The 57,671-nt window shown below is 70.2% G+C and carries 45 protein-coding genes and 1 pseudogene (2 of these 46 cut by a window edge); 25 read left to right on the top strand and 21 right to left on the bottom strand.

Annotation, left to right across the window (positions count from 1 at the left end; genetic code table 11):
• From KF903_RS09750 to KF903_RS09740, 3 genes are all read left to right on the top strand, one after another.
• Positions 1-56 carry the end of a TonB family protein gene (locus tag KF903_RS09750; RefSeq protein ID WP_291214109.1) on the top strand. 1,390 nt of this gene lie to the left of the window's left edge, so 56 of the gene's 1,446 nt are visible here — the last part of the coding sequence; its start codon lies beyond the left edge, outside the window; it ends in the stop codon at positions 54-56.
• 195 nt (positions 57-251) lie between these two features.
• Positions 252-1,265 carry a type I glyceraldehyde-3-phosphate dehydrogenase gene (gap, locus tag KF903_RS09745; protein ID WP_291214107.1) on the top strand — a complete coding sequence of 338 codons (1,014 nt, stop codon included), beginning with the start codon at positions 252-254 and terminating at the stop codon, positions 1,263-1,265.
• Between the two features lie 139 nt (positions 1,266-1,404).
• A complete protein-coding gene (locus KF903_RS09740; RefSeq protein ID WP_291214105.1) occupies positions 1,405-2,064 on the top strand; it encodes a hemolysin III family protein in 660 nt (219 codons plus the stop codon).
• Between the two features lie 3 nt (positions 2,065-2,067).
• Here KF903_RS09740 and KF903_RS09735 read toward each other — a convergent pair whose 3' ends face one another.
• Together KF903_RS09735 and KF903_RS09730 are read right to left on the bottom strand one after the other, a co-directional pair.
• Positions 2,068-2,559, bottom strand: coding sequence for a DUF456 domain-containing protein (locus tag KF903_RS09735; protein WP_291214103.1), 492 nt, complete (start codon positions 2,557-2,559; stop codon positions 2,068-2,070).
• Between the two features lie 78 nt (positions 2,560-2,637).
• Entirely contained in the window at positions 2,638-3,291 is a 654-nt protein-coding gene (locus tag KF903_RS09730) for an energy transducer TonB (protein ID WP_291214101.1), read from the bottom strand.
• Positions 3,292-3,602: 311 nt separating this feature from the next.
• Between KF903_RS09730 and KF903_RS09725 the strand changes: the two genes are divergently transcribed.
• From KF903_RS09725 to KF903_RS09705, 5 genes are all read left to right on the top strand, one after another.
• Entirely contained in the window at positions 3,603-4,226 is a 624-nt protein-coding gene (locus tag KF903_RS09725; protein WP_291214100.1) for a hypothetical protein, read from the top strand.
• A gap of 102 nt (positions 4,227-4,328) precedes the next feature.
• Positions 4,329-4,916 (top strand): sigma-70 family RNA polymerase sigma factor, encoded by a 588-nt coding sequence (locus tag KF903_RS09720; RefSeq protein ID WP_291214098.1) that lies wholly within the window; start codon positions 4,329-4,331, stop codon positions 4,914-4,916.
• A gap of 144 nt (positions 4,917-5,060) precedes the next feature.
• Positions 5,061-5,714 (top strand): hypothetical protein, encoded by a 654-nt coding sequence (locus KF903_RS09715; RefSeq protein WP_291214096.1) that lies wholly within the window; start codon positions 5,061-5,063, stop codon positions 5,712-5,714.
• Positions 5,714-6,484: a hypothetical protein gene (locus tag KF903_RS09710; protein ID WP_291214094.1), complete on the top strand. Its 771-nt coding sequence runs from the start codon at positions 5,714-5,716 to the stop codon at positions 6,482-6,484. The genes KF903_RS09715 and KF903_RS09710 overlap by 1 nt, the downstream gene beginning before the upstream one ends.
• A gap of 289 nt (positions 6,485-6,773) precedes the next feature.
• Positions 6,774-9,848: a CHAT domain-containing protein gene (locus tag KF903_RS09705; RefSeq protein ID WP_291214092.1), complete on the top strand. Its 3,075-nt coding sequence runs from the start codon at positions 6,774-6,776 to the stop codon at positions 9,846-9,848.
• A 44-nt stretch (positions 9,849-9,892) separates the two neighbouring features.
• Here KF903_RS09705 and KF903_RS09700 read toward each other — a convergent pair whose 3' ends face one another.
• From KF903_RS09700 to sucC, 4 genes are all read right to left on the bottom strand, one after another.
• On the bottom strand, positions 9,893-10,795 hold the full coding sequence (locus KF903_RS09700) for a hypothetical protein (RefSeq protein ID WP_291214090.1): 903 nt from the start codon (positions 10,793-10,795) through the stop codon (positions 9,893-9,895).
• Positions 10,796-10,863: 68 nt separating this feature from the next.
• Positions 10,864-12,135, bottom strand: a complete 1,272-nt coding sequence (locus KF903_RS09695; protein ID WP_291214088.1) for an amidohydrolase family protein — start codon at positions 12,133-12,135, stop codon at positions 10,864-10,866.
• Between the two features lie 186 nt (positions 12,136-12,321).
• Positions 12,322-13,197, bottom strand: a complete 876-nt coding sequence (gene sucD / locus KF903_RS09690; protein ID WP_291214086.1) for a succinate--CoA ligase subunit alpha — start codon at positions 13,195-13,197, stop codon at positions 12,322-12,324.
• 87 nt (positions 13,198-13,284) lie between these two features.
• The gene (gene sucC, locus KF903_RS09685) at positions 13,285-14,445 is read right to left on the bottom strand and encodes an ADP-forming succinate--CoA ligase subunit beta (protein WP_291214084.1); all 1,161 of its coding nucleotides are present in this window, start codon (positions 14,443-14,445) and stop codon (positions 13,285-13,287) included.
• A 356-nt stretch (positions 14,446-14,801) separates the two neighbouring features.
• On the opposite strand from sucC, the gene KF903_RS09680 reads away from it, so the two are divergent.
• Both KF903_RS09680 and KF903_RS09675 read left to right on the top strand, forming a co-directional pair.
• The gene (locus KF903_RS09680) at positions 14,802-16,433 is read left to right on the top strand and encodes an ATP-binding protein (RefSeq protein ID WP_291214082.1); all 1,632 of its coding nucleotides are present in this window, start codon (positions 14,802-14,804) and stop codon (positions 16,431-16,433) included.
• A gap of 91 nt (positions 16,434-16,524) precedes the next feature.
• Positions 16,525-17,952 (top strand): sigma-54 dependent transcriptional regulator, encoded by a 1,428-nt coding sequence (locus tag KF903_RS09675; RefSeq protein ID WP_291214080.1) that lies wholly within the window; start codon positions 16,525-16,527, stop codon positions 17,950-17,952.
• Between the two features lie 21 nt (positions 17,953-17,973).
• Here the strand turns inward: KF903_RS09675 and KF903_RS09670 are convergent, their stop codons facing one another.
• Both KF903_RS09670 and KF903_RS09665 read right to left on the bottom strand, forming a co-directional pair.
• A complete protein-coding gene (locus KF903_RS09670) occupies positions 17,974-20,064 on the bottom strand; it encodes a glycosyltransferase (RefSeq protein WP_291214126.1) in 2,091 nt (696 codons plus the stop codon).
• Between the two features lie 438 nt (positions 20,065-20,502).
• Positions 20,503-21,018, bottom strand: a pseudogene (locus tag KF903_RS09665) (glycosyltransferase); the annotation flags it as partial.
• Between the two features lie 1,421 nt (positions 21,019-22,439).
• Here KF903_RS09665 and mrcB point away from each other — a divergent pair.
• From mrcB to KF903_RS09640, 5 genes are all read left to right on the top strand, one after another.
• Positions 22,440-24,731 carry a penicillin-binding protein 1B gene (gene mrcB, locus KF903_RS09660; RefSeq protein WP_291214078.1) on the top strand — a complete coding sequence of 764 codons (2,292 nt, stop codon included), beginning with the start codon at positions 22,440-22,442 and terminating at the stop codon, positions 24,729-24,731.
• 54 nt (positions 24,732-24,785) lie between these two features.
• Positions 24,786-25,301: a tetratricopeptide repeat protein gene (locus KF903_RS09655; RefSeq protein WP_291214076.1), complete on the top strand. Its 516-nt coding sequence runs from the start codon at positions 24,786-24,788 to the stop codon at positions 25,299-25,301.
• A gap of 39 nt (positions 25,302-25,340) precedes the next feature.
• Positions 25,341-27,263 carry an ATP-dependent DNA helicase gene (locus KF903_RS09650; RefSeq protein WP_291214074.1) on the top strand — a complete coding sequence of 641 codons (1,923 nt, stop codon included), beginning with the start codon at positions 25,341-25,343 and terminating at the stop codon, positions 27,261-27,263.
• Between the two features lie 73 nt (positions 27,264-27,336).
• On the top strand, positions 27,337-28,950 hold the full coding sequence (locus KF903_RS09645; RefSeq protein WP_291214072.1) for a tetratricopeptide repeat-containing sulfotransferase family protein: 1,614 nt from the start codon (positions 27,337-27,339) through the stop codon (positions 28,948-28,950).
• Between the two features lie 299 nt (positions 28,951-29,249).
• Complete coding sequence (locus KF903_RS09640) at positions 29,250-32,228, top strand: S8 family serine peptidase (protein ID WP_291214070.1); 2,979 nt, start codon at positions 29,250-29,252, stop codon at positions 32,226-32,228.
• A gap of 285 nt (positions 32,229-32,513) precedes the next feature.
• Here the strand turns inward: KF903_RS09640 and KF903_RS09635 are convergent, their stop codons facing one another.
• Positions 32,514-33,896 carry an L-serine ammonia-lyase gene (locus KF903_RS09635; protein ID WP_291214067.1) on the bottom strand — a complete coding sequence of 461 codons (1,383 nt, stop codon included), beginning with the start codon at positions 33,894-33,896 and terminating at the stop codon, positions 32,514-32,516.
• 181 nt (positions 33,897-34,077) lie between these two features.
• On the opposite strand from KF903_RS09635, the gene KF903_RS09630 reads away from it, so the two are divergent.
• Positions 34,078-34,308 carry a glutaredoxin family protein gene (locus KF903_RS09630; protein WP_291214066.1) on the top strand — a complete coding sequence of 77 codons (231 nt, stop codon included), beginning with the start codon at positions 34,078-34,080 and terminating at the stop codon, positions 34,306-34,308.
• A gap of 51 nt (positions 34,309-34,359) precedes the next feature.
• Here KF903_RS09630 and KF903_RS09625 read toward each other — a convergent pair whose 3' ends face one another.
• The 6 genes from KF903_RS09625 to KF903_RS09600 all read right to left on the bottom strand — a co-directional run bounded on the left by KF903_RS09625 (position 34,360) and on the right by KF903_RS09600 (position 40,564).
• Positions 34,360-35,757 (bottom strand): hypothetical protein, encoded by a 1,398-nt coding sequence (locus KF903_RS09625; RefSeq protein WP_291214064.1) that lies wholly within the window; start codon positions 35,755-35,757, stop codon positions 34,360-34,362.
• 96 nt (positions 35,758-35,853) lie between these two features.
• Positions 35,854-37,170, bottom strand: a complete 1,317-nt coding sequence (locus KF903_RS09620; protein WP_291214124.1) for a GTP-binding protein — start codon at positions 37,168-37,170, stop codon at positions 35,854-35,856.
• 30 nt (positions 37,171-37,200) lie between these two features.
• Entirely contained in the window at positions 37,201-37,749 is a 549-nt protein-coding gene (locus tag KF903_RS09615) for a YceI family protein (RefSeq protein WP_291214062.1), read from the bottom strand.
• Between the two features lie 2 nt (positions 37,750-37,751).
• Positions 37,752-38,333, bottom strand: a complete 582-nt coding sequence (locus tag KF903_RS09610) for a cytochrome b (RefSeq protein WP_291214060.1) — start codon at positions 38,331-38,333, stop codon at positions 37,752-37,754.
• Positions 38,317-38,952, bottom strand: coding sequence for a YceI family protein (locus tag KF903_RS09605; RefSeq protein WP_291214058.1), 636 nt, complete (start codon positions 38,950-38,952; stop codon positions 38,317-38,319). Before KF903_RS09605 ends, KF903_RS09610 begins: the two co-directional genes overlap by 17 nt.
• Positions 38,953-39,055: 103 nt before the next feature.
• Positions 39,056-40,564 (bottom strand): GTPase, encoded by a 1,509-nt coding sequence (locus tag KF903_RS09600; protein WP_291214056.1) that lies wholly within the window; start codon positions 40,562-40,564, stop codon positions 39,056-39,058.
• A 102-nt stretch (positions 40,565-40,666) separates the two neighbouring features.
• Here KF903_RS09600 and KF903_RS09595 point away from each other — a divergent pair, with 102 nt between their 5' ends.
• Positions 40,667-44,224, top strand: a complete 3,558-nt coding sequence (locus KF903_RS09595; RefSeq protein WP_291214054.1) for a hybrid sensor histidine kinase/response regulator — start codon at positions 40,667-40,669, stop codon at positions 44,222-44,224.
• A 16-nt stretch (positions 44,225-44,240) separates the two neighbouring features.
• Here the strand turns inward: KF903_RS09595 and hemE are convergent, their stop codons facing one another.
• Both hemE and KF903_RS09585 read right to left on the bottom strand, forming a co-directional pair.
• A complete protein-coding gene (gene hemE, locus KF903_RS09590; RefSeq protein WP_291214052.1) occupies positions 44,241-45,290 on the bottom strand; it encodes a uroporphyrinogen decarboxylase in 1,050 nt (349 codons plus the stop codon).
• An 84-nt stretch (positions 45,291-45,374) separates the two neighbouring features.
• A complete protein-coding gene (locus tag KF903_RS09585; RefSeq protein WP_291214050.1) occupies positions 45,375-45,632 on the bottom strand; it encodes a WGR domain-containing protein in 258 nt (85 codons plus the stop codon).
• A gap of 135 nt (positions 45,633-45,767) precedes the next feature.
• Here KF903_RS09585 and KF903_RS09580 point away from each other — a divergent pair, with 135 nt between their 5' ends.
• Entirely contained in the window at positions 45,768-48,173 is a 2,406-nt protein-coding gene (locus KF903_RS09580; protein ID WP_291214048.1) for a TonB-dependent receptor, read from the top strand.
• Between the two features lie 55 nt (positions 48,174-48,228).
• Here KF903_RS09580 and aroB read toward each other — a convergent pair whose 3' ends face one another.
• Both aroB and KF903_RS09570 read right to left on the bottom strand, forming a co-directional pair.
• Positions 48,229-49,308, bottom strand: a complete 1,080-nt coding sequence (gene aroB / locus KF903_RS09575) for a 3-dehydroquinate synthase (RefSeq protein WP_291214046.1) — start codon at positions 49,306-49,308, stop codon at positions 48,229-48,231.
• Positions 49,305-49,856 (bottom strand): shikimate kinase, encoded by a 552-nt coding sequence (locus KF903_RS09570; protein WP_291214044.1) that lies wholly within the window; start codon positions 49,854-49,856, stop codon positions 49,305-49,307. The genes aroB and KF903_RS09570 overlap by 4 nt, the downstream gene beginning before the upstream one ends.
• Before the next feature lie 89 nt (positions 49,857-49,945).
• On the opposite strand from KF903_RS09570, the gene xrtH reads away from it, so the two are divergent.
• The 3 genes from xrtH to KF903_RS09555 all read left to right on the top strand — a co-directional run bounded on the left by xrtH (position 49,946) and on the right by KF903_RS09555 (position 51,479).
• The gene (gene xrtH / locus KF903_RS09565) at positions 49,946-50,479 is read left to right on the top strand and encodes an exosortase H (protein ID WP_291214043.1); all 534 of its coding nucleotides are present in this window, start codon (positions 49,946-49,948) and stop codon (positions 50,477-50,479) included.
• A 75-nt stretch (positions 50,480-50,554) separates the two neighbouring features.
• Positions 50,555-50,758 carry a dodecin family protein gene (locus KF903_RS09560; protein ID WP_291214041.1) on the top strand — a complete coding sequence of 68 codons (204 nt, stop codon included), beginning with the start codon at positions 50,555-50,557 and terminating at the stop codon, positions 50,756-50,758.
• Positions 50,759-50,780: 22 nt separating this feature from the next.
• Complete coding sequence (locus KF903_RS09555; protein WP_291214039.1) at positions 50,781-51,479, top strand: response regulator transcription factor; 699 nt, start codon at positions 50,781-50,783, stop codon at positions 51,477-51,479.
• 78 nt (positions 51,480-51,557) lie between these two features.
• Here the strand turns inward: KF903_RS09555 and KF903_RS09550 are convergent, their stop codons facing one another.
• Positions 51,558-51,770 carry a hypothetical protein gene (locus tag KF903_RS09550; protein ID WP_291214037.1) on the bottom strand — a complete coding sequence of 71 codons (213 nt, stop codon included), beginning with the start codon at positions 51,768-51,770 and terminating at the stop codon, positions 51,558-51,560.
• Here KF903_RS09550 and KF903_RS09545 point away from each other — a divergent pair.
• The 4 genes from KF903_RS09545 to KF903_RS09530 are packed head-to-tail and all read left to right on the top strand — an operon-like array spanning position 51,769 to position 56,129.
• A complete protein-coding gene (locus KF903_RS09545; RefSeq protein ID WP_291214035.1) occupies positions 51,769-52,317 on the top strand; it encodes a hypothetical protein in 549 nt (182 codons plus the stop codon). The two genes, KF903_RS09550 and KF903_RS09545, sit on opposite strands and share 2 nt — an antisense overlap.
• A 22-nt stretch (positions 52,318-52,339) precedes the next feature.
• A complete protein-coding gene (locus KF903_RS09540; RefSeq protein ID WP_291214033.1) occupies positions 52,340-54,112 on the top strand; it encodes a hypothetical protein in 1,773 nt (590 codons plus the stop codon).
• Positions 54,109-54,609, top strand: coding sequence for a Rab family GTPase (locus KF903_RS09535; RefSeq protein WP_291214031.1), 501 nt, complete (start codon positions 54,109-54,111; stop codon positions 54,607-54,609). The genes KF903_RS09540 and KF903_RS09535 overlap by 4 nt, the downstream gene beginning before the upstream one ends.
• Entirely contained in the window at positions 54,606-56,129 is a 1,524-nt protein-coding gene (locus tag KF903_RS09530; RefSeq protein ID WP_291214029.1) for an ATP-binding protein, read from the top strand. The genes KF903_RS09535 and KF903_RS09530 overlap by 4 nt, the downstream gene beginning before the upstream one ends.
• Positions 56,130-56,148: 19 nt before the next feature.
• Here KF903_RS09530 and fusA read toward each other — a convergent pair whose 3' ends face one another.
• On the bottom strand, positions 56,149-57,671 hold the 3' portion of the coding sequence (fusA, locus tag KF903_RS09525; RefSeq protein ID WP_291214027.1) for an elongation factor G. 526 nt of this gene lie beyond the right edge of the window; only the last 1,523 of its 2,049 coding nucleotides appear in the window; its start codon lies beyond the right edge, outside the window; the stop codon is at positions 56,149-56,151.

Here is a 57,671-nt window from a genome sequence, read left to right as displayed (position 1 = left end):
CCGCGCAGCCCACGGCGCTCGACACGATCACGATCCGTACCGACGCCATGCAGTGACATCGGCGCCGCTGCAGCGGGTCCCGGGCGCTTCCTGCAGGCCCGCCGCTGCAACGTCCCGCAGCCTGCGCGGTGGCGGCGCAGACCGCGGCCTTCTCGCTGATTGGCTCCTTCCAAGCGGCCCTGTGCGCGCCATGCACGGGGCCGCTAAAATGGGCGCTTCCATCCCCGCCCATTCCGTCAAGGAGCTGTTCCATGGCTGTGAAGGTTGCCATCAATGGCTATGGCCGCATCGGCCGCAACATCCTGCGTGCGCTGTACGAAGCCAAGCGCACCCACGACATCCAGATCGTCGCGGTCAATGACCTCGGCAATGCCGAAACCAATGCCCATCTGACGCAATACGACACCGCGCATGGCAAGTTCCCGGGCGAGGTCAGCGTCGAGGGCGGCGACCTCATCGTCAACGGCGACCGCATCAAGGTCTGCGCCGAACGCGATCCGGCCAAGCTGCCGTGGAAGGACCTCGGCGTCGACATCGCGATCGAATCCACCGGCCTGTTCACGAGCAAGGCCAAGGCCGGAGCGCATCTCGCCGCCGGCGCGAACAAGGTCATCATCTCGGCACCGGGCGACAAGGACGTGGACGGCACCTTCGTCTACGGCGTCAACCACGAGCTCATCAAGGGCAGTCACCAGGTCATCTCCAACGCCTCGTGCACCACCAACTGCCTGGCCCCGCTGGCCAAGGTACTGCACGAGAAGATCGGCATCGTGCATGGCCTCATGACCACGATCCATGCCTACACCAACGACCAGGTGCTCACCGACGTCTACCACTCCGACTTGCGCCGCGCGCGCTCGGCGACGATGAGCCAGATCCCGACCAAGACCGGCGCCGCCGCCGCGGTCGGCCTCGTGCTGCCCGAACTCAACGGCAAGCTCGACGGCTTTGCCATGCGCGTGCCGACGATCAATGTGTCGGTGGTCGACCTGTCCTTCGTCGCCGCGCGCGCGACCAGCAAGGAAGAAATCGACGCCGCCGTCAATGAAGCCGCCAACGGCAAGCTCAAGGGCGTGCTCGGCGTCAACACCAAGCCGCTGGTGTCGATCGACTTCAACCACAACCCGCTGTCGTCGATCTATGACTCGACCCAGACGCGCGTGATGGGTGGCACCCTCGTCAAGGTGTTGTCGTGGTACGACAACGAATGGGGTTTCTCCAACCGCATGCTCGACATGACGCTGGCCTTCGCCAACGCGAAGTAGGTCGTGTTGCTGCATCGTGGCGGACAGGGCCGGCAGCATGCCGGCCTGGTGCGTTGAGGGCGCCACGGTTGGCGCAGCGAGTCGAACTGCGCTAGCTTCACCGTGTTGCGGCGCCACATGGCGCCGCGGAGCAATCGACATGGCGGCAGCAGGCACGCATCCCGCATTCGGCTACAGCGCGCGCGAAGAGCTGGCGTCGAGCCTCATCCACGGCCTCGGCATCGTGCTCAGCATCGCCGGGCTGGCCACCCTGGTCGGCTTCGCGGTGCGTGCCGGCGGCGTGCGCGAGGTTGCCAGCGTGGCCGTGTACGGCACCACGCTGATCCTGCTCTACACCGCATCCACGCTCTACCACGGGGTACCGATCGCGCGCGCCAAGCCCGTGCTGCGCCTGCTCGACCACGCGGCGATCTTCCTGTTGATCGCCGGCACCTACACGCCGTTCACGCTGCTGACCTTGCCCGGCCGCTGGGGCGCGATCCTGTTCGCGCTGGTGTGGACGCTCGCGCTGGCGGGCATTTCGCTCGAACTGCGCCGCGTGCGCAACCGCGTGCTGATGGCCACGCTCTACGTCGCGTTGGGCTGGATCGGCCTGGTCGCGATCGGGCCGCTCACCGAACACCTGCCGGCGGCCGGCCTGTGGCTGCTGTTCGGCGGCGGCGCGGCCTACACGCTCGGCGTGCCGTTCTACCTGTGGAAGCGCCTGCCCTACAGCCATGCGCTGTGGCATGTGTTCGTGCTGCTCGGCAGCGTGCTGCAGTTCTTCGCGGTGCTGTTGTACGTGCTGCCGCGCGCCTGAGCCTCAACCGCCGGTGGCGAAGGCGAAGGCGAACACGCCGAGCATCACGCCGCAGATCGCGAGCTTGGCCAGCGAACCGACCACGAAGCCGAGCCACGCGCCGACGCCGACGCCGCCCGCCTTGCGCAGCGTGCCGCCGGCGACGAGTTCGCCGAGCAGGGCGCCGACGAATGGACCGAAGATGATGCCGGGGATGCCGAGGAACAGGCCGACCAGCGTGCCCAGTGCCGCACCGATCACCGCGTAGCGGCTGGCGCCCACCTTCTTTGCGCCGATCACGCCGGCGATGAAGTCGATCGCGATCGCAATCACGGTCAGCACGCCCAGCAGCAGCAGCCACCAGGCGCCGACATGTGCGAAGCCGTCGGCCCACGCCGCCAGCAGCAGGCCAAGGAATACGAGCGGCACGCCCGGCAACGCCGGCAGCACCGAACCGATCAGGCCGGCGACGACCAACAGTGTCGCGAGCAGATACCACAACCAGTGCCAGGTCATTGCCACGCGCGCGTCGCCACAGGGACAGGCACGATAGCGCATCGCGGCGGCACCGCCGTGCCTGCCGCCGGCAGGTGTTCAGGCTGCGTCGAGGCGGAAGCGGATCGGCACCAGACCCCAGCCCGGCACCGCCACGCCATCGCGCAGGACCGGTACGAAGTGCGCACCCAGCACCGCTTCGCGCGCTGCGGCGTCAAGCAGCCGGTAGCCCGAACTGCGCGCGATCTCGACCTGCTGCGCACGACCGCTCGCGTCGACCCACACCTTGAGCAGGACCTCGCCCTGCTGACGCGAGCGGATCGCCGGCGCCGGGTAGCGCAGCCTCAGTGGCGTCGCCCACGCCAATTCGCGCGATTGGCCGCCACCGGCCGCGGCGGCGATGTCATGCGTGGCGACGGGCGCCGAGGTGTCGCGTGCCGGCAGCGCCGCGTCAACGGCAGTCGGCGCCTCGATCACCGGCGTGGCCGCGGATCGCGCTGGCAGCGGCACGCGCGGTTGCGGCGCGGCGTCGGCCTTGGGCAGCGGCAGCACTTCCGCCGGCGGCGCTGGCGGTGGCACCGGTGTATCCCGGATCTCGACCCGCACCGGCGATGGTGCGCGGCGCGGCGGCAGCGGCGCCAATGGCAGGGCCAGCAGCGCGATCGCTGCCAGATGCGCGGCAAAGGTCACGCTCCACGCGCCCACGCGCTGCCAGTCGACGAATCGAATCCACGGCGATGGCTGGCTGTACATGACGTCCTCCTCTGGGTGCCCGAGGACTGAAACGCCGCTGCCGCCGGCGCGGGGTTGGCGATGATCGTGGTGCCGGCACAGCCACCGCGACCCAGGCACGCCAGCAGCCTGAGACATTTTGTGTCGTCGCCTCTCCTTGCAGACGAGCGGGCAGCACAGGCAACGCCACGCGCCGCAGGATGCGGCGGCTGCGCGGGAAGGAGACAGCGATGGGATTGGCCACGACGATCGCAGCCCGCTTGAGTGATCTGGTATCGATTCGGACCCGTCGGTGGGACCGCATGGATGCGGCAAGCCGACGCGATCCAGGGATGGATCACCCGCCGGTCATGCCGGCGTCGTCGGTGCAGGAGCAACGCCTCGCCACCGTGCAGGCAATCCGGCGGCTGGGCGCCGCCGGCGCCGCAGCCTCGCCTGCGCGCGATGGGGGAGAGCGCGTCGACATGAATCCAGACTTCGACCTGACCCTGTTCGTTTCCGCGACGCCGTTGCTCGACGGCGTGCCGGTCGCACCGGCGCGGCGGCCGACGCTGCCTGCGCAGCCGCGGTTCGCTGCGCGTGGCGATCGCCTCGACGGTCCGGCCGAGTTCGGCGTCCACTACGAAACGGCTTCATCGATCCCGCTCGACGCGATCGACGTGCTCGACCACGACGTGTTCAACGCCGTCATCGCGCGCAGCCTGCAATCGGTGCGCAACGCCGATGGTTCCGTGCGCATGCTGCTGTACCTGGCCAATTGCCGCGATAACCCGCTGGCCCTGCGTGTGCGGCTGCATCTGCTGCGCGCCGACGGCGCGCGCCAGGACTCGCACACGCCCTGGTTCACGCTCGCGCTCGACCCGCATTCGCTCGCGCTCTGGCGCGAACGGGCCATCGAGGTCGGCGCTGCCAGCCATTACTGCATCGAAATCGACCGCGATCGCGGCGAGCGCTAGCCGGCGCCGGCAAGGCGCGTGCCTGCCGCGCGGTGCGCCTCGGGTTGGCGTCACCGGCGCCGGCGAAGTAGGCTAGGCGACACGTTCCGGGGTAGGGGGCCGATGTCCGCCGACGATGGCGCGCCTGCTGTCGCGCAAGCCGCTGCAGCCCACTGGATCGGCCGCATCGCGTCGGGAGACCGCGCGGCCGAAGCAGAGTTCGTGCGCCACTATGAGCACGGTGTGCGTGTGCTCGTGCGCCGCCACTGCCGCGCGGGTGATCCGGCCGTCGCCGACCTCGTGCAGGAGGTGCTCGTCACCGTGCTCGAGCGCCTGCGCAGCGGTGCGCTGCGTGATCCCGCCGCGCTGCCGGCCTATGTGCAGACCACGATCGTCCACGCCACCAGCCGCGAATACCGCAGCCGCCGCTGCGAGGTGCCGATCGACGCGGTCGCGACGCTGGCCGCCGACAATGAGCCGGCCCGCGCAGCCGCCGACGATCAGCTGGCGCGAATGCTGCGCGCGCTGGCGGCGACCCTGCCGGTCGCGCGCGACCGCGAAGTGCTCGTGCGCTTCTACCTCGACGAACAGGATCGCGACCAGATCTGCCGCGAGCTCGGTCTCGACGAGGATCACCTGCGGCGTGTGCTGTTCCGCGCCCGCGCGCGCCTGCGCGAGCTGCTGCTCGCTGCTGGCATAGGCGGGCCATGACCCGGCCCGTGCAGCCGTTCGCGGCGCCGTGGCCTGCGTGCGCACAGCACCAGCCGAGCGCGGCGCGGCGCCGATGAGACGCTCAACGCCGATGCCGCTCTTTTGTACGTATTCGGGAACAGTGAAAGCCCGCAGGAGGGCTGGATGAATCCAAATCCGTCACCGCGCATCGCGGCCTGGCTCGAGAGCGCATGGCTTGCGCGTTACCTCGAGCGTGGGCTTGATGCCACCGAGACCGCCTGGTTCGAGGCCTATCTGCTCGACAAGCCCGACCTGCTCGCCACGGTCGAGGCCGATGAGGCGCTGCGCAGCGCGCTCGCCAGTGATCGCGCCGGTTTCGAGCGCGGCAGCGACGGTGCTGCCGCGCCGCGTGCTGCGACGATGCGCGCGCGACCGCGGTGGCCACGATGGGCCGCGCTCGCGGCCAGCCTCGTTGTCGGCGTCGGCATCGGCCAGCTTGCGCTGCGCCCGTCGCCGCCGGCCGCCGACCTCATCGCCAATCCCGAGCGCATCGTGTTCGATACGTTGCGCGGTGCCAGCACGCCGCCGCTGGTACAGCACGGCAACAGCCAGGCCGCCTACCTGTTCGTCGAGGTGGCCGTACCGCCCACCGCGACCGACATCGAACTGCGCCATGGAGCGCACAGTGAACCACTGGCGCTTTCCGCTGAAGGCTTCGTGAGTTTTCTCGTCGACCAACGCGCGCGCTCGGACGCGACGCCGCTCGTCGTCGCCTACCTGCTCGACGGCCAACCCCAAAGCCAGACGCTCGATTTGAGCGAATCGAGGGTGCATTGATGAAACCGACACGCTGCACGTCGCGACCGGCCATGGCCGCGCTGTCCTGCGCGCTGGTCGCGCTGCTCGCCGGTGCGCCCGCGCTGGCGCAAGACAAGCCCGCCAAGGCCAAGGCGACCACGGCCGCCAAGCCGGCCGCCGCGACGACAAGCAAGGTCGATCCGGCCAAGTGCATCGCCGGCACGATCGCCACCACGGGCCAACTCGGTGAGCTGCTGCTGTTTCGCGACAGCATCCCGGTGCGCCAGCTCAGTGATGCCACGGCCTGGATCACGCAATGCGACGTGGTCCTGAACACGGCCTCGCCCAAGGATCCCGGCAGTTGCACGCACAAGGAACCGCTGGTCGGCGGCAAGCGCCTGCGCATCAGCAAGGCCGATGACGGGCTCGCGCTCGCGCTCATCGACGGCGACGGCAAGGTGTTCCGCCAGGGACCGGCCACGCTCGGCGGCAGCAATCCCGCAGCGGCGGGCGGCAAGGATGCGGCCTGGCTGACGATGACCTGGCAGCCGGGCAGCGAGCAGGAGGAACACTACTTCGTCATGCTGCTCGACTACATGAGCACGGGGCTGGCCGATCTCAGGGTCATTCCCAAGTACTACCTCGTCGAAGTCTTCAACCACGCCGACTGGAACTCCCCGGCCTGCAGGAAGGAGGCGCCCGACAACGAGGCCAACTTCAAGCCGTATTCGGGCGGCTCGCTCGTGGCGCCGCGGGCGCCACGCCAGACTGACAGCGGCAGCGGCAACGAGCCCGGCCGCACCCCCTGACACACGGCGCCGATCGGCGCCGGCTGCATGCGCAGCACATGAGCGGCGCGCGGCAACGCGCTGCACGCCATCGGCTTGCCGCCGAGCAACGGCAACGGCGCCCTGCATCGGCGCTGATCCGCGGCCGTCCGCGTCGCTCGCGCGGATCGGCGGTCACGTCATGACGTCGCCGCCCGCAGGCGACCTCGGTGCGCCGTCGGTCCAGCACGCGCGGCCACGCCCGGCTTGCGCTTTGCCGGCCACGTCCGGATAGTCGACCGCCATCACCGCTGTCGGCATCGCTCCGACGATGCGCCGCCCGATGCGCAAGCTGCTGCTGCCCCTGCTGCTGTTGGCCTGGCCTGGCGTGCCGGCAGCGAGCGCACCGACGCCGCTGGCCTGCGGCAAGCCACTGCGCATCGCAGTACCGGCGCCGGCCGCGGTGGCCGAGTTGGTGTCGGTGGCACCGGGGCCGGCGTGGCTGGCCGTGCATGAGCTGGGCCAGGACATCGATCTGGACAGCGGCGCCAACCCGCGTGCGCAGGCGCCATTGCCACCGCGGTTCGGGCGCTGGTGGCTGTATCTGCAGCCGGGCGAGAGCCTGCGCCTGCGCCGCAGCTGGCGCAATCCGGCCGCCGGGCAGGTGCAGCTCGAGCTCGACTGCAGCGGTGCGACCAGTCCTGCGCGCGATTGGCTGCTGCGCGCCACGCCAAGCCTCGAGCGCACGCGCAAGGCGCTGCCGCTCGGCAACGACCCGGCGCCGCTGGTGGCCGACCTGCGCGCGCTGGAGGCGGTCGCGCCCGACGCCTACAGCCGGGCCCTGGCACGTCACGCGGTGGCGCAGGCCTGGCTCATGAACGGCCGCAGCAATGCGGCCAGCGCCGCCTTCGCGCAGGCCGCACAGGCCTGGCGCGCCGCCGGCGCGCCGCAGCAGGCGCTGGCCGCGCGCGTCGGTGAGGTCGAGGATCTGCATCGCGCCGGACGCTTCGACGAAGTGCTGCAGACCCTCGCCGCCATGCCGCCCGCTGCCGGCGAGAGCTACTTTGCGGTACGGCTCGACGACGTGCGCTGCAGTGCGCTGGCGAGCCTGGCGCGTGCGCAGCAGGCGCGCGGCTGCTACCAGCGCAACCTCGCGCGCCTGCAGCGCCTGGGCGAGCTCAACGAGAGCCTCGTGGTGCGGCAGAGCCTGGCCAGTGTCGAGCAGACGCTGGGTCGTCACGATCGCGCCGCGGCCCTGCTGGCCGATGCGCTGCCGCTGGCGGCGCGCCTCGGCGCGGGGTTCAGCGCCGGTCGCATCCATCTGCAGCTCGCCAGCCTCGCCGCCGAGCGTGGTCATGTCGGCAGCGCGCTGCGCGAGCTCAGCGCCGCGCTGGCGGTGTTCGACAGCGGGTTGGCCGGCGAGGTCAACCTGCGCTGGCAGGCCAATACGCTGATCCAGCTCGCCGAGCTCTATACCGAGCTCGGCGCGCACGACGAGGCCTACCTCGCCATCGCCGATGCGCTGGCGCGGTTGTCGGCCGCCGATGCGCGCGAGCGCGTGGCGCAGGCGCTCGAGGCGCTGGCGCGAGTCGACCGCGCGCGCCATCGCGAGGCCCTGGCCCTGCGCTGGCTCGATGGGGCCGCGCACCTGTATGCGGCGCTCGGCGAGCACGACCGCGCCGCCGCCGTGCAGGTCGATGCCTTGCGCCTGCGCGCGCAGCAGGGCAGGCTCGATGCGGCCGCACTGGCGGCCTTGCGCGGGCAATTGCCGCGCCACGCGCCGGCGCTCGATCTGCTCGGCGCCGAGCTTGCGCTGACCCACGGCGATCGCGTGCTCGCCGCGCGCCTGCTCGCGCATCTGCAAGCCCGTGATCTGCCGCTGGGGCAGCGCCTGCAACTGGCCCGATTGCGCAGCCGGGCCGCGCGCGAGTCGGGTGACAGCGACGCTGCCGACGCGGCGCTGCGCGATGCGCTCGCCTGGCTCGACACGCTGGCCCAGTCCACCGCCAGCAGCGCCTTCGCGCAGTTGCTGCGCGCCAGTGCCTGGCCGCTGCGCAGCAGTGCCTGGCAGGCCGTGCTGGACGATGCCGATCGCGGCACGGTCGACGCCGCGGCGCGGGCCTGGCGCTGGCTGCCACTGGCCACGCCGCGTGCGCACACCGCCACGGCGCAAGTCGCGCCGCGCCTGCAGGCGTTCGACCGCGCGCTGGCGGCACAACTGCTGCCGGCATTGACCCACGCCAGCGATGGCACCGCGCAGGCACTGCTCGACACGCTGGCGGCGGCGCCGAGCGACGACGCCCGCTACCGAGCGGCCACGCTGCCCGAGCTGGCGCAGTTCCAGCGCAGCGTGCCGGCGGCGACGGTGGTGATGGCCTGGCTCGATGGCGGCGAGCGCAGCGGCGTGCTGTGGATCACGCGCGAGCGGGCGTGGCTGGCACCGGCCGCCGCACCTGCGGTGCTGCGCGCGGCGATCGCCGACTTGCGTGCCAGCCTGCATGCACCCGCCACGCCGAGCGCAACGATCGCCGCCGCTGCCGCGCGCGTGAGCGCCGCGCTGTGGCCGGCGCAGGCGCCGGGCGCACCGCCCGACCAGCTCGTCGTGCTGGCCGACAAGACGCTGGCTGCGGTGCCATGGCCGTTGTTGCCGTGGCCGGGGCAGTCGGCGCCGCTGCTCGATACCACCACCACGCGCGTCGCCGATCTGGTCGATGGCACCCGTTCGGCGCCACCGGCCTTGCAGGTCCACGCCCTGATCGCCGCGCCGGCGGTCGCCGCTGCGCTGCCTGCGCTGCAGGTGGCGAAAGCCGAACCGGGCCTGATCCGCGATGCCGCCGGCGCCGCCGTTGCGCTCAGCGTGGCGCGCGCGAGCCGCGCCGGCGTACTGGCGGCGCTGGCCGAACCCACGGCCATCGTGCACGTCGCCGCGCACGGCATGACGAGTCAGGGCCGGCTCGGCTACGCCGGTCTGTGGCTCGACGCCGACGCCAGCGCACCTGACGCAGGCAGCGAGGGCGGCGAGGTCGGCGCCGGCGCGCAGGTCGACTTCCTGAGCTGGCTCGACGTGATCGAACAACCTACGCGGGCACCGCTGGTCGTGCTCAACGCCTGCCAGCTCGGCGCCGACAACGATGCCATCGCCAACGGCAGTTCGAGTTTCGCGCAGGCCCTCGTGCAGTCGGGCGCCGACGCGGTGGTGGCTGCGCTGTGGCCGGTCAGCGACTCGGCCAGCGCGCTGTGGGTGCCCGCGTTCTACGCCTCGCTCGCGGCCGACCCGGAGCGCGACGCCGCGAGCGCACTGCGCGCCGCGCAACGACGCCTGCGCGACAGCCGCGCGTTTCGTCATCCGTTCTACTGGGCCTCGCTCGCTGCCTATGCGCGCCTGCCGGTGCAGGCGCCGCACTGAGGCCACGCCGTCTTCCGCGGCCCCGCGCGGTGGGTTGCGGCGTCTCAGCCACGCGCCGCGCGTGCCAGCAGTACCTGCGCGAAGCGTTGTGCGCTGCCGGCGCCGTGGGCGAAGAACAGCGAGGGCTCGGTCAGTTCGAGTTCGAGCAGGCGCGGCGCGCCGTCGGCGTCGTGGATGAGGTCCACGCGCGCGTAGGCGAGCGCGCCGTCGAACGGGATCGCGGCGATGGCGCGCGCCGCGAGTGCGCGCTCGGCTTCACTCGCCACGCGCGCACTGATCTGCTCGGGCGCGAACAGGGCCTGGGTCGGGCCATCGCCGCGCAGCAGCAGGGCGCCCTTGCGGATGGCATGGCTGAACTGGCCGTCGAAGTGGATCAGCGCGGTCTCGCCGCGCGCATCGACGCTGGCAAGGTAGGGCTGCAGCAGCACGCTGCGACCCGCTGCGAGCAGGCGCTCGATGTGCGCGGTGGCGCTGGGGCCGGCCTCGCGCGCATGGCGCTGCGCATCGCGCGAGCCGGCGCCGACGGCGGGTTTGACCACCAGTTCGCGGGACTGCGGATGGGCATCGAGGAACGCCGCCAGCGCTGCCGCGGCGTTCATGCCCGGCTCGACGAAGGCGCTCGGTACGATGGCGACGCCGGCGCGCGCAAGGTCGGCGAGGTAGTGCTTGTCGGTGTTCCAGCGCAGCACTTCGAGCGGATTGACGAGCCGCGTGCAGGCGGCCACGCGCGCGGCCCAGGCGAGGAACTCGGGCAGGCGGCCGACGTAGTCCCACGGCGAGCGCAGCACGACGAGATCGAACTCGTCCCAGGCGACGTGCGGCGCATCCCAATCGACCACGCTGGCCTGCGCACCGGCATCGTGCAGCGCAGCCAGCAGCGGGGCGAGGTCGTCATCGAGCGGGCGGGCAGCGGCCACGCTGACCAGGGCAAGGCGGACGGTGGTCATGGTCGGGTTCCGGTGGTGTCGAGGGCGGAGGCGCGGCAGGCGACTGCCGCGGATCATTGTGCGACCACTCAGCGCACCAGCGTGCCGCCCTTCATCACGTGTTCGACATGTTCGAGCGTACCGACGTCGGCGGTGGCATCGCCCTTGACCGCGATCATGTCGGCGTAGTGGCCCGGGCTCAGCGAGCCGACGTCGCCGTCGGCGCGCAGCAGGGCGGCCGCCACCGTGGTCGCCGACTGGATCGCCTGCAGCGGTGTCATGCCGTAGCGGACCATGTAGGCGAACTGGCGCGCGTTCCAGCCGTATGGATACACGCCCTCGTCGGTGCCGAAGCTCAGTTTGACTCCGGCCTTGAGCGCGCGCGTGAAGGCTTCGCGCTGCAGTTGCGCCGTCTCGCGGTTCTTGCGCAGGTAGCCCGCCTCCCAGCCCTGGCGCGTACCGTATTCCTCGATGTAGTCGCCGTCGTAGATGTCCATGTCGAGCCACACGCCACGCGCCTTGGCCAGCGCGATGCCCTCGGCATCGATGAGCGAGGCGTGTTCGATCGAGCGCGCGCCGGCGCGGATCGCGTTCTTGATGCCCTCGGCGCCGTGGGCATGGGCCAGGCAATAGCTGCCGTTGCGTGCGGCTTCGTCGCAGGCAGCCTGCATTTCCTCCAGCGACAGTTCCGGCCGGCCCGGTTCGGTGCCCACCGCCAGCACCGCGCCGGTGGCCATCATCTTGATGTGGTCGGCGCCGTGCTGGATCAGGTAGCGCACCTTCTCGCGTGCCTCCTGCGCGTTGCGCACCACGCCCACCGCCATGTCGGTCGGTACCTGCACATCGGCGGCGAAGCCGGTCACGGCGCCACCGCCGCCCGGAACGGTGATGTAGGCGCCGGCAACGTGCATGCGCGGGCCTTCCACGTAGCCGGCCGCGATCGCATCGCGCAGGGCGACGTCGGTGAGGGCGCGGTAGGTGCCGACGTCGCGCACGCTGGTGAAGCCGGCATGCAGCGTCAGGCGCGCGTTGTGGGCGCCGCGCAGCGCCAGCTCGGCTGCCGAGTGCAAGAGTGGCTCGGCGACATTGGCGCTGGTGCCGTAGTCGGCGAGGTGGGTGTGCATGTCGATCAGCCCCGGCAGCACCTGGTAGGCCGACCAGTCGGTGAGCGGTCCGTCGCCCGGGGCGGTGGTGAATGGGGTCCATGCCGCCACGCGGCCATCGACGATGCGGATGAGCTGGTCGTCGAGCACGCGTCCGCGCTCGACGTCGACGAGCTTGCCGGCGCGGACATAACGGGTGGCGGCGTGGCTGGGTACGATGCCGAGCGCGAGCGCGCCGGCGAGGGCGATGCGGATCATGCGGATGGCCTGGACGGTGGACAGGTCCGCCAACGGTTGCCGATCACGCCGCGTCTGGCAAGTGCGGCGACGCGGACCGGCGCGGCGCACGTGGCGGTGGGCGCCACCCGCGTGGGCCAGGGCAGCGCCGCCCGCAGGCGGCGCTGGGCGACTGGGCGCGCCAGGCCGGCGGAGCCTTGCCGGCGGCTAGCGCTTCATCTTCGCCGCCAGCGCCTTGCCGAGATCGGCCGGCGACTTGACCGTGGTCACGCCGGCCTTCTCGAGCGCGGCGAACTTGGCGGCGGCGGTACCCTTGCCACCGGAGATGATCGCACCGGCATGGCCCATGCGCTTGCCGGCCGGCGCCGACGCACCGGCGATGAAGCTCACCACCGGCTTGGTGACGTGGCGGCCGATGAACTCGGCGGCGTCTTCCTCGGCACTGCCGCCGATCTCGCCCACCATGATGATGCCCTCGGTGCCCGGATCGTCCTGGAACAGCTTGAGGCAGTCGATGAAGTTGAGTCCGTTGATCGGATCGCCGCCGATGCCGATGCAGGTGGATTGCCCCAGGCCTTCGTTGGTGGTCTGGAACACGGCTTCGTAGGTGAGCGTGCCCGAGCGCGACACGATGCCGACCTTGCCGGGGCGGTGGATGTGGCCTGGCATGATGCCGATCTTGCACTCGCCCGGGGTGATGATGCCGGGGCAGTTGGGACCGATCAGCACGGTGTCGGGATGCGCCTTGAGCACGTTCTTGACGCGCAGCATGTCGAGTACCGGAATGCCTTCGGTGATCGCCACGATGACGCGCACGCCGGCGGCGACCGCCTCGAGGATCGAGTCGGCGGCGAACGGCGGTGGCACGAAGATGACCGAGGCATCGGCACCGGTGGCGCCGACCGCTTCGGCGACCGAGTTGAAGACCGGCAGGCCGATGTGCTCGCTGCCGCCCTTGCCCGGCGTGACGCCGCCGACGACCTGGGTGCCGTAGTCGAGCGCCTGTTGCGCGTGGAAGGTTCCTTGCTGGCCGGTGAAGCCCTGCACGATCACCTTGGTGTTCTTGTTGACCAAAACGCTCATGGATGATTCCTCGAAAAGCTGGCGGTTCGTGGGGACTGCCGGCCGCGCTGCCCGGCATGAGCCGGCAGCGGTCCGCCCACGTTCGGTTCAGTGGGCGGCGGCGACCGCCTTGCGGGCGGCATCGTTGAGATCGTCGGCCGGCGTGATCGCCAGCCCCGAGTTGGCGAGCAGCTCGCGGCCCTTCTCGACATTGGTGCCCTGCAGGCGCACCACCACCGGGATCGTGAGTCCGACTTCCTTGACCGCGGCGATGATGCCCTCGGCGATGAGATCGCAGCGGACGATGCCGCCGAAGATGTTGACGAGGATCGCCTTGACCTTGTCCGACGACAGGATGAGCTTGAATGCCTCGGTCACGCGCTCCTTGGTGGCGCCGCCGCCGACGTCGAGGAAGTTGGCCGGCTCGCCACCGGCGAGCTTGATCACGTCCATGGTCGCCATCGCCAGGCCCGCGCCGTTGACCATGCAGCCGATCGAGCCGTCCATGGTCACGTAGTTGAGGTTGTTCTGTGCCGCCGCGGCCTCGGCCGGATCTTCCTGCGTGAGGTCGCGCATCGCCACCAGCTCGGGGTGGCGGAACTCGGCGTTGTCGTCGGAATTGACCTTGCCATCGAGGGCGGCGAGGTTGCCGTCCTCGAGGATGGCCAGCGGATTGAGTTCGACCAGCGACAGGTCCTTGTCGTTGAACAAGCGGTACAGGCCGAGCATGATTTTGGTGAGCTGGCCGACCTGCTTGGCATTGAGGTCCATGGCGAAGCCGAGTTCGCGGCACTGGTAGGGCTGCAGGCCTTCGATGAAATCGACGCGGATGGTGTGGATGTCCTGCGGCGTGTCGCGCGCGACCTGCTCGATGTCGACGCCGCCATGCTTGGAGGCGATGAACGACACGCTCTTGCTGTCACGGTCGACCAGCACCGACAGGTACAGCTCGCGGGCGATGTTGGTGGCGTCGGTGACCAGCACGAGATTGACCGGCAGCGCACGGCCGGCCGACTGATAGGTGGCCATCCTGGTGCCGAGCATGCCCTTGGCGGCCGCGCGCACGTCATCGAGGCTCTTGCAGAACTTGACGCCGCCGGCCTTGCCGCGGCCGCCGGCATGGATCTGCGCCTTGACCATCCACTGGCTGCCACCGAGCGCCTTGGCGGCATCGACGGCGGCATCGGGCGAATTGGCGGTCTTGCCGGGCGGCACGGCGATGCCGTAGGCGGCAAACAGTTCCTTGGCTTGGTATTCGTGGAAGTTCATCGAGGCACCTTGTGCTGGAAAGCGTGACGCCGGGGCGCGCGGGGCGCCGGGGCGGGCAGACGGGGACTGGCGGCGGAACGCCGCCTTGATGCAGCGCGGTATTTTCGGCCATGGGGGCGGCGAAATCAAAAGGGGCTGCCCGCGCCGCTGGTTGCCCGCCCGATCAAGCCACGCCAGATCGCACCTGCTTGCGCAGGCGCAAGCGGACCCGATGGCCGGGAATTGGCAAGCCGCTGGAGCCGGGAGTGCCGCCCAGTCCTGCGGCGTGGCAACGGCACGGGTGCTGACGGGCACGCGGCGCCGTGCGCCACGGCGCCATCGGCGGCATATACTGGCCGCCCATACAAGGAGTTGGCGTGGCCCCTACGCGCTATCAAGGCCTGGATCGCGACGCCCCGGGGGACATCACCCGGCGGGAGCTGTACTTCTTCAACCTGTACCGCTGCCTGGAGGCGTTCGTTTACGCGAGCCTCGTGTTCGCGCCGTTCGCCGGCGAGTCGGTGCGACTGCTGCGCCCCTTGCTGGGCCATACCGTGGCGGTGGTGTATCTCGGCGTGGCGGTGATCCTGCTGCTGCTGACCGAACGCCTGCGCCGCCACCTTGCCGCGACGATCGGCGTGTCGCTGGCGATCGACATCGCGGCCGCGGCGGCGGTGCTGCTCGCGCTGTCGGGCTACAGCCTCGTGCCGATGATGCTGCTGGTCAACATCGGCATCGCGGCCCTGCTGATGCCGCAGCGCGCCTACGTGTTTGCGTTGGGTGCCGCGCTCGGGGTCTCGATTCCCTATCTGTACGACCTCGTCAACGACAGCCATGAGTCGGTCAGCGGCCTCAGCGTGCTGGCGATGACGGTGGCCTATTTCGTCGCCGCGACCCTGCTGCGCAACCTCGGTGGTCATCTGCGCGAGGCCGAGGACCTGGCCGAACAGCGTGGCGCCGACCTGCTCAACCTCGAGCAGATCAACGATCTCATCATCCAGCGCATGCGCACCGGCGTGCTGCTGGTGGATCGCGCCAACTACATCCTGCGCATCAACGAGTCGGCCTGGCACCTGATCGGCAATCCACCACCGGGCGAGCGCGAACTGGGCGTGGTCGCGCCCGAGCTGTCACGCCGGCTTTACCACTGGCGCCACAAGGGCCAGGGCGAGGAATCGGCGGTGTCGCTGGCGACCGACATGCCCGAGGTGATCCCGCGCTTCACGCGCCTGTCGCCCAATGACGATGCCAACGTCCTCATCTTCCTCGACGACACCTCGCTGGTGTCACGCCGCGCCGAGGAACTGACGCTGTCCTCGCTGGGCCGTCTGTCGGCGTCGATCGCGCACGAGATCCGCAATCCGCTGGCGGCGATCCGCTACTCGGCGCAGCTGCTGGCCGAATCCCCCGACCTCAACGGCGACGACACGCGCCTGGTCGAGATCATCAACAACCACTGCACACGCGCCAACGACGTGGTCGAGAACATCCTGCAACTGTCGCGGCGCGAGCGCTCGCGTCCCGAAACACTCGACCTCAACGCCTGGGTGCTCGGCTTCGTCGACGACTACAAGCAGTCCAACGACCTCGGCCAGGACCAGTTGCGCGCGATCACCAGCAACAAGCGGCTCGAAGCCGTGGCCGACCCGCAGCACCTGCAGCAGGTGGTGTGGAACCTGGTGCAGAACGCGCTGCGCTACGGGCGCCAGCCCGGCCAGCCGGCACGGGTGGCGGTCGTCGCGCGCGCCGCGACCGAGAAGGGACCGGCCCTGCTCGAGGTGATCGATCGCGGCCCGGGCATACCACCCAAGGTCGCCGCGCAGATCTTCGAGCCGTTCTACACCACCCATGAATACGGCACGGGCCTGGGTCTTTACCTCGCCAAACAGATGAGCGAGGCCAGCCAGGCTACGCTCGAGTACGTGCCGGTCGCCGGTGGCGGGGCCTGTTTCCGGCTGACGCTGCAGGCCGCGGTGAGTATCGGTCCCGGCGGCGCAGTGGCGGCATGAGGCCGGCGTTGGCACACTGCGCGGATCTGGCCAGCGGCGCGCCACGCCGCGCTGGCCGCCGCCAACATTCCCGTTCCAGACGCGCACCCGCATGAACAAGCACTACGCCCTGATCATTGACGACGAGCGCGACATCCGCGAGCTGCTCACGCTCACGCTCGGTCGCATGGGCCTCATCGTCGAGACCGCAGCCACCGTCGCCGAAGCGCGCCAGCGCCTGGCTGAGCGCCGCTACGCGCTTTGCTTCACCGACATGCGCCTGCCCGACGGCAGCGGTCAGGAGATCATCGCGCTGGTCGCGCAGCAGTATCCCGACATGCCGATCGCGATGATCACGGCCTATGGCAACGTCGATGCTGCGGTCGAGGCGCTCAAGGCCGGCGCCTTCGACTTCGTGTCCAAACCGGTCGACATTTCGGTGCTGCGCCGCCTCGTGCAGACGGCGCTGCGGCTGTCGGAGGAAAAGCGCAGCGAGCAGGCCACCAGTGTCGGCAAGCTGATCGGCGATTCCGACACCATGAACCAGCTTCGCGCGACGATTGCCAAGGTCGCGCGCAGCCAGGCGCCGGTCTACATCGCCGGCGAATCGGGCGTGGGCAAGGAACTCGTGGCGCGACTCGTGCACGAACTCGGGCCGCGTTCGAACGCGCCGTTCGTGCCGGTCAACTGCGGGGCGATTCCGTCCGAGCTGATGGAAAGCGAGTTCTTCGGCCACCGCAAGGGCAGCTTCACTGGCGCCCAAGCCGACAAGGACGGTCTGTTCCAGGCCGCCAATGGCGGCACGCTGTTCCTCGACGAGGTGGCCGAGCTGCCGATGCACATGCAGGTCAAGCTGCTGCGCGTGCTGCAGGAAAAGGCCGTGCGCCCGATCGGCGCGCATGCCGAGGTCAACGTCGACGTGCGCATCCTGTCGGCCACCCACAAGAACCTCGCGCGGCTCGTCGAACTGGGTTCGTTTCGCCAGGACCTGTTCTATCGCATCAACGTGATCGAGCTGAAGGTGGCGCCGCTGCGCGACCGTCGCGAGGACATTCCACAGATCGCCGCGCGTGTGCTCGACCGCCTGGCTGGCGACAGTGGCGGGACGCCGGCGCGGCTCACGCCCGAGGCGCTGCAGGCGCTGCGCGATTACGAGTTCCCGGGCAACGTGCGCGAGCTCGAAAACGTCCTCGAGCGCGCGGTCGCGCTGTGCGAGCACAACACCATCGGCCCCGGCGACCTGCGCCTGAGCGGCGCGAGCGAGCATGCCGGCGGCGCCTCGCATCAGGCCGTGCCGATGACCGTGGCCGCGCCGCCACGCGAGCCCGCCACCCAGCGCGAAGCGGCCGCGTTCGCGAGCGAACCGCCCGAGGACGCCGGCTTTCCCAGCGACCTTGCCGCTGCGGTCGCCGAGACCGAGCGCGCGGCAATCATGAAGGCACTCGAGGCCACGCGCTGGAACCGCACCGCCGCTGCGCGCAACCTCGGCCTCACGCTGCGCCAGTTGCGCTATCGCCTCGAAAAGCTCGGCATCGAATAGTCCGGTTGCGGCAGCGCGCGCCTATGCGAGCAAGCGTTCGATCGCGCTGCGTGCGGCTGCAAACGAGAAGTGGTGCTCGACATTGGCCAGGCCGTGCGTCGACAGCGCCTGCCACAATGCCTCGTCGCGATACACGCGCACGATCGCGTCGGCGAAGTCGGTGGCCTCGGCCGCGACCATGACCTCGCGTCCCGCGCTCACGTGCATGCCCTCGACCGCGATCGGCGTCGCCACCACCGGCAGGCCGCAGCTCATCGCCATGTTGACCTTGCCCTTGACGCCGGCGCCATAGCGCAGCGGCGCGACCGACACGCGGCAGCCGTCCATGAACGGCATGATGTCCTCGACGAAGCCGTGCACGACGACGGTTTCGTCGGCCAGCGCCTGGATCGATGCCGGCACGCGGCTGCCGATCACGTGCAGCTTCACCTGCGGCAACTGCGCACGCACGGCCGGGAACACCTCGCGCACGAACCATTCGATCGCGTCGACGTTGGGCGGGTGCTGGAAGCCGCCGACGAACACGAGGTCGGCGCGCGCGGCGAAGCCGCGGCGGCAGCCGTGCACCTCGTGCACGTTGGAGAGGATTTCGACCCGTGCGCCGGGTGCGTCGCGCGCCAGCAGTTCACGCTCGACCGGGCTCACCACCAGCGTGACGTCGGCGGCACCGATGACCTTGAGTTCCTGCGCGCGCGTGGCCGCCGCGCTGCGCAGCAGCGCCGCATCAGCCGCCAGCGCCGCGGCGCGCTGTTCGCGCAGGTAGTGCAGGTCCACGGTGTCGAACACCAGTCGCGCGCGTGGCGCGTAGAGCCGCACCAGACCGATGAATGGCGCGGCCACGTAGTGGCGCGACAGCAGCACGAGGTCGAACTCGGTGCCGCGCTCGCGCAGGAAGCGCAGCGGATCCTGCACCTGCGGCGCGTACAGTGCCTCCACGCCGAGCGCCTGCAGCGCCGCGGTGTAGCGCGCCACATACAGGCGGTTTTCGGCCATGAAGCTGACTTGGCAACCGAGCTCGGCGAACACGCGCATGAGGTTGACCATGCGCAGCGAGCCCGAGTCGTGGTCGGGCATCGGCGTGGTTGCATCGATGACCAGCACGCGCGCACGCGCGCGGTGGCTGGCGGCGATGCCGATCGGAGTGCCCGGCGCAGGCTGCCGGCTGAGCGCGTCTTGCCACTTGGCGACGAACTTGTCGCGATTGATGACCTGGTAGCGCTTGGTGCCGCTGGCGGTGTCGGTGCCCGACGTGATGCCCTCGAAGTGGACGACGGTCGCAGCCGGTTCGACGTAGACCCTGAAGCCCGCCGCGCGCACCGCGAAGGCGAGGTCGGTGTCCTCGTAGTAGGCAGGCGCGTAGCGGGTGTCGAAGCGACCGAGGCGTTCGAACAGCGCGCGCCGCAGCATGATCGCCGCGCCCGAGCAGTAGTCGGCCTCGCGGCGGAAGGCGTAGCGCGGATCGGCCGGATCGTCGAAGCGGCCGTAGTTCCAGCCCGAGCCATCGTTGAACACGATGCCGCCGGCTTCCTGCAGGCGGCCATCGGGATAGACCAGCCGCGCGCCGACGAGGCCGGCCTGCGGCGCCGTGTCGAGGCAGTGCACGAGCGCCTCGAGCCAGCCGGCGGTGACCACGGTGTCGTTGTTGAGGAACAGCAGGCAGTCGCCGCGCGCGAGTGCGGCGCCGGCATTGCACGATCCGATGAAGCCGAGGTTGGCCGCGTTGCGCTCGACGCGGATGCCGCCGAGCGCGGCCAGGCGCTGCGGAGTCGCGTCGCTGGAGGCGTCGTCGACCACGATGACCTCGAACGGCACGCTGCCGGCATGCGCGGCCACGGAGCGCAGGCAGGCCAACGTATATTCGACCTTGTTGTAGACCGGAATCACGATCGACACGCGCGGCGTGGCGCTGGTCGGCACCGTGAACGGCACGGGATCGTCGACCGGCGCCGCGAAGGTGCCGAGTCCCGCGCGCCGTTCGCCGCCACGCCACTCCTGGGCGATGCGCGCGAGCGTGCCGCGCAGGCCACGTTGGGCGAGACTGCCGCGGGCGCGTGCGAGCAGCGCGCGTGCGCGCTCGCTGCGGAACGCCAGCGCGGCGCGCAGCCCCACCAGCCGCGCCTTGGTGCTGCGCAGCGGCGCGGTGATGCGCCAGGATGCACTGGCCAGCATCTGTTCGTAGCGCGGTTTGACGTCCTGCAGTTCGCGATCGAGGGCGAGTGCCCAGCGCGTGCGCTCCTCGAAGTCGCCGCGCAGCTCGCGCAGCGAGCGCGTCAGGTCATGGCCCCAGTCGCCGCGCCGCGTGCTCTCGGCCTGCAATTGCGCATGTGCATCGCGCAGTTGCGCCAGTTGCGCCTGCAGCCGTAGCCCAGTGGCACTCGCCGCCGCCAGCTGCAGCGCGTGGCCGTCCGGCGGCAGCAGCGGGTAGCGCAGTGCCGGGCGGGCCGCCAGCGCAAGCAGTGCGCGGTGGGCCTGCGCCATCGCGGCGGTGTCGATCGGCGTGTGCGTGGCCAGTTGCGCACGAATCCGTGCCAGCGGTGCGCGCTCGGCCGCAAGCGCGGCCACGCACGCCACCAGCGCGTCCGGGTCGGGTGCGACGAGCAGACCGTCGACGCCGTCGTCGATGCGCTCGGCGAGTGCCCCGACGCGGGTCGCGATCACGGGCACGCCGAGGCTGCGCAATTCCGACAGCGTGTAGCTGAAGGTTTCGGCCACCGTCGACAGCAGCAGCGCGGCATCGGGTTGCAGTCGAGCCAGCAGCGCGGGCAGCTCGTCGCGGCGGTAGTCGAGCAGCACATGCACGTCGGGCTCGCCGAACAGGTCGTGGGCGTCGGCGCCGGCGCCGAGCAGGAACAGCTCGGCATGCGCGCGCAGGCGCGGCAGCGCGGCCTGCAGCAGGCGCGCACCCTTGCCCGCGCGCACACGGCCGACCGTCACCAGGCGCAGTCGCGTGCGCGCCGCCGGCGGTTGCCACCGCGGTGGCGGTTGCGGCCACGCGGCCAAGCCATGCGCAATCACCGTGCCGTGCAGCGCCGCGAGCGCCGGCGCGAGCCGCAGCTGGTTGGCCATTGCGCTGCGGCTGGGCGCGACCAGGCGTGCCTGCGCGGCCAGCGCGGCCTGCACGAAGCCGTCGCGCAGCGCCTGCCAGTGCGCGGGGTCGCGGTTGGCGAACATACCTTCGGCGGCCAGGCCGGCGAGGTCGCGCTCGCGCTGCGCCGCGTCGAAGCGCAGGTTCGCATCGCCGAAATCGTGATGCAGCAGCGGCCACAACGGATAGTGGTCGTGCACGACGCAGACCGTCGGCAGTCCCGTGCGCAGCACATCGAGACTGTGGCCGATCAGGGACGACACCACGATCGCGTCGACGCACTGTTCGTGCACGATCGCGCGCAACAGGCTGCGATAGGTCTCGTCGCCGAGCGCGGTGTCGATGATTGGCCGTGGCAGCGGCCAGCGCCGCAGCACCATGCCGGGCTCGCGCGCAACGGCCAGTTCCAGCCACTCGCCATGGCGTTGGCGACGATGGCTGCCACGCGCGATGAGCACGAGATGGTGGGCGCTGCTGTCGGCGCTGGCGCAGTCGCGCAGCCAGCGCTCGGTACCGCCGCCCCAGCCGTGCAGGACGTGCAGGATCACCGGTCGTGCGTCCAGGCCCGCTGCCGGCGCCGCCGCGCCGGCGCGGTGCAGCGCCACGACCTGTTCGAGCAGCGCCGCCAGCGGCGAGGGCGGCGCTGGATCACGTGGGTCATCGGGCGCTGGCGCCATCCGCGCATGGCTCGCCACGTACAGGTGGTCGAGTCGCACCACGCGCAGCCCGTTGGCATCGAGCGCGTCGCGTTCGCGCACGCGGGTGGCACCGAGCTGTGCGAGGCGCGCGCCGTGCCAGGCCGACAGCGCCGGCAGCTGCGCCGGGAACAGCGCGTCATCGACGAGGCTGCGGGCGGCGCAGGCAAAGCACAGCGCGTCGAGCCGTGCAGCGTCGATCGTGCCGGCCGCGTCTGTCAGCGGCGTGCGCGCAGCGGCTTCGTCCAGCGGCAGCGCGGCCACCACGGCCGGTTCCTGCAGCGCGCGCCACAACCGTTCGAGCGCCCACGGTGGCAGCTCGAGGTCGGCGCGCAGTAACACGAAATCCTCGCCCGGCCAGCGCTGCGCACAGGCTGCGACGAGCGGCAACGGAACGTCGCCGCCGAGCTCGGGCACGCGCTCGGCCGCGGGCCACGGCAGATCGGCACTGGCCCCGAGCAGGCTGACGCGGACGCCGACCGGCAACCGCTCGCGCAGGTGATCGAGCCGCGCCGGATCGGCGCCGGCACCGTACACGGCCACGCGCAGGGGATGCAGGGCGGGCGGCGTGGCGGCGTCGCTGGTCGGTGCGGGTGCGGACATGCGCGGCAGGGATGGACGACGGCAAGGGATTGCCGATTATCACCGATCGTCATGGCGCTGCGGCGCGCTACACTGTGCGCGATGCCCGCCTGCTGGATACCGGTTTGACAGTACTTTCCCGCACCGGGGCCGCGCTGCGCGTGCTGTGGCGCTGGCTGCGGATTCCGTTCCTGCTCGGCCTGGGCCTCGCCATCGGCTTTCTCGTACCCTACTTGCTCTACCTCGACCGCGAGGTGCGCAGCCGGTTCGACGACCTGTCCTGGCAGTTCCCCAGCCGCGTGTACGCGCGCCCACTCGAACTTGTGCGCGGCATGCCGATGAACGCGGCGGCGCTGGCGGCCGAACTCGACGCCGCGCGCTATGTCGACGAGGCGGCGGCCAGCACGCCCGGCACGTTCCACCGCGACGGTGAGCGCTACACGGTGTCGCGGCGCGAGTTCATCTACCTCGACGGGCGCGAGCGGGCGCGCCGCATCGCGCTGACGCTGGCGCAGGGGCGTGTCGCAGCACTCGCCGATGCCGACAGCGGCGCCGCGCTCGAGCGCGTTCGGCTCGATCCGGCGCGCATCGCCACCCTGTACGGCCAGTCGCAGCAGGATCGTCGCGTGGTCGCGCTGGGCGAAGTGCCGCCGCTTCTCGTCGCCGGCCTGCAGGCGGTGGAGGACCGCGATTTCAAGCACCATCACGGCGTCAATCTCGCCGCGATCGCGCGCGCGGCGTGGGCCAACCTCGCGGCTGGGCGGCTCGTGCAGGGCGGCTCGACACTGACCCAGCAGCTGGTCAAGAACCTGTTCCTCGACCGCAGCCAGACGCTCGCGCGCAAGCTCAACGAGGCGCTCATCGCCCTCATCATCGAGGCGCGCTATGACAAGCGGCGCATTCTCGACGCATACACCAACGAGGTGTTCCTCGGGCAGCAGGGCGCCCAGGCCGTGCATGGCTTCGCCGCCGCCAGCGAGTTCTATTTCGGACGCGAGCTGCGCACGCTCGGCACCAGCGAGATCGCGCTGTTGATCGGCCTGGTGCAGGGGCCGAGCCTGTACGACCCGCGACGCAATCCGAGCGGTGCGCTGGCGCGGCGCAACGTCGTGCTGGGCGTGCTGCGCGACACCGGTCTCATCGACGCGGCGACCTGCAGTGCGGCGCAGGCCCAGCCGATCGGCATCGCCGCGCGCGCGGTGCTGCCGCGTGATCGCTATCCGGCCTTCCTCGACCTCGTGCGGCGCCAGCTCACCCAGGACTATGCCGGCGCCGCGCTCAGTGACGCGGGACTCGCGATCCACACCACGCTCGCGCCGGCGGCGCAGGCGCTGGGCGAGGCGGCCATCACGCAGACGCTCGCCGGACTGGGTCGGCGCGGCGACGACATCGAGGCGGCGCTGGTCGTGACCGGCGCCCGCGATGGCGAGGTGCGCGCCCTGATCGGCAGCCGCGACGTCGACGCGCCGGGGTTCAATCGCGCGCTCGATGCGTTGCGCCCGATCGGTTCGCTGGTCAAGCCGTTCGTCAACCTGGTGGCGTTGGCGCAGCCGCAGCGCTATTCGCTGGCCACGCTGCTCGACGACAGCCCGATCGACCTGCCGCAGCGTGGCGGCGGGCGCTGGCAGCCACGCAACGACGATGGCCAGGTGCATGGCCAGGTGCTGGCCGTGGATGCACTCGTGCACAGCTGGAATCTCGCCACGATCAACCTCGGCCAGCGCATTGGCGTCGAGCGCGTGCGCGGCTTCCTCGAGTCGTTCGGGCTCGAGCGCAACATCAATCCCAATCCGTCGCTGCTGCTCGGCGCCACCGAGTTGAGCCCGTTCGACGTGGCGCGGCTGTACCAGTACCTGGCCGCCGACGGTCACGCCCTGCCGCTGCGCGCGGTGCGCGGGGTGCTCGATGCGCAGGGGCGGCCGCTCACGCGCTACACGCTGCGCAGCGGTGCCGGCGACTACACCACCGCCGCGCGCCTGGTGACCTGGGCGATGCAGCAGGTGGCCGTGGTCGGTACCGCGCATGCGATCAACGACGCCGGCCTGGGCTGGTTGCATGCGGCCGGCAAGACCGGCACCAGTGACAGTCAGCGCGATGCGTGGTTCGCCGGCTTCAGCGGCGACACGCTCGCGGTGGCTTGGCTCGGGCGTGACGACAACCGCCCGACCACGCTGTTCGGTGCCACCGGAGGCCTGCGCGTGTGGATCGAGCTCATGCGGCGGTTGCCGACGGAGCCGCTGACGGTGCCGACCGACGGCATCGAGGAGGTGGTGGTCAATGCCGCGACCGGCCAGCGCAGCAGCGCGGCTTGCAGCGGCACGCGCGTGCTGCCGTTCGCGACCGGCTACGGCCCGCTCGAGGAAGAGTCGTGTCCGCTCGATCGCGTCAAGGCGTGGCTCGGCGTTGGAGAGCGTTGAGCCGTGCATGCGACAATGCGCGCTGGTGTCCAGGGCGGTCGAGGAGTGCGGGCGATGATCTGGCGTGGCATGGCGCTGCTGGCAGGCGTATCGATTCTTGCAGCGTGTGCGCAGACGCGCACGCCGGCGGCGGCGCAGGCGCCGGTGTTGGATCGCGGCGCGGCGCTGCGTGCGATCCGCGATGCCGGGCACGGCATGGATTCGGCGGTGCAGGTGCAACCGCTGCGTGACGCGGCGATCGATGGCTACGTGGCGCAATCGCGCGCGGCCGAGGCGCGCAACGACTACGCGGCGTCGGCCAGTGCGCTCGACAAGGCGCTGCGACTGGCGCCCGACGCGCCCGACCTGCTGCAGGCGCGCGCCGAGGTCGACATCGCGCAGGGCGACTATCTTGCCGCCGAGAAGAACGCGATCCGCAGCTTCACGCTCGGGCCACGCTCGGGCAGCCTGTGTGCACGCAACTGGCAGACCGTGGTCGAGGCGCGCACCGGCATGGGCGATGCCGCCACCGCGCAGCAGTCGGCGCAGCGCATCAAGGAATGCCGCATTGCGCCGCCGGTGCGGATGTGAGGCGGGCATGCGCGCCGTGCCGCGCACGTGACCGCGGGCATGCAGGACGCCGCTGAACTGCTTGGCGGCGACGGCCCGTTCGCGCGCGAGGTCCCGGGCTTCGTGCCGCGCGCGGCGCAGCAGGCGATGGCCGCTGCGGTGGAGCAGGCGATCGCCGAGCGGCAGATGCTGGTGGCCGAGGCCGGCACCGGCACCGGCAAGACCTTCGCCTATCTCGTGCCGGCCTTGCTCGCGGGCCAGCGCGTGATCGTGTCCACCGGCACCAAGACGCTGCAGGACCAGCTCTTCCATCGCGACCTGCCGCGCGTGCGCAGCGTGCTGGGCGTGCGCATGACGAGCGCCCTGCTCAAGGGCCGCGCCAACTACCTGTGCCTGCATCGGCTCGAGCAGACCCACCGCGAAGGTCGCCTCGCATCGCGCGAGCAAGTCGCGCAGCTGCAATCGATCCAGGCCTGGTCCAGGCGCACCGTCAGCGGCGATCGCGCCGAACTCGACAGCGTGGCTGAGGATTCGCCGCTGTGGCCGCGCGTGACCTCGACCGCCGAGAACTGCCTTGGCGCCGAGTGCCCGTTCTTCAACGACTGCTTCGTGGTCAAGGCGCGCCGCGCGGCGCAGGAGGCCGACCTCGTCGTGGTCAACCATCACCTGCTGTTCGCGGATCTGGCGATCAAGCAGGAAGGCTTCGGCGAGATCCTGCCCGGGGCGCAGGCCTTCATCCTCGACGAGGCGCACCAGATTCCCGACCTCGCCGGCCAGTTCTTTTCGGTCAGCGTGTCGGCGCGGCAACTGGGCGAACTGGCAGGCGACGCACTGGCCGAGTGCGCGGGTGTGAGTGGCGCGGCCGCGTTGCTGCGCGAGCCGGCCGCATGCCTCGACGACACGCTCAAGCGTCTGCGCCTCGCGCTCGACCGCTTTCCGGCCAAGGGCGCCTTCGTGCAGATCGAGCGCGATGCGGCGGTCGAGCGCGAACTGGCGGCGCTGGCGGCCGCGCTCGACGCGCTGGCGGCGGCGCTGGAACCACAAAGTGGACGCAGCCGCGGCCTGGACAGCGTGCACGAGCGCGTGCTCGAACATGCCGCGCGGCTGGCGCACCTCGTCGCCAGCCACAGCCACGACACCGTGTACTGGTACGAGCTGACGAGCCACGGCTTCACCTTCCATGCCACGCCGCTCGACATCGCGCAACCGTTGCGCGAACTGCGTGCGCAGAGCCAGGCGGCATGGATCTTCACGTCGGCGACGCTGACCGTGGCAGGCAGCTTCGAGCATTTCTCGCGGCAACTGGGCCTTGCCGAGCCAGTGGAGCTGGCGGTGGACAGCCCGTTCGACTACGCGCGGCAGGCGCTGGCCTACCTGCCGCCGGGCCTGCCCGATCCCGGCGCGGCCGACTACACCGAATGCGTGCTCGATGCCGTGCTGCCCGTGCTGCAAGCCTCGCAGGGGCGTGCGTTCCTGTTGTTCACCTCGCATCGTGCGCTGCGCCGCGCCGCCGACCTGCTGCCGCAGCGGCTGGCCTTCCCGCTGTTCGTGCAGGGCAGTGCGCCGCGCAGCCTGTTGCTGGAACGCTTTCGTGCTTCCGGCAATGGCGTGCTGCTCGGCGCGGCGAGCTTCTGGGAAGGGGTCGACGTGGCCGGCGATGCGCTCAGCGTGGTGGTGATCGACAAGCTGCCGTTCGCCGCGCCCGACGACCCGGTGCTGGAGGCGCGACTCGATGCGCTGCGCGAGGCCGGCGCCAATCCGTTCTTCGCCTGGCAGGTGCCCAACGCCGTGATCGCGTTGCGCCAGGGGGCAGGCCGCCTGATCCGGGACATCCGCGATCGCGGCGTGCTCGTGCTGTGCGACCCGCGGCTGTCGAGCCGTGGCTACGGCAAGCTGTTCCTGGCCAGCCTGCCGCCGATGCCACGCACGCGCGACGCTGCCGAGGTGGCCGCCTTCCTCGGCGCGATGGCGTCGGGCGAGTGACGCGCGCGGCGGCCAGCGTGTCGATCGGGTGCGGCTGTGCTAGAAGAACCGCCTGTTTCGATTCGGTTCCGGCATGACCACGCTCCAACGTCCCCAGCGGCCCGATCGGTTCGATGGGCTTGGCGCACCCGCGATCGACGCCGCGGCGCAGGCGCTGCGCGCGCTGCAGCGGGGTGATGCCGCAGCGGCGCTTGCCGCGCTCGAGCGTGTCGGGGCGGATGCACACACCCAACCCGAGCTGATGCGTCTGCGTGGGCTGGCGCACCTGCAGAGTGGCGACCCGACCTCGGCGTTGAACTGCTTGCGCCTGGCGGCAACGACCTGGAGCGAGGACGCGCTGATCGCATGCCAGCTTGGCGTCGCGCTGGCCTGCTGCGGCGAGGCCAGCGCTGCCGAGCAGGCGTTCGTGCGCGCCACGCAGCTCGATCCGACCCTGGTCGAGGCCTGGTACAACCTTGGTCATGCCTGTGATGCGCGCGACGATGCCGTGGCTGCCGCTGCCGCATTCGGCCAGGTGCTGCAGCTCGAGCCCGCGCATCTGGATGCACGCGCGATGCTCGCCGAAACCCACAAGGTGGCCGGACGTCTGGACGAGGCCGAGCGCGAACTGCGCGAAGCATTGCGCCGCGATCCCGCATGCGTGTCGGCCTGGGTCGGCCTGTCCAATCTCAAGACCTTCCGCCCCACCGACGACGACCTCGATCGACTGCTGGCGTTGCATCAAGGCGGCCGCGTCGCCGCCGCGCGGCGCGTCGATTTCATGTTCGCGCTGGCGACATTCCTCGAGGCTGCCGGCCGCTACCGCGAGGCGTTCGCGCTGTTCGTCGAGGCCAACCGCGGCAAGCGCGCCACGCTGGGCTGGAACGCGCCGGCGGTGAGTGGTCTGGTCGATGCGATCATCGCCCGCTTTGCGCGCGCCGCCGAGGTACCCGTCGGCGAAGTGCGCGGCAGCGAGGCGATCTTCCTCGTCGGGATGCCGCGCTCGGGTTCGACTCTCGCCGAGCAGATCCTGTGCTCGCATCCGCAGGTGCAGGGCGGCGGCGAACGCGACGACATCGTGCAGGTGCTGCAGCAGGAATCGCAGCGGCGCGGCGTGCCATTCCCGACCTGGGCCGATGCGGCCACGGCCAGTGACTGGGCGCGCCTTGGCGAGGACTATCTGCAGCGCTGCCGTGCCTGGCGCGACGCGCGCCCACGGTTCACCGACAAGACGCTCACCAACTGGCAGACACTGGGCGCGATCCGCCGCATGCTGCCGGGTGCGCATGTGATCCACTGCCGGCGCGACGCGCTGGAAACCCTGTGGAGCTGCTACAAGCACAACTTCGGTGCGGCGCAGTTCTTCAGCTGCGACTTCGATGAACTGGTTGCGTTCTGGCACGACTGCGAGCGCGCCATGAGGCAATGGAAGCGGGACTGGCCGGCATGGATCCACGACTTCACGCACGAGGCACTGCTGGCCGATGCGCCGGGCCAGATCCGCGCGCTGCTGGCTGCGTGTGGCCTCGACTTCGACCCGGCCTGTCTCCAGTTCCACGCGACCGCGCGCGAGGTGCGCACCTCGAGCGCGAGCCAGGTGCGCCAGCCGTTGCGGCGCGACCTGGCCGTTGCGGCGCGCTATGGCGATCTGCTGGCGCCACTGCGACAGCGAATGGAAAGGATTGTAAAGCTGCAAGCTGCTGAATAACGGTCGGACGCGACCAGCCGCCCGCGTGCGGATTGCCGACCCGCGCGCAGCGTGGTATCAAGCCCGGTCACCGGTTCGCGAGGGAACGCGAGGTTCCGTTGCTGTCGTGCAGCAAGCGACGGTGCCCAGTTCCACTGCGGTGGTCGCGCGGTGCCTGAAGTCGATCGAGCGCTGCCTGTCGGCATGCGCATGCCTGCCCTGCGGCGTTGCAGGGCGCACTTAGGTTGGGGTGGTACATGAAGTCGGTACAACTTACGGTTTTGGCCTCTGCCGTCGCACTGGCGTTGGCGGGGGCAGGCATGCAGGCGGTCGAAGCCGCCGGCACGCGCGCGTTGTCGGCCAGTGACACGGTGCAGGTGGCGGACAGCGCCAACCCGTCGGGTCGCTATTTCATCACGTTCGCCGAGCCCGGTTTGGCGCGCTATGACGGCAGCATTCCGGGGTTCGCGCGCACGGCGCCGGGTGTGGATGGCATCCGCAGCGATGCTTCGCCCAAGCTGCAGATCCGCTCGCCGCAGGCGCAGGCGTATCGCGCCTACCTGGCGCAGCAGCGCACCTTGCACCTGACGGCGATCGAGAACGCACTCGGTCACCCGCTCGCGGTCCGCTTCACGTTCGACGTCACGCGCAACGCCGTCTCGGCGCCGCTGACGCCGGCCGAGGCCGAGCAGGTCGCCAAGCTGCCGGGCGTGGCGGCGGTCACTCCGGTCGGCGTGCAGCACCTCGACACGTTCCGCGGCCCCAAGTTCATCGGCGCCGACAAGATCTGGGACGGCACTGCCGTGCCGGACTATTCGAGTGCGACGCGCGGCGCCGGCATCAAGGTCGGCATCATCGATACCGGCACCAACACGGCGCATCCGTCCTTCGCCAACGATCCGGCCTGCGGTTTCAGCGCGGCCAATCCCAAGCTGTACGCGCGTGATTGCACCAGCGACGTCGATGGCGTGTGCGATGGTCCCGACGGCAATGCCGATACCAGCAGCCACGGCGTGCATACCGGCAGTACCGCGGCCGGCAACACGATCGACAATACCGTCACGCCCGCGCCGCTGCTGCCTGATGGCGTGACGATGTCGGGTGTGGCGCCATGCGCGACGGTGTATTCGTACCGCGTTGCCGATCACAACGATGGTTCGCTGTATGGCGACTATCTCGAAGCGGCGTTCGCCAACTCCATCATCGACCAGGTCGACGTCGTCAACTACTCGATCGGTCCGACCTGCGGCGGCGGCAATCCGTGGAGCAACCTCGCGTTCCTCGACATGGAGGCCAGCGATATCTTCATTGCCGCCTCGGCCGGCAACACGCGCTCCACCTGCACCAATCCGACCGGGCTGGTTGCCAACAACGGCCCGTGGCAGATGACGGTGGCGGCCTCGACGCAGGACCAGATCATTTCGCCGCAGCTCACGGTGACCGCGCCCGCGCCGGTCAACCCGCTGCTGGTCGGCGTCCAGCTCAATCCGGGCAGCACGACGCTGGCGCCGGCCGATACCGTCAATTTCAGCGGCCATCCGCTGCGCACCTACGCGACCAACATCGAAGGGTGCACGGCGTCGGGCGGCATTCCAGCCAATACCTTCGCGGCCAACGAGATCGCGATCGTGCGCCGTGGAACGTGCAATTTTGCCGAAAAGATCACCAACGCCTACAACGCCGGTGCGCGCTTCGTGATCGTCGCCAACAACCAGGCAGGCACGATCAACATGAACACGACGGGCGCGCCGGCTGATGTCGCGGCGTTCAGCATCGTGCAGGCCGCCGGCGACCCCTTGATCGCGCTCGTCAACGCGAATGAGCCGCCGGCCAGCGACCCCGACGTGATCTTCGCCAACGGCTTCGATCCGGTCGAGTACGCGATCGGTGACTACACCCGCGCTGCGATCTCGTCGCGCCAGGGTGATGTGCTCGCAGGCTTCAGCTTCCGCGGTCCGACGCAGGCGCCGTACGACAACCTGACCAAGCCCGACATCACGGGACCGGGCGTCGACATCTTCGCGGCGCTGACGACCGCCGATGGCAGCTATGGCCTCATGAGCGGCACATCGATGTCTTCGCCGGCTATCGCCGGTGCCGGCGCGCTGATCCGCGCCGTGCATCCGTCGTGGTCGCCGATGGAAGTCAAGTCGGTGCTGATGACGACGGCGACGATGAACGGCGTCATCCAGGATGGGGTCACGCCGTGGACACCCGACGACGTCGGTGACGGGCGCGTCGATCTCAGCAAGGCGGCGCTGGCTGGCCTCACGATGGACGAGACGGTCGACCGGTTCCTCGCGGCCAATCCGACCGGCGGCAGCATCAACCAGAAGCAGCTCAACCTGCCGTCGATGCGCGACAGCGCCTGCGGCGCGAGCTGCAGTTGGACGCGCACGTTCCGCAACCGCCTCAACGCGCAGGCCACCTGGGCGGTCAGCGGGGTCGATCCGGCCGGCTATCACCTGACCTTCAGCGATGCTTCGTTCACGCTCAAGCCCGGCTTCACCAAGACCATCACGATCACGGCGACCGCGACGGGCGCGCCGACCACGGGGTATTCCTTCGGGCGTGTCGATCTCGCGGCGGCGGGCGGCGCAGCGCCGCCGCAGCACCTGTCGGTGGCCGTGCGCGGCGTGGCGCCGGTGGCGCCTCCCACCGTGGTCTGCACCGGCGGCAATTGCACGTTCAAGGTCGATCAACTGGTGAGCAGCTTTGGTGCTCTGGGCTGTGCGAACTGGACCGCATGTGCCCCGGGCATGCTGTGGCTCAATCGTTTCTCGCCGAGTCCGACCGATTACCCGATCACGATCACCAAGGTGAGAACGATCTTCGGCAATGGCACCGGCTGGAACACCGCCGGCGACAAGATCAGTGTCTTCGTCTACCAGGACAACGACAGTGATCCGACCAATGGTGCGACGGCGGTGGGTACGCCGACCGTCTACACGATCGGCACGCCGGCCAATGCGTTCGTCGACATCACGCTGAGTCCGCCCGTGGTCGTCAACGGTCCTGGGGACGTGCTGATCGCATTGTCCAATCCGTTCCCAACCAATACCGGTGGGCGTCCGTCGAGTTGGGATGCCGGTCCGTTCCAGAACCGCTCGTACTTTGGCAATGCCACCGGCAATGGTTCGACCGCGCCGGACCTGGCCTCCGCGGCAGTCGATCTGGTGCTCAACACGGACTACGACGCAACCTGGGCGAAGAACTGGTTGATCCGCGCCATTGGCACCAATGGTGGCGGTACCCCGATCACGCTCGACGTCGATTCCCGCGAGCCACAACAGCGCTGACGCACCGAGGCAATGCGCAACTGGGGCCGGTCTCGCGACCGGCCCCTTTTTTTTGGTGCGAATTGACACGCGCTGACGGTTGGCGGCGGACGCAGCGCCGGCCTGGCCGCGGGGCCGTGGTGGCGCTGGCGCGGGGTGTCGTTTGCGGCGGCGGATCGTGGCGACGTCGGCAATCGAGCTTGGCTGGTGCCGGTGCGTTGGCACCGTGCGCGTCGCGCGCGGTACCACCACGGCGTGACCGCGTGGCGCCCGTTGGCGTCTGGCCGGGTTGCGCGCAGCCGCGCGTCAGCACTCGATCACGTTGACCGCGAGACCGCCACGGCTGGTTTCCTTGTACTTGTCCTTCATGTCGCGGCCGGTCTCGCGCATCGTCTTGATGACCTTGTCGAGCGAGACGTGATGCTTGCCATCGCTCTTCATCGCCATGCGCTGGGCATTGATCGCCTTCACCGAACCCATCGCATTGCGCTCGATGCACGGGATCTGCACCAGGCCGCCGATCGGATCGCAGGTGAGGCCGAGGTTGTGTTCCATGCCGATCTCGGCCGCCATCTCGACCTGGGCCATGCTGCCGCCGAGTGCGGCGACGAGGCCGCCGGCGGCCATCGAGCAGGCCACCCCGACTTCGCCCTGGCAGCCGACCTCGGCGCCCGAGATCGAGGCGTTCTCCTTGTACAGGATGCCGATTGCGCCTGCGGTGAGCAGGAAGTCGATGATGCCCTGTTCGTTGGCGCCGGCGCAGAACCGTTCGTAGTAGTGCAGTACGGCGGGGATGATGCCGGCCGCGCCGTTGGTCGGAGCGGTCACCACGCGGCCACCGACGGCGTTTTCCTCGTTGACCGCGAGGGCGTAGAGATTGACCCAGTCGAGGATCGTGAGCGGATCGCGCAGTGCCGCCTCGGGGCGGTCGCGCAGCTCGGCGTACAGCTCGGGTGCGCGTCGGCGCACGTGCAGGCCGCCCGGCAGCGTGCCGCTTTCGCGCACGCCGCGCGCCACGCCACTTTGCATCGCGCCCCAGATCGCCAGCAGGCCCGCGCGCACTTGCGATTGGCTGCGCCAGGCCTGCTCGTTGGCGAGCATGAGCTCGGCGATCGTGAGGTCATGCTGGCGGCACAGCCGCAGCAGTTCATCGCCGCTGCGGAACGGGTATGCCAACGGCGTCGTGTCGGCCACGATGCGGTCGCTGGCCGCTTCGTCGGCATTGACCACGAAGCCACCACCGACCGAGTAGTAGTCACGCTCGGCCAGCACGGCGCCATCGGCATCGAAGGCCGCAAAGCGCATGCCATTGGAATGCAGCGGCAGCTTCTGGCGTTTGTTGAATACGAGGTCGGACTTCTCGTCGAAGTCGATCTCGTGGCGACCCGCCAGGCGAATGCGCCCGCTGCTGCGGATGCGCTCGAGCAGGGGCGGAATCAGGTCGGGGTCGATCGTGTCGGGCTGGGCGCCTTCCAGGCCACACAGCACGGCCTTGTCGGTGCCGTGGCCACGGCCCGTCAACGCCAGCGAGCCGAACAGCTCGCAGCGCACGCGCACGACCGTGTCGAGCAGGCTGGCCTCGTCGAGCCAGCGGGCAACGAAACGGGCGGCGGCGCGCATCGGTCCCACCGTATGTGACGACGAGGGGCCAATACCGATCTTGAAGATGTCGAAAACGCTGACGGCCATGATGCGCGCTGCTGGACGGCGGAGCGGCGCATTCTACGCCGGCAGCGGCGCGCGAGCCGAGCGCGCGGCGTCACGATATCCTTCGCACCCTGATCGCGGCCTGCGGCAGGCGACGCCCGGCGCGATACCCGACGCGGCCGTGCCGCATCGTTGGCCGATTCCGCCCCAGTTGTGAGCCGGCATGGCCCTGATCCTCTACCAGCGCGACGACTGCAAGCTCTGCGATGCGGCACTGGCGGTGCTCGCCGCGGCCGGAGCGCCCGACTTCACCAGCATCTGGATCGACGCCGATGCGGTGCTGGAGGAACGCTACGGCACGCGCGTGCCGGTGCTGCGCGATGCCGGCAGCGGGCGCGAGCTCGACTGGCCATTCGACCCGGCCGCAGTGCAGGCATTCCTCGCGCGGACCTGACCGTGCTGGCCGGCCGCGCAGCCGCGGCCTGCGCGGCCGGCGCGCGACCCGCTACAGCCAGTCGAAGTCGTCCTGGAAGATGCGGTCGCCCGCCTGGCGCAGCGGATGCGGATAGGTGTAGGGCGCGTAGCCGGGCTTGGCTGCCTGCGTGTATTCCCAACTGTCGGGCGGGTCGCCGGGACCACCTTCACGCAGGAAGTAGCTGCAATCGTAGCTGCCACTGGCGGTGATGAAATACTGCAGCGGCGGCGGGTTGCCGGGAAACAGATTGCGCGACTCGGGCGCATGGATGTTGCCCCAGAACCACGCCTCGGTGGTCTGATCGGGGAAAAACTGGCGTGGGTTGGGTGGATGCACGACGTCGGGGTCGCATTCGGTCAAGTAGTCTTCGATCAACAGCAGCGCCGTGGTGGAGATGCGGCCCTGGATGTGGTTGGCGAAGAACACGCCATCACCGCCGCGCGGCACGAAGCCGCTGGCCTTGCGTGAGCCGCTGGCCTCGCTGCCGAGCGTATTGTGGTAGATCTCCCAACTACGGGTGCCGCGCACCGGTCCGTTCCGCTCCAAGCGGTAGCCGTGCGCATCGAGCATGCCCCACGGCGCGGTGCGTTCACTGCCGAGGATGCGGTTGTAGCGCACCACGTAGCGCGCGCCCATGTGGGCCGCGATCGCATGGCGGTTGTCGTAGAACTTGTTGTTCTCGATGAAGATGGCGTTGGCGCCGCCCAGCTGCAGGGCAGGCCAGTTGTTGGCGCCCCACAGTGCCACGCCGTAACCGAGGCAGCGGTAGCTTTCGTCGGGCTGATCCAACGGGTAGCACTTGTAGTTGGAGATGAACTTGTTGTCGTAGACCACGCCGTCCTGCTCGGCGGTGCGGCCGGTCAGCATCATGCCGGCGTTGGAGAATTTTTCGAACACCATGTCGTGCAGCTTGATGTTCTGGCAGCGTCCCTGCAGCTGGATTCCCGAGTCCTGGTCGGCTTCGCGCATGACCGGATCGCCTTCCTGCTCGTCATCGTTGCCGACAAAGTGGATGTGCGAGATCTCGATCGTGGCACCCGAGCCGCAGCCGAAGTACAGCAGCGGCTCATCGCCGCCGCGGATCGGCGAGATGCGGTGGAGCGTCGTCTTGTCGACGCCGGCGCCGCGCACCTTGATGTTCTTGCCTGTGATCGAAGCCACGACCCACTGCGGGTCCGAACCGGGATGGGCAGGATCGTTCTCGCCCCAGTCGCAGTGGCCTTCGCCGATTTCGACGGTGCCGCCGTTGCTCACGTTCTGCAGCGCGCTGTTGACCGCGGCGTAGCCACACCCGACCACGGTGAGCGTGTTGCGGGTGGCGTCGTAGTGCACGTCGGGATGCAGGCCGGGCCCAGCCGCGTGGACGCTGCCCGCGAGTGCAACGGTGGCCGCAAGCGCTGTGAATGCGGGGTGGCGTGGCGGGTGCATGGCGCGAACCTCGGTGGCTCCAACCACGGCATGCTGCCAGCCGACGCTGATTGTGCCATCCACAAAAGTGCGGATCGCGCACGTCGAGCGCGGGTGTCAGGCCGCACCGCGCAGGCGGGTGAGGATTTCGCTGCGCGCCTCGCGCAGGATCGAGTCGCGGTCGAGGCTCGCGACGATGTCGGCAACCACGCGCTTGGGGCCGAGTTCGCCCCACGACTTGCCGGCGACGAGGTATTTCTCGGCGGCGCGCCCGACCAGCTCGGTGGCGTACCAGGCCAGTGCGCCCTGGGCACCGGCGGTGACGAGGACGGAGACGCCGGCGCTGAGGCCCTTGAGGGCGCTGGCCACGAGGTTCACGCCCCAGATCGCGCCCATGAGGGCGACGAGCTGGGCGCTGATCACGGTGATGAGCGAGCCGGCTTCGCTGCGCGTGAGCGGCAGTCCGTACACGCGGCCCAGATGCATGACAAGCGCGGCGTCGAGTGCGCCGGCGGCGAGCAGGTCGGCGACCGGGATCGGATTGAGCGCGACTGCGAGTGCCTTGGCGAGGCAGTACTGGCGGATCACCCTGGCGGCCAGTTCACGTCGTGCCTGCGCGATGCGCGCGCCGACTTCGTCGGCGACGCGGCCGGCGAACAGGCCCGCGTTGAGTGCGGCCAGCGTCTTGCCTTCGCGTTCGATGATCGCGCCCAGGCGCGCCGACAGAGCCTCGATGGCGGGCATGCGGGCAACCAGCTCGACCTGCTCGTGACCCTGCGCATCGAGGTGCACGCGCTTGACCGGCACCGGCTGCGCGGCGATTGCGACCACGTCGAGATCCTGCACGAGGCCGGTGCTGCGCTCGCGCAGGCGCGCGAGCAGGGCAGCTACCTCGTCCTCGCCATAGCGATCGGCCTTGTTGAGCGCGAGCAGCAGCGGGCGCTGCGTGCGGGCCAGGGTTTGCAGCGCGGCGTATTCGTGCTGGGTCAGGTCGCCATCGACCACGAACACGACGAGGTCGGCGACGCCGGCGACTTCGAAGGCCATGCGTTCGCGGGCCTCGCCGTCGAGCTCGTCGATGCCGGGCGTGTCGATGAGGTGGACGCCGCTGCCGGCCACTTCGCGCCAGCTGCGCTGCGCGGCCTGCCGCGTCGTGCCGTGCAGCACGCCGACCTCGAATGCATCCTCGCCGAGCAGTGCGTTGGCGAGCGCGGACTTGCCGACACTGACGCGGCCGAACACGGCGATGTGCAGCTCGCCGCGCTCGAGCTTGGCGAGCATCGCCTCGAGCCGTGCGAAGTCCGCGGCGAGGCTGCTGCGGATCGCGCCCGGTATCTGCCCGTCATCGAGCAGCGCCCGCAGGCTGGCGGCCGCCCGCTGCTGGTGCGCCGTGCCGTCGCCCGTGGCCGGCAGTGGCGCGGCGCGGCCGCGCAGGCGCTGCCACCACTGGCCGAGCCGGTTCACCTAGCGCGCGCCGAGCTTGAGATGGCCATGCACCGGAATGTCGGCGCTGATGTCGTTCCAGTCGCTGCCGGCACCGAGGCCGAAGTCGGCGCGCTTGAGCACGGTGTCGACATCGAGCGTGGCTTGCGCGCCATCGGCGGCGAAACGCAGCTTGAGCGTGACCGGGCGGGTCTGGTCGCGGATCGTGAGCCGGCCTTGCGCAGTGACGGTGCCATCGGCGGCGCGGGCGAACGAGTCGGTCACGAAGTGCGCCTGCGGGAACTTGGCCACCGCGAAGAAATCGCTGCCCTTGAGCGTGTCGTCGCGCTCGCTGCTGGCCGTGTCGGCGCTGCCGAGATCGACCTTGACGTCGAAGTGGGCGCTGCCGAGGTCGGCCTCGTCGTAGGCGATCTGCGCCGTGAACGACTTGAAGCGGCCCGCGAACGGATCGCCCTGGTAACTGCCCTTGAAGCCGAGCGTGCTGGCAGCGGGATCGACCTGCCAGTCGCGTGCGGACGCGGTGGCTGGCACCGCGAGGGCACCGGCACAGAGAAGGAGGATGCGCAACATGATCAGGACTCCGTTGGGCTGCGGGAAGGCGCGCGACGTCCCGGCAGCATGCGCCGCAGCACATCGTCGCGGTTGACGAAATGATGAACGAGGGCGACCGCGGCGTGCCCTGCGGCGACCAGCACGAGCGCGAAGAACAGCCATTCGTGGGCGGCCTGGAAGATCGGCTTGAGCGTCTGGCTGGCGCCGCCCGTGAGATTGGGCATCTGGACCAGTCCCCACCAGAACAGCGGTCGCAGCGAGGTCGCCGAGTCGAACGCCCAACCCGTGATCGGCACCGCGAACAACAGGCCATACAGCAAGGCGTGACCGGCGTTGGCGCCGTGCACCTGCCAGCGCGGCATGCCGGGCGGTGGCTGCGGATGGCGGTCGAGAAGGCGCCAGCCCAGGCGCAGCAGGGCCAGCAGCAGGATCGTGAGGCCGAGCGACTTGTGGAAGTTGAACACCGGGATCACGTTCGGCCGCTTGGGCAGTTCCACCATCACGAGGCCGAGCACGCCCTGCACCAGCAGCAGGATCACCACGCTCCAGTGGAACAGCTTGGCCAGGCTGCCCCAGCCGAGGGCGTCACTCTTGAGGGTCATCGGGTATCTCCGTGTGCCGGCTGCGAACACCTTCGACCTCGATGCGCAGCGTGACGAGGTTGCCGATCGCGTTGGCATGACGCGTCATGCCGAAGTTCTCGCGCGCGAGCGTGGCCGTGGCCGAAAAGCCGCTCTTGCGCCGCAACGAATATGGGTCGGGTGCGATGCGGTTCAACGTCACGGCGAGATCCACCGGCTGCTGGTGCCCGCGCCAGTGCAGTTGGCCATGCACGATCGCGTGGTTGGCGTCGCGCGCTTCGACGCGCGTGCTCGTGTAGCGCGCGGTCGGCCAGCGCGCGGTGTCGAGCAGTGCCGACGAACGCGCGGCGGCATCGAGGCTGGCATCGCCAAGGTCGACGCTCGTCATGTCGATCACGACGTCGACGCGCGCGCTGGCCCAGTCTCGCCCACTGAACGTGAAGATGCCGTCCTTGATGTGCAGGCGCCCGAGCGCGCTCGAATAGCCCTGGTGGTCGACGCTGAACAGGATCTGCGAATGGGGCAGGTCGAAGCGCCAGTCGGTCGCCGCGGCCGAGTTGCCCGCGATGGCCGCGAGGGCGAGCGCTACGCTGCGCGTCAGCGGCCGGCGCCGCCGTGGGTCGGTTCGGGGGTACCACATGCGGTGAGCTTGGCAAGAATCGCCGACCGCCGCCAGCGCCCGGCCGTGAACACTGCGTTGCGGTGCGTCGGCCCGGTCGGGTGGCTGCCGCGCGGCGGCGCGCTCACTCGGCGCGATCGGGCGGCCGTGCCTCGCGTTCGCGCAGTGCCTCCAGCGCGAGGCGCGTGACGCGCTCGATGCGTTCGCGCGGCGGTTGTGCCAGCAGCGCACGCAGCCGCGTCTGGACGTCGGCGGCATCGAGCGCGGCATGTGCGGCCAGCGTGTCGGCCAAGGCGTGGCCGAGGCTGTCGAACACCAGACCGTAGGCGATCGCGTGCAGCACGCCACCACCGAGCGTGCCAAGGCCAGGGAACGCCTTGAGCGCATTGCCGACGATCGCGAGCACGAGCGCGCCCGTGCTGCGCACGGTGAGGCCTACGCGCCCGAGCATCGCTTCGATGTCGATCTCGCGCACGGCGACGCCGTGGATGCGCGCCAGCTCGCGCACGAGACCGGTGGCGAGTGCGCCCTGGATCAGGATGTCGCTGCCCGGCGCCACCGCGGCGAGCGCGCCGACCACGGCGCGCCGCGTGTACTTGCCGATCGCGAGCTCGGCCTCGTCCGCTGCCGCGGCGCGCGCGAGTTCGTCGCCGCGGCGGCCGACCTCGGCCAGCACTGCTGCTTCGCGGGCGCCCTCGAGCGCGATGGCACCGCCGGCGGTGACGCGCGCCAGCGCCGCGGTCAGCGCCGCGATGTCGGGCACGCGCTCGCGTTCGACGCGCTCGCGTCGCCCATCGGCGAGCACGCGCTCGTAGCGCTCGCTGCCGCCTGCGCTGATCGCGACGATGGCGCGGGTGCAGCTGCGGTAGCGCTCGCCCAGCCGTGCCAGCAGCGCGGCGCGCTCGCCCGCGTCGTAGGCATCGGCCTTGTTGAGCGCAAGCACGAGTGGCTTGCCGAACTGTGCCAGCCAGCGCAGTTCATGGTCCTGGGCGCGGCCGATGTCGCCGTCGGTCAGGTACACCACCACATGCGCGCGCAGCGCCTCGGCGCGCGCCAACTGTTCGCGTGGCGCACCATCGACCTCGTTGCTGCCGGGCACGTCGGCCAGCACCAGCGTGCGGCCATCGGCGAGCTGGCCGTGGTGCAGGCTGACGCTCGTGGTGGTGCCGCCGCGCACGTCGACGTCGACCGCCGCCTGCGGCGCGAGCGCGCGGATCAGGCTCGATTTGCCGCTCGAGATCTCGCCGAACAGCGCGACGTAGAGCTCGCCGCTGTCGCGGCGGCGGTCGAGTTCGGTCAGCTCCGCCTGCAGCGCGCTGGTGTCGACGGCGCGCTCGCGCAGTGCATCGACGCGCGCCGCAACTTCGTCGCGCGACAATGCTGGCGTGGTGGCCAGCGTCGAACGGCCGCGCGCGGGACGCGCTAGGCGCCACAGCAGGTAGCCGATGCCGCTGACCAGCACGGCGCCGAGCACGAGCAGCGGCAGCCGCAGCCACACCGGCAACGCGGCGACGCGCGCGTAGAACTCGAGCAGGTTGTTGAGCGTGGCGACCACGAAGCCGAGCAGCAAGGCGGCGGCAATCGCAAGCGCGGCAAGCAGCACGAGACGCAGAGGCAGGCGGGAGCTGGGCATGCGCCGATTCTATGCCAGCGTCGCGGCCAGGTTGGCCGGCAGCGGGCGCGCCACCTGACCGCGGCGCCATTGCGTGGCAGTATCGCGCGCAGGGAGGGGAGCATGCGCCGCCTGCTAGTCATGCCGCTGCTGATGCTGGGAATGCTGGCGCAGGCCGGCGTGCCGCCGGCGCCGCCGCAGTTCGTGTCGATGCGCGTCAACGACGGCCTGCCATCGAGCGTGGTGTACAAGGCCGTGCAGGACCACGACGGCTTCATCTGGATCGGCAGCCAGGATGGCCTGGCCCGCTACGATGGTGTCGACTTCCGCATCTATCGCCACGATCCGGCCGAGCCGGCTTCGATTGCCTCCAATGACGTGTCGGCGTTGCTGGTCGATCGCGATGGCCGGCTGTGGTGTGGCGGCGAGGCGTCGGGTCTCAATCGACTCGAGCCCGATGGCACGCGCTTCCGCCATTGGCGCCACCGCGCCGGCGACCTGCGCTCGCTGGCCAGCGACGACCTCAGCACGATCGTGCAGGACGCCAGCGGCGCGATCTGGGTCGGCACCTACGATGGCGGCGTCAGCCGCCTCGATGCCGATGGTGGCTTCAGCCACGTCGACCACGACGAGGAGGACGCCGGCACGCTGCGCTCGAGCAGCGTGTATGCGCTGCTCGCGCCTGCTTCGGGCCGGCTGTGGATCGGCACCGATGCAGGGCTCGACGTGCGCGAGGCCGATGGGCGCATCGTGCATGTCGACATTCCGGCCTTGCAGGAGCGTCCCGGACCATCCACCGTGCTGGGCCTGGGCGCCGACGGCGACGGTGCGATCGTCGGCACGCGCAAGGGCGTGTTCCGCATCGGTGGCGACCTGCGGTTCGATCGCGAGCTCGGCAGCGCGACACCGCCGCTGGCGGCGACCTCGTTCGCGCGCGGTGGCGACGGCGACCTGTGGATCGGCCTGCTCACCGGCGTGGCACACATCGACGCCGATGGCCGCCTCATGCGGCATGGCGGCGACGAGGCCATCACCGGCTCCTACCCAGGCACCAACACGATGGACGTGATGGCCGACCGCGAGGGCGGCGTGTGGTTCTCGCTGTTCGACGGTGGCCTGGCGCGGCTGCCGCCGCACTGGCGCAACTTCGCCGTGTTCCGCCATCTGCCCGGCACCGCGGCGAGCCTCACCCATGCGCGGGCGCGGGCACTCGCGATCGACGGCATGCGCGCGGTATGGGTCGGCACCGGCAACGACGGCATCGATCGCATCGACCGCGCCACCGGCGTGATCGAACGCCATGGCGAGCGCCTGCGCATCGGCCGCCAGCGCCTGACCGCGCTGCTGGTGGCCGATGCCGACACCCTGTGGCTCGGCTTCCAGCGCGGCCTGCGCCGGCAGTCGCTGGGCAGCGGCGCGAGCGTGGACATCGCGGTCGACCTGCGCCGCGACGATGCGCTGCCGCCGGGTTTCATCGATCGCATGGCATTGGCGCGCGACGGCAGCCTGTGGGTGAGCGCCCACGGCGGCGGCATCGCCCGCATCGTCGGCGAACCGCCACGCGTGCAGCGCCGCTACCTGCCGGCGACGCGCACGCTCGGCAATGCCGACGTGCTGGCGCTCGTGCTCGACGCCAACGACGTGCCGTGGCTGGCCACGCTCGGCGGCATCGAACGCCACGACCCTGCGCGCGATGCGTTCGGGCCGGTGGCGGGGGCGCACGGCGGCGCCGTCGATGCGTTGGCGTTCGCACCCGACGGCACGTTGTGGGTACACGAGTGGCTCGGCGCGTTGCAGTCCTATCGCGTCGAGCGCGACCAGTTGGTGCCGCTGCAGTCGGTTGCGGTCGGCGCCGACTGGCCCGCGCTCAAGGCGGCGGCGTTGCTGGTGGGGCGCGATGGCGCGCTGTGGATCACGTCCCTGCGCGGCCTGTTCCGCGTCGATCCGCACACGCGCGAGGTGCGCAAGTTCGATCTCCACGAAGGCCTGCCGAGCCAGGAGTTCCTCGGCGGGGCGCTGGTTGCCGATGCCGAGGGCAACCTGTTCGCGGGCACGCTCGGTGGCGTGCTCGCGTTCGATCCGAGCGCGTTGCGCAGCGATGTGCGGCCACCGCTGCTGCGCCTCACCACGCTCGATGTGCAGCGCAACGGGCACACGCTCGACCTCGATCCGGCGCAGGCGCTCGAGCTGGCGCACGACGACAGCAACCTGCGCGTGCGGGCCCGTGCGTTGAGCTACGTCGATCCGCTATCGACGCGCTATCAGTTCCGCCTCGACGGTCTGGAGGAAGAGTGGACCGTGGCCGACAACGGCGAGCGCATCTGGTCGCGCCTGCCACCCGGTCGCTACCGGCTGCAGGTGCGCGCGCGCAGTGGCAGCGGCAACGTGGTGGAGCTGCCGGCGCCGCTCATCGTGCGGGTGGCCCGCGCGCCATGGGATACGCCGATGGCCTATGCGCTGTATGTGCTGGCTGGTGGCGGTCTGCTGCTGGTCGCGCTGCGCGGCTGGCGCGAGCGCGTGCGGCGGCGCCATGCGCTCGAGCTGGCCGAGGAGCTGCGCCGCGCGAGTGAACAGGTCAGCGAAGCCAAGTCGACCTTCCTTGCCAACATGGGCCACGAGATCCGCACGCCGATGACCGGCGTGCTCGGCATGAGCGAGCTGTTGCTGGCGACACCGCTCGACGAGCGCCAGCGTGGTTATGTCGGCGCCATCCACCAGTCGGGCGAGCTGCTGCTGCGCATCGTCAACGACAGCCTCGACCTCGCCCGCATCGAGGCCGGCCGGCTGCTGCTGGAGCGACAGCCGCTCGATCCGGCCGCGTTGCTGCGCGCGGTGGCGCAGTTGCAGCGCCCGCTCGCGGTGCGCAAGGGGCTCGAACTGGGCTTGCAGATCGGAGCGGGCGTACCCGCCCGCATCGAGGGTGATGCGCTGCGCATCGAGCAGATCCTGCTCAACCTTGTCGGCAATGCGCTCAAGTTCACCGAGCGCGGCCGCGTCGACCTCAGCCTCGAACGCATCGACGCCGACCTGCGCTTCGTGGTCGCCGACACCGGCCCCGGCATGACCGCGGCGCAGCTCGAGCGATTGTTCACGCGTTTCGAGCAGGCCGCGGGCATCGCCAGCCGGCATGGCGGCAGCGGGTTGGGGCTCGCCATCAGCCGCGACCTTGCGGCACTCATGGACGGCGCGCTGACCGTGACGAGCAGCCCCGGGCAGGGCAGTCGCTTCGTGCTGAGCTTGCCGATCCGCGAGGTCGTGGCGGCGGAGCCTGCGCCTGCGGCCGCGCCGAGCGGACGCACGCTGTCGGTGCTGCTGGTCGAGGACGATGCGACGGTGGGGCAGGTCATCGCTGGCCTGCTGGCCAAGCTCGGGCATCGCGTGCGCCATGTCGACAACGGCCTGGCCGCGCTGGCCGAGCTCAAGAGCGGGAACTGCGAGCTGGCCCTGCTCGATCTCGACCTGCCGGGCATCGACGGCCTGCAACTGGCGCGCATGATCCGCGCCGGCATCGCGCCGACGCTGCCGCTCATCGCGGTCACCGCGCGCTCGGTCGGTGACGAGGAAGCGCAGGTCCGAGCCGCCGGCATGAACGCGCTGCTGCGCAAGCCGCTGACCGGCGCGCTGCTCGCCGCCGCGATCGCCGAGGTGTGCGGGGACGGCATGACGCCGCGGCGAAGCTGAGCGGGCCGCGCCGACCTCAGCCGCGCCGGCTCAGCGCATGCACCGCATCGACGAGCACGCTCACATGCTCGGGGTCGATGTCGGGCGTGATGCCGTGGCCGAGGTTGAAGATGTGGCCGGGATGCGGACCGAAGCCGTCGAGTACGGCACGTGCCTGCGCGCGGATCGCATCGGGGCTGGCGGCCAGCACGGCCGGATCGAGGTTGCCCTGCAGCGCCACCCGCTCGCCGACACGCGTGCGCGCCTCGGCGATGTCGATGGTCCAGTCCAGGCCCAGCGCGGCGCAACCGCTGTCGGCGAGGCCTTCCAGATGCGCATGGGCGCCTTTCGCGAACAGGATCACCGGCAGGCCCGGTGCCAGCGTGCGCAACTGCGCGACGATCTGGTCGAGCCAGCGCAGCGAGAACTCGCGAAACATCGCCGGCGCCAGCAGGCCGCCCCAGGTGTCGAACACCATCAGCGCCTGCGCGCCGGCGGCTGCCTGCGCGGCCAGGTAGGTGGCCACGCTGCGCGCCAGCACGTCGAGCAGGTGGTGCATGAGCGCCGGGTCCTGCAGCGCGAGCGCCTTGGCGCGGGCAAAGCTTGCCGAGCCGGCGCCCTCGATCATGTAGCAGGCCAGTGTCCACGGGCTGCCGGCGAAGCCGATCAGCGGCGCGCGGTCGGCGAGTTCGTGGCGGATCAGGCGCACCGCGTCCATCACATAGCGCAGGCTCGTTTCGGGATCGGGCACGCCGAGCGCGCGGATCGCCGCCGCATCGCGCAGCGGGCGCGCGAACTTGGGGCCTTCGCCCTCGACGAACTGCAGCCCCAGGCCCATCGCATCGGGCACGGTGAGGATGTCGGAGAACAGGATCGCGGCGTCGAGCGCGAAGCGGCGCAGCGGTTGCAAGGTGACTTCGCAGGCCAGCTCGGGCGTTTGCGCGAGCGCGAGGAAGCTGCCGGCCCGGGCCCGCGTGGCGCGATACTCGGGCAGGTAGCGCCCCGCCTGACGCATGATCCAGATCGGCGTGGCGTCGACGCTCTCGCGCCGCAGCGCGCGCAGGAAGCGATGGTCGGTCGGGGTCATGCAGAGGCCTCGTCGAGGCAGGCACGCGACAGCGGTGCCTGCGAGTGGGTTGATGCGGTCGGGCGCAGGCGGGCGGCGCGCCGCCTAGCGCGGGCCATCGAAGCCCTGGCTGAACATGACGCGGAAGCCGCGACCGAGCTGGGCATCGCGCGCGCGCTCGAACGCCGCCAGTGCCGCGTCGCGCTCGAGAAACTGCTCGCGTTTGCTGCTCGCGCGGTGGGCGCCCTGCTGGCCCCATTCACGGAACAAGGTCCAGCCGCCGAGCAGGTCCTGCTCGAGCACGAGCTGGTAGTAGCGCGGGACATCGGCGCCCGCGGCCGGGGTTTGCATGAAGACGCGCATGGTGAGCGCGGGATTGTAGCCGGGCCATCCGCAGGGCGTCAGCCCAGTGCGGCATGTTGTCGCAGCCCCCCCGCCTTGTCGGCCAGCGCGCGAACCGGGTAGGCTACGAACCTTAAAAATTCGTTGGAGAGACGTATGGCACGGTCGCGTATCTGGATGGCACTCAGCGCCGCCATCTTCGGCCTGGGCAGCACGCTGGGCACCACTCCGCTGCACGCGCAGACGGCCGCGCCGCAGGGCGACAGGACGAGCGACAAGGCCACCGAGCTCGAAGGCATCGTGGTGCTCGGGTCGCGCCGTTACGACCGCTCCTCGGAGACCGAGACACCGGTGCCGGTCGATGTGCTGCCGATGGGCAAGGCGGCTGACCAGGGCGCCTCGTTCGATCTCGCGCAGACGCTCGAATACGCCGCGCCCTCGTTCATCTCGGGCCGCCAGACCGGCGCCGATAACGCCGACTCGGTCGACTCGGCCGCGCTGCGCGGGCTCGGTTCGGACCAGACCCTCGTCCTCGTCAACGGCAAGCGCCTGCATTCGAGCGCGCTGGTCAACCTGTTCGGGGCGCGCAACCGCGGCAACACCGGTGCCGACCTCAACACGATTCCGATGCTGGCCATCGACAATGTCGAGATCCTGCGCGATGGCGCGGCCGCACAGTACGGTTCGGACGCCATCGCCGGCGTGATCAACATCGCCCTCAAGCGCAAGCTCGGCTGCGAAGCGGTGGTCGGCTACGGCCAGTACACGCGCGGCGACGGCGAGAACTACCTCGGTTCGGGGTATTGCGGCTTCGCGGTCGGCAATCAGGGCGTCATCGCGCTGACCGGCGAATACCTCGACCGCGGCCGTTCCAACCGTGCCACCGCTGCCGATCCGCTGCGCATCATCGGCGACACCGCAGTCAAGAACGGCACCTTCTACGCCAACGGCGACATCCCGTTCGGCGACAGTGCACATTTCTACTTCAACGCGGGCATCCAGAACCGCGACGCATCCTCGGCGGCATTCGCGCGCGGTGGCATCGGCTCGGATGACATCCCCTCGCGCAATTCGGCGGCGATGTATCCGGGCGGCTTCGTGCCGTTCATCGATCCCTACATCCAGGACCGTCATGCCAGCGCCGGCATCTGGTGGAACTGGAACGACTGGCGCGTCGATGCCTCGCAGACGTTCGGCTACAACAAGCTCAACGACACGATCCGCCACACGCTCAACGCGTCGATCGCCAATTACGATCTCGAGCACGGCGGCACCGGCATCAGCCCCGACCACTTCTACGCGGGCGGCTTCTCGTTCTCGCAGGCCACCACCAACCTCGACTTCTCGCGCTTCTTCGATGGCTTCATGCAGGGCGCCAACGTCGCCTTCGGTGGCGAGTTCCGCCGCGAGAACTACCAGATCTTCGCCGGCGAACCGGGTTCGTACATCGACATGGACGGTCCCGGCGGCGGCAATGCGGGCAGCCAGGGCTTCCCCGGCTTCCAGCCCGGCGACGCCACCGACAAGAGCCGCAACAGCTGGGCCGTGTACGGCGACGTCGAAATCGACTGGACCGACCGCTTCATGACCGACCAGGCCGTGCGCCACGAGCGCTACAGCGATTTCGGCTCGACCACGATCGGCAAGCTCGCCGGCGCGTTCCGCGTCACCGACCAGTTCCTGCTGCGTGGTTCGTTCAGCACGGGCTTCCGGGCGCCATCGTTGCAGCAGCGCTACTTCTCCTCGACCTTCACCGACTTCGTCAGCGGCCAGCCGGTCGATGTGGTGCTGGCGCCCAACGGCGGCACGATCGCGCGCGCGGCGGGCATCCCCGACCTCAAGGAAGAAAAGTCACGCAACGCGACGCTCGGCTTCACCTGGAAGCCGACTGATGCGCTGTCGGTCACGCTCGACGGCTATCGCATCGACATCGACGACCGCATCGTGCTGAGCGGTCGCTTCGACACCTCCGATCCCGATATCGGCGCGATCCTCGAACAGCTCGGCGTGGGCGAGGCCCAGTTCTTCGTCAACTCGGTCGATACGCGCACGCAGGGTCTGGACCTGACCATCAGCCACGCGATGGATCTGGGCGACGGGCGGCTCGAGAGCTTCCTCGGCTTCAATCGCTCGATCACCGAGGTCAAGCGCGTGCATACGCCAGCCTCGCTGGTCGGACGCGAGGATTCGCTGCTCGGTGAACGCGACCGCCTGTTCATCGAGAACGGCGCGCCGCACTCGAAGGCCGTGCTCGGCTTCGACTACACCTTCGGCGCCTGGGAAACCGACCTCAAGGTCATCTACTTCGGTCCGATGACGCTGGGCACGTTCTCGGGCCCGCCGGTGCCCAATGCGCGCTATGCCAGCAAGACATCGGCCGACGTCAGCCTGACCTACAACTTCAACGCGAATGCCAAGCTGACGATCGGCGGCCAGAACATCTTCGATCAGTTCCCGACCCGCCAGGATCCGGACGAGACCGACAACGGCTTCATGTACGACGCGGTGCAGTTCGGTCTCAATGGCGCGTCCTGGTTCGCGCGCTTCGCCTACAAGTTCTGATATCCGCGCAGCTCCGGCCGCCCAGGCGGCCGGAGCCTGCGTCGTGGCGCCGCGATCAGCTGCCGGCCAGCACCGCAGCGACCTCGTCCTCGGCCACCGCGTCGACGATTTCGGCCTGGCCGATGCCGCGCCACAGGATGAGGCGCAGGCGGCCACCCTCGTTCTTCTTGTCGAGCCGCATCGCGGCGAGCAGCGCCGCGGCGTCGAGCGGCGGCGCCTGCACGGGCAGGCCCAGGCGCGTCAGCAGTCGCGCCAGGCGGGTCGCGTCGGCGGCATCGGCACGGCCCAGCCGCGTCGACAGCGTGGCCGCCTGCAGCATGCCGATCGCGACGGCCTCGCCGTGCAGCAGCGTGCCGTAGCCGGCCACCGTTTCCAGCGCATGGCCGAAGCTGTGGCCGAAATTGAGCAGCGCGCGCTCGCCACGTTCGTGCTCGTCGCGGGCGACGATGGCCGACTTGGCGCGGCAGCTGGCCTGGATCGCGGCGGCGAGGGCAGCCTCGTCGCGGGCCACGAGTGCGTCGGCATGGACTTCGAGCCAGGCGAAGAACGCGGCGTCGTTGATGGCGCCGTACTTGACCACCTCGGCGAGCCCGGCGCGGTACTCGCGCACCGGCAGGGTGGCCAGCGTGCCGGTGTCGGCCACCACGGCGCGGGGCTGGTGGAAGGCGCCGACGAGATTCTTGCCTTGCGGCAGGTTGACGCCGGTCTTGCCTCCGACCGAGGAATCGACCATCGCCAGCAGGGTGGTCGGCATCTGGATGAAGTCGATGCCGCGCATCCAGGAGGCGGCGGCAAACCCGGCCAGATCGCCGATCACGCCGCCGCCGAGGGCCAGGATCGTGGCGTCGCGGCTGGCACCGAGTGCGGCCAGCGCGGCAAAGATCTGGCCACTGGCATCGAGCGTCTTGTGGGCCTCGCCGTCGGGCAGCACGAGATGGGCATGCTGCAGGCCGGCCAGGCCCGCCAGCACGCGCTGCAGGTACAGCGCTGCCACCGTGGTGTTGGTAACCACCAGCACGTGGCGGCCGCGGATCGGCGCGCGCCAGCGCGCGCTGTCGGCCAGCAGGCCGGCGCCGATCCAGATCGGGTAACTGCGTGCGCCAAGAGCGACATCGAGCGTACGCACGGCGCTCATGCGGGAACTCCGTGGCCTTGGCGCTGCCATTGCTGCGCCAACTGTGCCAACAGTTCCTGCGCCGCCTGTGCGCTGTTGCGCCGGCTGCGCGAGGGCAACTGCAGATCGGCGACCTGTGCATACAGCAGGTTGCGCTCGGCCGCCAGCGCCACGAGGCGTTCGCGCCGATCGACGGCGCGCAGCAACGGTCGGCTGCGGTCACGCGCCAGCCTGGCAAGCTGGGTCTCGACATCGGCGTCGAGCCATGCCACGTAGCCGCGCCTGCGCAGCAGCTCGCGGTTGGTCGGGTCGAGGATCGCGCCGCCACCGGTGGCCAGCACGATACCCTCGCGCGCCGTGCAATCGGCCAGCGCGGCGCACTCGCGCGCGCGGAACCCGGCCTCGCCCTCCAGCTCGAAGATGAGCGCAATCGCGGCGCCGCTGCGTGCCTCGATCTCGTGGTCGAGGTCGACGAAGGCCAGCCCCAGGCGGTCGGCGACGAGCCGGCCGACCGTGCTTTTGCCGGCGCCCATCGGGCCGACGAGGAACAGGTTGGCTGCGGGATTCATCCTGCGATGCTAGCAAACGTGGCCGGCCTGCTGTGGCCAGCACTGCGGTGACGGCTTATGCTGCGCATCCCGCCCCGCGTGCACCTCACATGCTGCGTTTCATCGTCTTGTTCGTGCTGATCCTCGCCACGCTGTTCGTGGCCGAGCTGCTGCAGCCGGTCGAGACGCATGTGATCGAGCCGTTCACGAGCGCGATCGCGCGTGTCAGCGTGTGGCTGGTCGGCCTGTTCGACCCGCACGCCTATTCGATCGGCAAGGAACTGCACACCACCGCCAGCAGTTTCGCCATTTCGATCGAGCGCGGCTGCAACGGTGTCGAGGCCATGATCATCCTCGTCGCCGCGATGCTGGCGTTTCCGGCGCCGTGGCGCCATCGCCTGATCGGCATCGGACTGGGCTTCGTGGCGATCCAGGCGCTCAACCTGGTGCGCATCATCAGCCTGTTCTACCTCGGTCAGTGGAACCGCACCTGGTTCGACTGGTTCCACCTCTACCTGTGGCAGGCGCTGATCGTGCTCGATGCGCTGGTCGCGTTTCTGGTATGGCTGCGCTATCTGCCGCGCCCGGCGCCGGCCGCGCGCCACGCTGCCTCGATTGGGGGAGGGCCGCCCGCGCTGCTATAGTCCACTGATCGCATGGTCAGGCCGCGTGAACAGGCCTCCATGAGCGGTTTCTTGGTGCTGCAGAAGGAGTCCGTCATGTCCGTGTCGAAGGTCATCGAGCTGAGCAGTTCGTCGCCCAAGAGCATCGAAGATGCGGTGCAAACGGGGCTGCGCAAAATGGCGCATACGGTCAAGAACATCAAGGGCGCCTGGGTCAACGACATCAAGGTCGTGACCGATGCCGACGGCGGCGTCACCGAATGGCGCGTCAACATGCGCATCAATTTCGTCGTCGAGTAATGCGCCAGCGGCAGGGAACGCGATGAGCCAGACGCCTGTCGTGATCGGCCTGCTGGAGGACGATCCCGACATCTCCGACCTGCTCGTACTGTGGTTGCAGGGCGCCGGTTATGCGGTGCGCTGCTATCGCAGCGCCGCCGAATACCGGCGTGCGCAGGGCAGTGACGCGATCGATCTGCTGATGCTCGACTGGATGCTGCCCGACGGCAACGGTCTGGAGGTGCTCGAAGCGATCCGCGCTTCGCGCAACGCGAGCCTGCCGGTCATCTTCCTCACGGTGCGCGACAGCGAGGACGACATCGTGCGCGCGCTGTCGGGCGGTGGTGACGATTACGTCGTCAAGCCGCCCAAGCAGCGCGAACTGCTCGCGCGCGTCGGCGCGGTGCTGCGGCGCCATCTCGGCGAGCGCGGCGACGATGAGGGGTTTGTGCTCGATCCCTACCACATCGACGCGCGGCGCCGGCGCGTGCTGATCGATGGACGCGCGATCGACCTCACCCAGCGCGAATTCGACCTCGCCAACTTCCTGTTCCGCCGCCATGGTCGCGTGGTCGGTCGCGATGCCCTGCTCAAGCACGTGTGGAACCTCGGCGCGACTGTGTCCACGCGCACGGTCGATACCCACGTCAGCCGGCTGCGCAAGAAGCTCGAGCTGGGTGGCGAGCGTGGCTGGCGGCTGACGGCGGTCTACCAGCACGGTTACCGGCTCGAACAGGTCTGAGCCGGACGGCGATCGGGCGGCGGCGGGTGGTGCATTGCCTGCGCCGGGCCAGCCGCCGGCATGGTCCGCGCGGCGCGCCTAGGCGCCCGCGGCGCAAGCTGCCAGAATGTCCGCAGGTGCGCAGCCGGCGGTCACATGCGTGGCCGGCGCGGCGTCGATTGAGATCCGGCGAGGAGGAGCGATGGCCAGCGCAGGCAAGTCCAGGTCCCGCGGCAAGGCGGCCCCAGCCCCACGCAAGGCGCCGGCGCGCAGCGCGCGCACCCCCACCACGCCCAGGAGGAAAATGGCCATGGCAGATCCGAAGAAGCCCGGCGCCGATGGCGGCGCGGACCGCAACGTCGACCAGATCCGCGACATCCTGTTCGGCGGACAGATGCGCGACTACGAGCGCCGCTTCCAGGACCTCAACCAGAAGCTCGAAGCCGACCTCGCGCGCATGCGCGAGGCCGCCGACAAGCGGCTGGCGCAGATGGAAAAGCGCATCGACGACCAGTTCGACAAACTGGGCAAGCTCGTGCGCCAGGAGATCGACGACCGCAATGGCGCGGTGGCCGATCTGGAATCGCGCGTGCAGCAGGCCGCGCGCACTGCCCGCGCCGAGATCAACAAGGCGCTCGACGGTGTCAGCAACGAAGTGGCGCAGAGCGACGAGCGCCTGCGCGCCGCGTTGGCCGACCTGCACGACACTTTTGCGGCCCGCGCCGGCGATGCCGAAGCCGCGCTGTCGCGCAGCAGCGCCGAACTGCGCGCCGACAAGGTCGGGCGCGAGGACATGGCTGCGCTGCTCACCGAACTGGCCCTGCGCCTCAAGGGCGATTTCGACCTGCCCACACCCTGATCCGCCGCGCGCAGGACAGGTCATGGCCAACGCGGGTGGGGAACAGGCGCCGGATCCGACCGCCACCGGCACGGTGGCACCGGGCGACGACTTCGAGCGCCTGCGCGAACTGCTGCTGGGCGAGGAGCGTCGCGCATTGGCCGCGGCGCGCGCACGCATCGCCGAACTCGAGCAGCGCCAGGGCGAGCTGCCGCGCCGCCTGCCCGAGGCCGCGCTCGCCGCACTGCGCGACAACGCCGACAATCCGCGCATCGCCAGTGCGCTGGCCAGTCCGGTCGGGCAGGCACTCGGCGAGGCGGTGCACAACAATCGCCAGGGCATCATCGACGCGCTGTTCCCGGTGATCGGGCCAATGATCCGCCGCGCCATCGCCGAGGCGTTGCGCGGTCTCGTCGACAACCTCAACGGCGCGATCGAGAGCAGCTTCACGCTGCGTGGTCTCAAGTGGCGCTTCGAGGCCTGGCGTGGCGGTGTGCCCTATGCGCAGGTGGTGTTGCGACATCGCCTCGCCTACGGCATCGACCACGTGTTCCTCATCGAGCGCAACAGCGGCCTGCTGCTGCGTCACGCCTCGGCGCCGGGCCTGGCACCGCTCGATGCCGACGCGATCGCCGGCATGCTGACTGCGCTGGGCGACTTCGTCGGCGACTCGGTCGGCCGTGACGGTGGCGTGCTCGATGCGGCCCAGGTCGGTGAGTCGCTGGTGTGGGTCGAACACGGGCCGCTGGCCAATCTGGCCTGCTTCGTGCGCGGCGTGCCACCGCCGCGGTTGCGCGAACTGCTCAAGCAGCGTCTCGAGGAGATCCACGCCCTCATGCACACCGCGGCGGACGACGTGCCGCTGGCCGAGCGCGCTGGCGATGCGCGCGTGGGCGAGCTCATCGAGCCGTTGCCGATGCTGCGCGATGCGCATCGCGACGAGGCCGCAGGCAGCACCCCGCGCGCGTCGCGTCGCCCTCTGCTGCTGGCCCTGCTGCTCGCGCTGGTGGCGCTGGGCTGGTGGGTCAGCGAGCGCTGGCGCTGGCAGGCGCAGCTCACCCAGTTGCGGGACACGCTGGCGCACCATCCCGGCTTCGTGCTCGGGCGCATCGAGGCGCGACCGTGGCGCTCGCTCGTGGTGCATGGCCTGCTCGATCCGGATGCGGTGTCGCCACAGGCGGCGCTCGACGCTGCCGACCTTGGCGATGCGAGCCGGCGCCTGCAGGTGACCGGCTTCGTCGCTACCGCTGACGAAGTGGTGCTGCGGCGCGCGCAACGGCTGCTGACCCCGCCCGACGGGGTGCGCCTGCAGGTCGCTGCCGGCGTGCTGCGGCTCGAAGGTGTGGCGCCGCCGGAGTGGATCGCCGCGGCGCAGCTGCGCGCGCCGCTGATCGCCGGCGTGCGCGCGGTGGATTCGACGCTGCACACGGCAACCGATCCACGCGAGATCGCGCGCGCCGTGCTGGCGCGCCTCGCCGGCGAAATCACCGCGCGCACGGTCACCTTCACGCGCGAGGACGAGCCGGTCGCCGGCAGCGCTGCCGTGGTCGATGCGCTCGCCGCCGACCTGCGCCGGGCGCAGGCGGCCGCGGCGCAGGCGGGCGTGCAGCTGCGCGTGCGCAGCGTCGGCAGCTCGGACGAGAGCGGCGGCGAAGACACCAATGTGCGCGTGCGCAGCCTGCGCCTGCGCTGGCTCGCGCTCGCGTTGGCAGCGCGCGGCATCGACGCGGTGGCCGAGGGCGATGCCAGCGTCAATGCCGACCCCACGCGCCGCGGCGCGCGCGTCGAGCTGCGCATCGAGGACGGCGCGCGATGAGCGCCGGTCCGTACAAGGTGTGCCTGCTGGGCGACTTCGGCGTGGGCAAGACCAGCCTCGTGGCGCGCTTCGTGCGCAGCACGTTTGCCGCCAAGTACCTGACCACGGTCGGCGTCAAGGTCGACAGCAAGGAGGTCAGTCGGCCCGGGCGCGATCCCGTCAAGCTCGTGCTGTGGGACATCGCCGGCAGCAATGCGCTGGACGGTGTCAGCGCCAGCTACCTGCGCGGCGCGGCGGCAGTGCTGCTGGTCGCCGACGGCACACGCGAGGCCACCCTGGCCGCGGCTCTCGATCTGCTGATGCAGGCGCGTACGCTGCTGCCCAGCGCCGCGGCGGTGCTCGCGGTCAACAAGTTCGATCTCGTCGAGCGCTGGGAGGTCGGCCCGCCGACGTTGGCGCAGCTGCGCCGCTCGCTGCCGGTGATCGAGACCAGTGCCGCCACCGGCATCGGGGTCGAACAGGCCTTCGCGGCCATCGTGGCGGGCCTGGTGCCGTGATCGATCTGCCCGCCCTGCCGCTGCCGGTGCGCCGGCGCCTGCGCGAGATCCTGCTCGATCGCAGCCATCCGCTCGTGCTGAGTTTCGGCAGCGGCTGGGAACTGTGCGGGCTGCAAGGCGAGCCCGACTGGTACGGCATCGAGCTGGCCTCGGCCGAGACCGCCATCGCCGCCCTGCGCGACCTGTTCATCGGCATCGAGCTCGACCAGGAGCAGGCCATTCCGTTCGTCGAGCTGACCAACGGCCGCAGCGTGCATGTGCACCTGATCCCCGACGGCGAGGCGTTTCACCTGCTGCTGCTCGACGCCGAGCCCGCCCGCGCGGCGCAACGCGACCAGCAGCAACTGGCCAACGAGGCGGCGCTGGCCGGGCATGCCAAGAGCAAGGCGATCGATGCGCTCAAGCACATCCGCAGCGAACTGGAGCGCCAGCGTGGGCGCCTGGCCGAGGCCAACGCGCTCAAGAACGCGCTGATCGCGACGCTGAGCCACGAGTTCCGTACGCCGCTGACGGCCGCATTCGGCCGCCTGCGCCTGCTCGAGCAGGGCCTGCCAGCCGACGCGGGGCAGCAGCGCGAGCTGCTGGCGCTGCGGCGCAATCTGGGGCAATTGCAGGTGCTGGCCGAGAACCTGCTCGAATACGGACGCGGCGAAGCCGGCGCCGCCGCACTCAATCCGGTGGCGGTCGACCTCGCCGCGCTGGCCGAGGACTGCCGCACGCTGCTCGAGCCGCTCGCGCTGGCCAAGGGTCTGCAACTGCGTGTCACGCTGACGGCGAGCGCGCCGCCACCGTGGCTCGACGAGCTGCGGCTGCGCCAGGTGCTCGTCAACCTGCTGTCCAATGCCGTGCGCTACACCGCGCAGGGCGAGGTGGCGCTGCTGCTCGCCTGGGACGGCAAGGTGCTGCGCGCCGCAGTCAGCGACACCGGCATCGGCATCGCACCCGAGTTCCAGACCCGCATCTTCCAGCCGTTCAACGCCGGCGCCCAGCACGGCAGTCGCGGCGCCGGGCTCGGCCTCAGCATCGTGCGCCGCCTCGTCGAACAGATGCATGGCACGCTCGCACTCGAATCGACGCCGGGCCACGGCAGCCGCTTCAGCGTGCAGGTGCCGGCCACCGCGGCCGCGCCGGCCTCTATCCCGCCCGCCGCGCCGCTGCAGGGCTGCGTGTTCATCGTCGAGGACGATCCCGACATCACGCAGTTGCTCGAGCTCACGGTGCAGGGATTCGGGCTGCAGACGCGCTGCTTCGACGCCGCGCCTGCCGCCATCGACGCGGCGCTGGCCGCTGCGCCGGCCCTCGTCGTGCTCGACATGCGCCTGCCCGGGATGTCGGGCGCCGAGGCGGCGTTCGCGTTGCGCAGCCGCGGCCATCGCGGCGCCATCCTCATGCTGTCGGCCGATGCCGGCAGCGATGCGCGTGCGGCCGCGCAGCGCGCCGGCGCCGATCGCTTTCTCGCCAAGCCGATCGATTTCGCTCAGCTCGAAGCCAGCGTGCGCGAACTGCTGGCTCCGCGCTGACCTCGCTGCAGCGACGCGCTCAGTCCTCCTCGGGTCGCGGCCGATACGCCTCGACGAGCTGCTTCTGCAACTGCGCGGGCACCGGTTCGTAGTGGCTGAATTCGATCGTGTAGCGACCCTCGCCGCCGGTCATCGCCTTGAGCTCGGTCTGGTAGTCGACGATTTCGGCCAGCGGCACCTGCGCCTTGACCACGATCTCGCCGCCGCGCAGCGAATCGGTGCCATTGATGCGCGCGCGCTTGCTGGCCAGGCCGCCCGTGACATCGCCCATGTGGGCGTTGGACACCGTCACGTCGAGGTTGACGATCGGTTCCAGCACCTGCGGCTTGGCATTGGCGATGGCGTCGATGAAGGCCTTCTTGCCGGCCGACACGAAGGCCACTTCCTTGGAATCGACCGGATGATACTTGCCGTCGTAGACGATCACGCGCACGTCCTGCAGTGGATGGCCGGCGATCGCGCCCTGTTCGAGCACCTGCCGCACGCCCTTCTCGACCGCGGGAATGTACTGGCCCGGAATCGTGCCGCCCTTGACCTCGTCGACGAATTCGAAGCCGCCACCGCGCGGCAGCGGCTCGATGCGCAGGAACACCTCGCCGAACTGGCCGGCGCCGCCGGTCTGTTTCTTGTGCCGATGGTGGCCCTCGGCCTTGGCGGCGATCGTCTCGCGATAGGCAATGCGCGGCGGGCGCGTGGTCACTTCCACGCCGTAGCGATCCTTCATGCGCTCGAGCATGAGCTTGAGATGCAGGTCCGACAGGCCGCGGATGATCGTTTCGTTGAGCTCCTTGTTGTGCTCGACGCGGAAGCAGGGGTCTTCCTCGCCCAGTCGCGCCAGCGCGCTGGCGAGCTTCTGCTCCTGGCCCTTGTGGGCGGGCTGCACCGCCAGGCCGAACATCGGCAGCGGAAAGTCGATCGCGGCGAGGTGGATCTGGTCCTCGTCGTGCGAGTCGTGCAGCACCGCGTCGAAGTGGATGTCCTCGACCTTGGCCACCGCGGCGATGTCACCGGCGACCGCCTCGTCGATCTCGACATGGTCCTTGCCCCTGAGCCGGAACAGATGGCCGACCTTGAACGGCTTCTTGCCGTCATCGATGAACAGCTGGGTGTCCTTGCGTACCGTGCCCTGGTGCACGCGGAAGATGCTGAGCTTGCCGACGAACGGATCATTGACGATCTTGAACACGTCGGCGATCACGTGCAGGTCGGGATTGGGGGTGGCGCTGATCGGCCGGGCCTGCGCGCCACTGCCCTTGACGAACGGCGGCGGGTTGCCCTCGAGCGGGTTGGGCAGCAGTCGCGCCACGAGGTCGAGCAGTTCCTTCACGCCGACGCCGCTGCGCGCGGAGACGAAGCAAATCGGCACGAGGTGGCCTTCGCGCAGGCATTGTTCGAATGCGTCGTGCAGCTCGCTGCCCGACAGCCCCGCCTCGCCTTCCTCGAGGTAGTGCCCCATCACGCTTTCGTTGATCTCGACCACCTGGTCGATGATCTGCTGGTGGGCCTGCGCCACCGAGGAGAAATCGGCTTCGCCCTGTGGCT

The organism is Dokdonella sp., from assembly GCF_019634845.1.
Classification (GTDB): Bacteria; Pseudomonadota; Gammaproteobacteria; order Xanthomonadales; family Rhodanobacteraceae; genus Dokdonella_A.
The sequence above is the reverse complement of the archived record's forward strand: the minus strand, read 5'-3'. Positions and strand labels throughout refer to the sequence as shown.

What these genes read in the sequence shown, in the direction of transcription:
- gap (WP_291214107.1), top strand. Translation starts at nt 252, where the DNA reads ATGGCTGTGAAGGTTGCCATCAATGGCTATGGCCGCATCGGCCGCAAC.
- KF903_RS09740 (WP_291214105.1), top strand. Translation starts at nt 1,405, where the DNA reads ATGGCGGCAGCAGGCACGCATCCCGCATTCGGCTACAGCGCGCGCGAA.
- KF903_RS09735 (WP_291214103.1), bottom strand. Translation starts at nt 2,559, where the DNA reads ATGACCTGGCACTGGTTGTGGTATCTGCTCGCGACACTGTTGGTCGTC.
- KF903_RS09730 (WP_291214101.1), bottom strand. Translation starts at nt 3,291, where the DNA reads ATGTACAGCCAGCCATCGCCGTGGATTCGATTCGTCGACTGGCAGCGC.
- KF903_RS09725 (WP_291214100.1), top strand. Translation starts at nt 3,603, where the DNA reads ATGGATCACCCGCCGGTCATGCCGGCGTCGTCGGTGCAGGAGCAACGC.
- KF903_RS09720 (WP_291214098.1), top strand. Translation starts at nt 4,329, where the DNA reads ATGTCCGCCGACGATGGCGCGCCTGCTGTCGCGCAAGCCGCTGCAGCC.
- KF903_RS09715 (WP_291214096.1), top strand. Translation starts at nt 5,061, where the DNA reads ATGAATCCAAATCCGTCACCGCGCATCGCGGCCTGGCTCGAGAGCGCA.
- KF903_RS09710 (WP_291214094.1), top strand. Translation starts at nt 5,714, where the DNA reads ATGAAACCGACACGCTGCACGTCGCGACCGGCCATGGCCGCGCTGTCC.
- KF903_RS09705 (WP_291214092.1), top strand. Translation starts at nt 6,774, where the DNA reads ATGCGCCGCCCGATGCGCAAGCTGCTGCTGCCCCTGCTGCTGTTGGCC.
- KF903_RS09700 (WP_291214090.1), bottom strand. Translation starts at nt 10,795, where the DNA reads ATGACCACCGTCCGCCTTGCCCTGGTCAGCGTGGCCGCTGCCCGCCCG.
- KF903_RS09695 (WP_291214088.1), bottom strand. Translation starts at nt 12,135, where the DNA reads ATGATCCGCATCGCCCTCGCCGGCGCGCTCGCGCTCGGCATCGTACCC.
- sucD (WP_291214086.1), bottom strand. Translation starts at nt 13,197, where the DNA reads ATGAGCGTTTTGGTCAACAAGAACACCAAGGTGATCGTGCAGGGCTTC.
- sucC (WP_291214084.1), bottom strand. Translation starts at nt 14,445, where the DNA reads ATGAACTTCCACGAATACCAAGCCAAGGAACTGTTTGCCGCCTACGGC.
- KF903_RS09675 (WP_291214080.1), top strand. Translation starts at nt 16,525, where the DNA reads ATGAACAAGCACTACGCCCTGATCATTGACGACGAGCGCGACATCCGC.
- KF903_RS09655 (WP_291214076.1), top strand. Translation starts at nt 24,786, where the DNA reads ATGATCTGGCGTGGCATGGCGCTGCTGGCAGGCGTATCGATTCTTGCA.
- KF903_RS09650 (WP_291214074.1), top strand. Translation starts at nt 25,341, where the DNA reads ATGCAGGACGCCGCTGAACTGCTTGGCGGCGACGGCCCGTTCGCGCGC.
- KF903_RS09645 (WP_291214072.1), top strand. Translation starts at nt 27,337, where the DNA reads ATGACCACGCTCCAACGTCCCCAGCGGCCCGATCGGTTCGATGGGCTT.
- KF903_RS09640 (WP_291214070.1), top strand. Translation starts at nt 29,250, where the DNA reads ATGCAGGCGGTCGAAGCCGCCGGCACGCGCGCGTTGTCGGCCAGTGAC.
- KF903_RS09635 (WP_291214067.1), bottom strand. Translation starts at nt 33,896, where the DNA reads ATGGCCGTCAGCGTTTTCGACATCTTCAAGATCGGTATTGGCCCCTCG.
- KF903_RS09630 (WP_291214066.1), top strand. Translation starts at nt 34,078, where the DNA reads ATGGCCCTGATCCTCTACCAGCGCGACGACTGCAAGCTCTGCGATGCG.
- KF903_RS09625 (WP_291214064.1), bottom strand. Translation starts at nt 35,757, where the DNA reads ATGCACCCGCCACGCCACCCCGCATTCACAGCGCTTGCGGCCACCGTT.
- KF903_RS09615 (WP_291214062.1), bottom strand. Translation starts at nt 37,749, where the DNA reads ATGTTGCGCATCCTCCTTCTCTGTGCCGGTGCCCTCGCGGTGCCAGCC.
- KF903_RS09610 (WP_291214060.1), bottom strand. Translation starts at nt 38,333, where the DNA reads ATGACCCTCAAGAGTGACGCCCTCGGCTGGGGCAGCCTGGCCAAGCTG.
- KF903_RS09605 (WP_291214058.1), bottom strand. Translation starts at nt 38,952, where the DNA reads ATGTGGTACCCCCGAACCGACCCACGGCGGCGCCGGCCGCTGACGCGC.
- KF903_RS09600 (WP_291214056.1), bottom strand. Translation starts at nt 40,564, where the DNA reads ATGCCCAGCTCCCGCCTGCCTCTGCGTCTCGTGCTGCTTGCCGCGCTT.
- KF903_RS09595 (WP_291214054.1), top strand. Translation starts at nt 40,667, where the DNA reads ATGCGCCGCCTGCTAGTCATGCCGCTGCTGATGCTGGGAATGCTGGCG.
- hemE (WP_291214052.1), bottom strand. Translation starts at nt 45,290, where the DNA reads ATGACCCCGACCGACCATCGCTTCCTGCGCGCGCTGCGGCGCGAGAGC.
- KF903_RS09585 (WP_291214050.1), bottom strand. Translation starts at nt 45,632, where the DNA reads ATGCGCGTCTTCATGCAAACCCCGGCCGCGGGCGCCGATGTCCCGCGC.
- KF903_RS09580 (WP_291214048.1), top strand. Translation starts at nt 45,768, where the DNA reads ATGGCACGGTCGCGTATCTGGATGGCACTCAGCGCCGCCATCTTCGGC.
- aroB (WP_291214046.1), bottom strand. Translation starts at nt 49,308, where the DNA reads ATGAGCGCCGTGCGTACGCTCGATGTCGCTCTTGGCGCACGCAGTTAC.
- KF903_RS09570 (WP_291214044.1), bottom strand. Translation starts at nt 49,856, where the DNA reads ATGAATCCCGCAGCCAACCTGTTCCTCGTCGGCCCGATGGGCGCCGGC.
- xrtH (WP_291214043.1), top strand. Translation starts at nt 49,946, where the DNA reads ATGCTGCGTTTCATCGTCTTGTTCGTGCTGATCCTCGCCACGCTGTTC.
- KF903_RS09560 (WP_291214041.1), top strand. Translation starts at nt 50,555, where the DNA reads ATGTCCGTGTCGAAGGTCATCGAGCTGAGCAGTTCGTCGCCCAAGAGC.
- KF903_RS09555 (WP_291214039.1), top strand. Translation starts at nt 50,781, where the DNA reads ATGAGCCAGACGCCTGTCGTGATCGGCCTGCTGGAGGACGATCCCGAC.
- KF903_RS09545 (WP_291214035.1), top strand. Translation starts at nt 51,769, where the DNA reads ATGGCAGATCCGAAGAAGCCCGGCGCCGATGGCGGCGCGGACCGCAAC.
- KF903_RS09550 (WP_291214037.1), bottom strand. Translation starts at nt 51,770, where the DNA reads ATGGCCATTTTCCTCCTGGGCGTGGTGGGGGTGCGCGCGCTGCGCGCC.
- KF903_RS09540 (WP_291214033.1), top strand. Translation starts at nt 52,340, where the DNA reads ATGGCCAACGCGGGTGGGGAACAGGCGCCGGATCCGACCGCCACCGGC.
- KF903_RS09535 (WP_291214031.1), top strand. Translation starts at nt 54,109, where the DNA reads ATGAGCGCCGGTCCGTACAAGGTGTGCCTGCTGGGCGACTTCGGCGTG.